A 57,671-nucleotide genomic window follows, 5' to 3' on the forward strand; every position below is an offset into this window, starting at 1 on the left:
CTAGCAATATTTTCATTGGCTTGACTAAATCGTTGTTCGGCAAACGGATGTCCGTGCATTAAATTATGCCCTACTGTGCTACTCACTTGCTTCTCGCCCTTATCAACCAACAAAATAGTATCTTGGTAGTTTTTAAAATTTGAGTGCACCTCATCTTTAAATTCGACTCCAAATAAATCCGAACTGCCATTAATATCTTTATGTTCTCCCCAAACAACTAATTCTCCCTTTACACTTCTACAGGCACTACCGGATCCTAATCGCGCCAAAAACGATGCTTTCTTAAAAAAGTAATCATCTGTCATCTCCAGAACCGACAAAGAACGTTCTAAACTCATGATGCACAGAGCAATCGCACTCATACCACTTGCCGAGGATGCAATACCAGAACTATGCGGAAATGAATTTTCAGATTCGATTTTAAACTTATAGTCTTTTAAATATGGGCAATATGATTCGATACGTTTAAAGAAAGTTGAAATTTTAGGCTTAAATGCTTCGTTTTTCTCTCCTTCAAAAAACACGTCGAAATCAAAGTCGTTCGTAGCAACTATCTCCTCATTTTTTTCAAATGTCATTTTTGTAATTGTATGACAATTGTTCAACGTAAAACTAATAGATGCATTCTTTGGTAACTGAGGGTTGCGTTTACCCCAATATTTAACCAAGGCTATATTGCTTGGTGTTTTCCAAGTTACATCTTCGTTTGTAACTGATGTAACTTCTGCGGAATTAAAAATAAAATCTTTTTCTATCAAAGTAAAAGTGTTTGTGCAAAAATAAGATTAATTACTTTTGTTGCATAATAATAAAAGATGTCTAGAAAAATAAAATTGATTTGGGATTTTAAAGGCCCTGTATGCCACAAAACAGCAGAACATCACGCAATTCATTTAAAAGAATTTGCTCAAATGGAAAATCTTCCGTTTTATGATATTGGCTTTATCGAAATCTCCGAAATGCACGCTATTACTTTTGTAATTGTTGATAATCCAAATATGAAAACGTATAGAGACACCTTAAAACCTCATAGAGGGGAACTAGTATAAAAACTTCTTTTTAATAATTAAAAATTCTGACAGTCTCTATTACCAAATAGAATATTAAGTTTTTTTGAATATATTTACATTAGAATTTCATTAAAAATTGCATTAGAAATTTTCGGTTAAAATAACATGACTGCAAAACCCCTTTCAAGAAAACAACAAATCATTGCTATTGTTTTACTAAATATTGGCATCGATCAATTTAGTAAATATTTAGTGCGATTAACATTGGTTAAAAATGAAGTTACTGGAGTTTTATTTGATTTTATTCTATTTAAAAATGTAGATAATTCTGGAGCTGCCTTAGGCATTGGTTCGGATTTACCTTCCATGCTTAAAACCATGTATTTTCAACTACTCCCTGTTGTATTTTTAATTTACCTTTTGCGTTTAATTTTAAAATCTCCCGAATTTTCAAAATTATTAGTAACAGGAATAGCTTTTGCCATTGGAGGTGGATTTGGAAATGTTATAGACCGAATAGTTGATGGCTATGTTACCGATTTCATCATATTAAATGTAGGTTTTTTTAAAAATGGCGTTTTTAATATTGCTGATGTTTCTATTGTTGTGGGTATTATCTTAGTCTTTACAGATATTTTTATGAATAGAAAGAAGTAGTTTATTCCATTTCAAAGTAAATATATACAAAAAAAAGCGAGTACATTTTGTACTCGCTTTTTTTATATTAAGTGACCCCGACAGGATTCAAACCTGTAACCCTCAGAGCCGAAATCTGATGCGCTATTCAGTTGCGCCACGGGGCCTAAACACTTAAAAAATTACTTGCTAAGTAATTCTTTTACAATTGTAGAAATCGCTTTACCATCCGCTTTACCGGCCAATTCTTTAGAAGCTATTCCCATAACCTTTCCCATATCTTTCATTCCATCTGCTCCAACTTTTGCAATCAAATCCGTAATAAAAGTTTTAAGATCTTCTGTACTCATTTGAGCAGGTAAAAACTGAGCAATTATTTCTGCTTCAGCCAATTCTGGATCCGCTAAATCTTGCCTAGATTGCTCTACATATAAAGCAGCGCTATCTTTACGTTGCTTAACCAACTTTTGCAATAGTTTTATCTCTTCTGCTTCACCAAATTGAATATCTCCTCCTTTGGTTTGAGCCAATAGTATCTCTGACTTAACGGCTCTTAAAGATTGCAATGCAACGCTGTCTTTCGACTTCATTGCCTCCTTCATTTTCACCATTATTTTTGCTTGTAAACTCATATCGTTTGTATTAGTCTGCGAAGATAAAAAAAACTCGAACTAAATTCAACTTAATGAATACATTCGAGTTTCTTGGGGTTAAAATCTTACTTTACTCTTAAAATCCCTAATCTACGTTATCGTGTAAAAATGAATTGTTAGATCTAAACTGCAAATCGTCGTTATCATCAACACTTAATGTCGTTTTTGATTGAACAGATTCCGAAGATGATGTAGAATTATTCAACTCAACTCCCATACGCTTATATGCTGGCTCCTTTTCAATCTCTTCAATATTTTGTTTTACATTATTTGTAAACTTATAATTGAATTGCTTCATTTTCTCTTTGCGCTCTTCAGATCTCTTTTGCAATTCTGAAATTGTTAAATGCAATGGTGAAACTTCTTTTTTTGGCTCAGCAATTTCAACTTTGTCTTTAGGCGCTTCCGTCCTAACATTAATATTTAATTCTTCTTCTACCTCTTCAACTTCCTGAACTGCAACTGGTTTTTTAGCGGCCTCCATTTTAGTCGCAAACTCATCGTACTCACCGAGTTCAAATACTTTAATCTCTTCGACCACTTTTGTAGGCTTTACCTCCTCATGCCCAATAACTTCAATATCATTTATCGCAACTTCTTCCTTCTTAGTTTCTTCATTATCGACATTTAATTCAAATGTGAATTCAAATTGTTCCTCATTTGCTTTTACCTGCTCATACTCCACATCAATATCTTTAACAGCAGAAGTAATTACAAAATCATCTATTTTCTCGTATGAAATCTCATCATACACCACATTCATATTTTTAATTAATTCTGTCGTAGAAATTAATTCCATTGGTTCATCTACCGAATCAAGGGTATGGACAATTCTTTCTGATGTTGTTTCTTCTTCTAATGTATGTACAACTCTAGTTTCATCTGCAATCGAAACTATTTCTTTTTTCTCTGAAAAATCATAGGTCGCAACCTGATCATCACCCAAAATATGCTTTACAATTTTTGGTTCTGTATTTGTAATTTCATTTTGTTGATCTTTATGGAATCCAGTAGCGATTACGGTTACAGAAATAGCATCACCCAATGCCTCATCTTCTCCAACACCCATAATAATATTCACACTAGTCTTCGCTTCCGATTGAATAAAATCATTGATTTCTCCAATCTCATCGATTGTAATTTCATCACTTCCTGAAACAATTAACAACAAAACATTCTTAGCGCCTTCAATTTTATTGTCATTCAATAAAGGAGAATCCAATGCCTTGCTAATCGCTTCTTCCGCTCTGTTTGTACCTGATGCTTTGGCAGAACCCATTATAGCAGTACCGCTATTTTCTAATACTGTTTTAGCATCACGTAAATCAATGTTTTGCGTGTAATGGTGTGTTATTACTTCTGCAATACCTCTAGAGGCTGTTGCTAATACTTCATCTGCTTTAGAGAACCCGGCTTTAAACCCTAAATTACCGTAGACTTCTCTTAATTTATTATTGTTAATAACCACTAAAGAATCTACATGCTTTTGCATCTCTTCAACACCCTTTCTTGCTTGTGCAATTCTTGTTTTACCTTCGAATTCAAACGGAATTGTTACAATTCCAATAGTCAACAAATCTTGTTCTTTAGCAAACTTAGCAATTACTGGTGCGGCACCTGTACCGGTTCCACCACCCATGCCAGCATTGATAAACACCATTTTAGTATTGCTTCCAAGCATTTTCTTTAATTGCTCTTCACTTTCTAAAGCAGATTTCTGTCCAACTTCTGGATTTGCTCCTGCCCCTAATCCTTCAGTCAATGATTGACCTAATTGAATTTTGGTTGGTACTTGGCTGTTTTCTAATGCTTGTGCATCGGTATTACAAATCACAAAATCAACGCCGTTAATCCCCTGTGTTAACATGTGATTTACTGCATTGCTACCTCCTCCACCAACGCCAATTACCTTAATTACGTTAGATTGGTTCTTTGGCATGTCAAATGAAATGTTTTCAAAATTGTCCATAGTCTAGTAGGGTTGTTATTCCGGTTATATTATTTGGTTAATTCTTTCTTATTTTATTCTGCGTTGTCTAAAAAATCTCTAAACTTATCTGACCAACGTTCGAACATCGATTTCTTATCAACTTTTTCTTCTTCTTTTTCAGTTTCAGTACTTTCTTCTTCCTTAGTTTCTTGGTCAACTTCAATTTCTGGCTCTACGGGCTCAGAATCCTCTCGTACTTTCAATTTATTTTTATCTTCGATTCCTTTCATCAATAAGCCTATTGCTGTTGCAAACATTGGACTCGAAATAGTTTCATCTGAATCACCGGCAATATGCTCATTCGGATACCCAATACGTGTATCCATTCCGGTAATATATTCTACCAATTGCTTTATATGTTTTAATTGTGCTCCTCCACCAGTTAGCACAATTCCTGCAATTAATTTTTTCTTTGCTTCTTCATGACCGTAGTTGCGAATCTCAACAAATGTTTGTTCAATAATTTCGACAACACGTGCATGAATTATTTTCGATAAATTTTTAAGCGTTATCTCTTTTGGATCTCTTCCTCTTAATCCAGGAATAGATACAATTTCGTTATCTTTATTTTCACCCGGCCATGCTGAACCAAATTTGGTTTTTAGTAATTCTGCCTGTTTCTCAATAATTGAACAACCTTCTTTTATATCTTCTGTAATAACATTTCCACCAAATGGAATTACGGCGGTATGACGAATGATTCCATCCTTAAAAATGGCCAAATCTGTTGTACCACCACCTATATCAATCAAAGCAACTCCTGCTTCTTTTTCTTCTTGACTTAAGACAGCATCTGCAGACGCTAATGGCTCTAATGTGATCCCTGCTAAGCTTAAACCTGCACTTTTAATACAACGACCAATATTTCTAATGGATGAAACTTGACCTACAACTACATGAAAATTAGCCTCCAATCTTCCACCGTACATTCCGATAGGCTCTTTTATTTCTCCTTGACCGTCTACTTTAAATTCTTGCGGTAATACATGAATAATTTCTTCACCAGGTAACATTACCAATTTATGAACTTGGTTCTCTAACTGTTCTAAATCATTCTCATCTATAACCTCTTGAGAGTTTGGTCTTGTTATATAATCGCTATGCTGTAAACTTCTTATATGTTGCCCAGCAATACCAACAATAGCATCTGAAATTTGTACTCCAGAAACAGCAATTGCTTCATCAACTGCTTGCTGTATTGACTGTATTGTTTGTGTAATATTATTAACTACTCCACGGTGCACCCCTAAACTCTTGGCTTTTCCAATACCAAGTAATTCAATCTTACCATACTCGTTCTTACGACCAATCATAGCGACAATTTTAGTTGTCCCGATATCTAGCCCTACCGAAATTTCATTTGGTTCCATCATTCTATTTTTTAGTGCACACAACTTGGTTGTTGTAATTCAAATTTATTCTCTTATAATTTTCTATGGCTTCATTTTCCATGGCGTAATTATAGAACGCCTTTAAATTCTTAAATTTTAACTCTAGGTTTTCCACGGCTCCAAAATCAATTTCATGATTTCCAACACGTGTTAACAACACAAAATGATTCTTATTTTCTTTATGTACCCCTACAATTTGCTTTTTCAAAAAGTCATCTTCGTCAATATACTTTAACAAAGTGAACAACATTTTTGTATCATCTGCTTCAGAAAATCCAGTTACTATTGGAACTCTTGCCGAATAATTTTTAGATAAAGGCATTTGAATACCTTGTCTATCTAGATAATAAGATGCTGAACCAGAATTAATTCTACCAATTGGTGTTCGTTGCCTCACCTTTGTTTTTAAGCGACCATCAACCGTTACATATGTTGTTGCCTCCTCAACCATTGGGTGTGAGGCGACCTGCTCCTCCAAGCTATTCAAATCTATTAATGATTTTGCTTTATTTTTAACCGTTGCATCATTTTGTATTAACAACTTATTAACCATTTCGTAATCCATAAATAAGTTGTCTCCTTGTTCAAATTCAACCTCTAAAGACACTATTTTTTTATCCCCATTTTTAAGATTGGTAAAACCAAATAGAAATAGCACCAATGCTATAAGCACAAAACCTTTTATGTAATTCCAATTAATTTTCACCTAACAAATCTTTTGTTATTCCTTCTACAAGCTGACCAATATCTCCAGCACCCAACAACATCTTAACCTTTGCGTCAGATTCTTTTATATGCTGAATCAATTCTTCCTTAGTTGATAACTTCTTTTTGGGGCAATTTATTTTATCTAACAACCAACTTGAAGTAATTCCTTCAATCGGCTTTTCCCTTGCTGGATAAATATCTAATAACAATACTTCGTCGAACTTTGATAAACTTTGACCAAAATCATCTGCAAAATCTTTTGTTCTACTAAATAAATGCGGCTGAAATATAGCCATCACTCTTTCTAACGGATACATTTCTCTCACAGCATTTTCAACAGCATTTAATTCTGTTGGATGATGTGCGTAGTCATCTATCAATACCAAATTATCAGTCTGAATTTTATATGTAAACCTGCGCTTAATTCCTTTAAAAGAAAGTAAAGCCTTAGCAATAGCCCGAAGTGAAACTCCGTGATAGTTCGCCATTGCCAAGGCTGCTACAGCATTTAGCACATTATGTTTTCCTGGGAGGTTAAACTCCACATTTCTTATTATTTCTGTTGGAGTCATTACATCAAAAATGTATGATCCTTCTTTAATTTTTAAATTGTCTGCATAATAATCTGCCTTTTCTTCAATTGCATAGGTTAAACCTTCTAAAGGCAGTCCTTTTCTAACAATTAATTTATCCGAAACTTTATTTGCAAATTCTATAAACGATTCTTCTAATGCATTCTTCTGACTGTAGATATCTAAATGATCTTCATCCATGGAAGTAACACAAGCAATATCAGGCGAAAGCATTAAAAACGATCGATCGTACTCATCCGCTTCAACCACTGAAATCTCTGAACCACCAAGAATTAAATTCGAATTGTAATTTTCTGATATTCCACCTAAAAAGGACGTTGCATTTGTCCCACATTCTTTCATAATGTGTCCCAAAATGGTCGATGTTGTGGTTTTTCCATGCGTACCAGCCACAGCCATACAACGTGTATTTTTTGTTATTACTCCCAACATTTCTGAACGTTTCAAAACCGTAAATCCATTATTGAAAAAATAATTCAATTCTTTATGTTTCGACGGCACTGCTGGTGTATACACCACTACAGTTGATAAAGCATCCTTAAAGTTATCAGCAACATTCTCTATATCATCTTCAAAATGAATTGTAATTCCGATTTCTTCAAGCCCATCAGTAATGGGTGATGCTGTTTTATCATAGCCTGAAACATTCTTGCCATTTACAGAAAAATACCTAGCCAAGGCACTCATACCAATACCTCCAATACCGATAAAATAAATATTTCGAAACTCGTTCAATTCCATCCTAGGCAATTAATTTTTCAATTTCGTTAACAATAGATTTTGTCGCATTTGGCAACGCCAAATCCTTTATATTTTTACTTAAAAACGCTTGTTTCGTTTCATCTTTCAGTAATTCGCCCATAACATTCTGAAACATCGAAGTGTTTTTTTCTTCTAACAATACAGCTCCATTTTTTTCAACAACAGCAAGGGCATTTTTTGTTTGATGATCTTCAGTTACATTTGGAGATGGAATAAAAATAGTCGGCTTACCTACAATACATAATTCCGAAATAGAACTTGCCCCAGCCCTACTAATTATAAAATCTGCCGCAGCATAAGTCAAATCCATTCTATTTAAAAAAGCATGTGTTTGCACGCCTTCTTTAGCATCATACTTTTTATATTCTTCGAAATACAATTTACCCGTTTGCCAAATTAACTGAAGATCGTTCTGAATGAACCATTCTAAATTTTCTTCAATCAATTTGTTTATTGCTCTTGCACCTAAACTACCACCCAAAACCAATACTGATTTTTTATTAGGGTTTAGTTTAAAATACGCTTTCGCTTCTACTGTCAAGCTACTTATCTCTAATAAATCTTGACGTACAGGATTGCCTGTTTTTACAATTTTATTCTTTGGAAAAAATCGATCTAATTTATCATAAGCAACACATATCTTTCCTGCCTTTTTTGCCAATAATTTATTGGTAATTCCGGGGTAAGAATTTTGCTCCTGAATTAATGCTGGCACTCCTTTTCTTTCTGCCATAAACAAAGTTGGACCACTAGCAAAACCACCAGTTCCAATCACCACATTGGGCTTAAACTTTTTTACAATCTTTTTAGCATTCCATAAACTACTTATCAACTTAAACGGAAATGACAAATTCTTTAAGGAAAGACTTCTTTGAACACCAGAAATCCATAACCCTTTAATTTCATACCCATTCTGAGGCACCTTTTCCATCTCCATTCTATCCTTTGCACCAACAAATAAGAAATTCGCATCCGGATAACGTACTTTCAATTCGTTCGCAATAGCTATTGCAGGGTAAATATGCCCTCCTGTACCACCTCCGCTAATTAATATATTAATCGATTGCTTCATGTAATACATTTAAAGGGTTTTCATGCTCTATGCTTTGTGGTGATTCGTCTTTTTTTGAACTCACACTTAAAATCATTCCAATAGCGAAACAGGTCATCCAAATAGAGGTTCCTCCACTACTAATTAAAGGCAAGGTTTGCCCCGTAACAGGAAACAAGTTAATTGCAACGGCCATATTTATCATCGCCTGAAATATGATTGGCAATCCAATTCCTAACACCAATAAAGTTGCAAAAATGGTTTGCGCTTTTTTCGCAACCATCATTATTCTAAAAAGCAAAAACAAATACACCAACACAACACCAATACCTCCAATTAATCCAAATTCTTCAACAATAATGGCATAAATAAAATCGGATGACGATTGTGGTAAAAAATTTTTCTGCACACTTTTCCCTGGACCAACACCCAGTGGACCACCTGTTGCAATGGCTATTTTTGCTTTCTCTACTTGATAAGCCTCTTCGGCATTTTTATCAGAGAAACTTTCGATTCTACTCATCCAAGTATCCACCCTATTTGGCATAGCATCCGGAAAAGCCTTCGCCATTAATACAAATAGTGTTAGAAAAACAATTCCAATACCAACAATATATCCCAAATATTTTAATGGGTATCCACCAATAAAGGTTAGAACCAGAATCATACAAAATAAAATTGCTGTTGTCGAAAAGTTAGCGGGTAAAATCAATGCTAAAATAGCACCAACCGGCAACCAAAGGTACCAAACACTTTCGTTGAATTTTATTTCTTTATCCTTATTTCTTGCCAAATATCGAGCCACATAAGTCATCAAGACCAAGCCTGCCAGCGTAGATGTCTGAAACCCTATTCCGACAAACGGAATATGTATCCAACGACTGGCATTTGCTCCTCCAATGGTTGTTCCTTGCGTTAAAGTATATAGCAACAAACAAAAAACAATTGGTAACATCAATACGGATGCACCGCTAAAATAGCGATATGGAACCTTGTGTACACCGTATAAAATAATAAACCCTAAAAATAATAAGACCGCATGCTTTAACAGAATTGCAGTGGGACTGCTTGCCGTTTTAACAACATATACCAAATTGGTACTTGCACTATATACCGGCATAAATGAGAAAAATGCCAATACTGCAATTGCTAACCAAATTGCGCTGTCTCCTTCAATATTTTTTAGAAGCTTTATCACTTTTTATAGTTCTCTTACTGCGTTTTTAAACTGACGACCACGATCTTCGTAACTATCGAATAAATCAAAACTTGCACATGCAGGAGACAGCAATACTGTTTCTCCTTTTTCTGCAATTTTATAAGCCACTTTAACTGCTTCTTCTGCACCTGCAGTTTCTACAATTAAATCTATAACACTACTAAAGGTTTGTACAATTTTTTGATTATCTACTCCTAAACAAACAATTGCTTTTACTTTTTCTCTTACCAACGGCATTAAATCAAAATAATCATTTCCTTTATCCACGCCCCCAACAATCCAAACTGTTGGCGTCTCCATACTATCCAAAGCATAAAAAGTAGCGTTTACATTTGTAGCTTTAGAATCATTGATATACTCAACTCCGTTTATTTTTAAAACAGGTTCTAAGCGATGCTCTGCACCTTCAAAACTCTCCAAACTTTCCCTAATTGTTTCTTTGCGCACTTTCAACAATTGAGCAGTCATAGATGCCGCCATTGCGTTTTTTACGTTGTGCTTTCCTTGTAATGCTAATGTTCTTATCCCCATTTTATATACCTCTGTATTAAGTTTTATTATTATTTCTTCATCTTTTAAATAAGCTCCAAACTCCAATTCCTTTTCAATTGAAAAAGGTATTAATTGAGCGTTCGTTTGATTTTCTGACATCCATTTGGCTATATGCTCATCATCCGCGTCGTAAATCAAATAATCCTCTTTAGTTTGATTCATTGTGATTCTAAATTTAGAGGCGATATAATTTTCTAATTTGTAATCATATCTATCTAAATGATCTGGCGAAATGTTGGCTAAAACTGCAATGTGAGGCTTAAAACCTTCTATTCCATCTAACTGAAAACTACTCAACTCCAACACATAATTACCCAAATTACTCTGTGCTATTTGCCAAGCAAAACTATCTCCAATATTTCCAGCCATGCCAACATCCATTCCACTAGATTCTAAAATATGATGCGTTAACATTGTAGTGGTCGTTTTTCCGTTTGACCCCGTTATTCCAACAATTGTTGCATCCGTAAATTTTGATGCGAATTCAATTTCAGAAATCACTGGCACACCCTTCTCTTTCAATTCCAAAATCATAGGAACTGTATCGGGTATACCCGGACTTTTCACTACTACATTCGCTTCAAATATTCTATCTTTAGAATGAACACCTTCTTCAAACTCAATCTTACTATTTAAAAGAACTTTTTTATATTTTTCTGCTATACTGCCTTTGTCTGACACAAAAACTTGATAGTCTTTTTCTACTCCTAATATTGCCGCTCCAACACCGCTTTCTCCGCCTCCTAAAACGACCAGTTTCATCTATCGCAACTTTAAGGTTACAATGGTTATTACCGCCAACATAATTCCAACAATCCAAAATCTCGTAACAATTTTACTTTCGTGATATCCAGATTTTTGATAGTGATGATGTAATGGTGACATTTTGAAAATACGTCTTCCCTCACCAAATTTTTTCTTGGTGTATTTAAAATATCCTACTTGTAAAATCACCGATAAGTTTTCTGCTAAGAAGATTCCAGCCAAAACAGGAATCAACAATTCCTTTCTTGTAGCAATAGCCAATACAGCTATGATTCCACCAATTGTCAAACTTCCAGTATCTCCCATAAATACCTGAGCTGGATACGTATTGTACCACAAGAAACCAATTAATGCCCCAGCAAATGCACTGATATAAATCACCATTTCTCCTGAATTTGGGATGTACATGACATCTAAATAATTTGCAAAAATGATATTACCAGATACCCAAGCAAAAATCCCCAGGGTTACCACAATTATGGCTGATGAACCTGCGGCTAAACCATCTATACCATCAGTTAAATTGGCTCCATTAGATACCGCTGTGATGATAAATATTACTAACGGAATAAAAATAATCCATGCGTATTTTTGATAATCATCCCCTAACCAACTCAATGCTTTTGAGTAATCCAATTCGTTGTTTTTCAAAAACGGAATGGTGGTTTTTGTTGATTTGTGCGCATCGCCGAATAACTTGGGGTTTCCGTCTTCGGCGATTTGCACAATTCCTTGGGGTGATAATTTCTCCTTTATGGTAACATCGTTGTTAAAGTAAAGCATGCTACCAATTATAACTCCTAGCCCTACTTGACCAAGAATCTTAAAACGCCCTTTTAGACCTTCCTTATCTTTTTTAAATATTTTGATATAATCATCTACAAAACCAATTACCCCCATCCAAAGCGTAGTAATTATTAATAGAATGATGTAGATATTATCTAATTTGGCAATTAACAATACAGGAACCATCGTAGCCAGAATGATAATAACCCCACCCATAGTTGGTGTTCCTGTTTTTTGTGCTTGCCCCTCTAAACCAAGTTCTCTTACCGTTTCTCCAACCTGTTTTCTTCGTAAATAGTTAATGATTTTTTTACCATATATGGTAGAAATCAATAATGAAATAACAAAGGCAATTGCTGAACGAAATGAGATGTACTGAAAAAGCCCAGCACCCATAAGTTCATATTGATTTTCTAGATATTCAAATAAATAATACAGCATCTTACTTTTGTAATTCTTTTAATATTGTTCTTACCTTTTTATAATCATCAAATTCTGAGCGTACTCCATTCACCTCTTGATATGTTTCATGTCCTTTACCCGCTACCAATAAAATATCTCCTTTTTTAGCCAATTTGCATCCCGTTTTTATTGCTTGTTCGCGATCTAGAATAGAAAGTGTTTTTCTATAATTTTGAGGCTCCACTCCCTTCTCTATATCTTCAATTATTCCTTGTGGGTTCTCCGTTCTTGGATTGTCCGAAGTAAAAATTACTTGAGAACTTAAATGAGAAGCGATATGCCCCATTTTTGGTCTTTTGGTTTTATCTCTATCTCCTCCGCAACCAACAACAGTTATTACATTTTCATTACCTGTTCTTATATCATTAATTGTGTTTAGCACATTCTTTAAAGCATCTGGCGTATGGGCGTAATCTACAATTGCGGTTACCCCTCCATTAGACATAAATTGTTGAAATCTACCATCAACGCTATCCAACTGACTCATTATTTGTAAAACTTCAAATCCATCTAAACCTAATAAATCCGAGGTCGCATAAATAGCCAAAAGGTTACTTGCATTAAAACTGCCGATTAACTTTACCCAAATTTCAGTACCGTTCATGTTTAGCAGTAATCCTGAAAATTGATTTTCCAAAATCCTTACTTTATAATCGGCCATTGTTTTTAGCCCATAGGTTAGTTTTTTAGCTCTGGTATTCTGCAGCATAAAATTTCCATTTTTATCATCCGCATTAACCAAGGCAAAAGCACCCTTAGGCAACTGATCAAAGAATACCTTTTTCACATCTCTATACTCAGAGAACGAATTGTGATAATCTAAATGATCATGACTTAAATTTGTAAATACACCGCCCGCAAACTCCAAACCTTCTGTTCTTTTTTGATGTATTCCATGAGAACTTACCTCCATAAAACAGTAATCGACTCCACTTTGAACCATTAACTGTAAATAACGGTTGATCGAAACAGAATCAGGGGTTGTATGTGTTGCCACATATTCTGTTTCGTCAACCATTACTTTTACAGTAGAAAGCAATCCGACTTTATAACCTGCCTTTCTAAATAAGTTATATGATAAGGTTGCAATGGTTGTTTTACCATTGGTCCCTGTAATTCCTATTAGTTTTAATTTACGTGATGGATTTTCATAAAAGTTTGAAGCAATAATTGCCAAAGCACTATTAGAATCATTAACCTCTACATAAACAACATCATTTATTAAATTCTCTGGCAAATGCTCACAAACAACTACCGCTGCTCCTAACTCTATAGTTTTACCAATGAATTTATGCCCATCAACCTGCACTCCTTTTTGCGCAACAAACAAACTTCCTTGCTGTACTTTTTTAGAATCAAATTCAACCGAAAAAACTTCCGTATCTACACTACCATTAACCTTATTAACAGCTACTCCGTACAATATGTCTTTTAACTTTTGCACTAGACCAATTCTAATTTTATCGTTGTTCCGGCCACAATTTCTTGACCGGATTTTATTGATTGTCTTTTAACTTTTCCGTTCCCCACAAATTCTACTTGCAGCCCTAAGTTTTCTAAAAGTGAAATCGCATCCATACCACTCATTCCTTTTACATTTGGAACCTTTGTTATGGTTGCATTCGAAGTCTCGAAATACATTCCATAATCTTGATTCACAACATCAAACTCTGGCTGAACATTTGGGATTTCCTCTAACAATGGAGCATCTCTATAAATTTTATGTGCAATTTTTTCAAATACAGGCGCGGCAACAATATTGCCATAATATCCCTTCTTCTTGTTTGGCCTATGTATCACAACCATACAAGAGTAAATAGGGTCATCTGCAGGAAAATGCCCTGCAAATGACGCTATGTATTGAGTCGGGGTGTTCGGATCTCCATAATCTAATTGACAGGTACCTGTTTTACCTGCCATTGAAAAATCTGGAGAATATATGTTATCTGCTGTACCTCTTTTCACCACATTTTTCATCAATTCTTTCATTTTATCGATGGTTTCTTGTGAACATATTTGAGGATTTAACACTTCTTTTTCAAATACTTTTTCAACCTTATTTTGATGTCTTATTTCTTTAATAAAGCGTGGTTTTACCATTTCGCCATTATTTGCAATAGCATTGTAGAATGTTAAAATTTGAAGTGGCGTCATTTCAATTCCATATCCATATGCCATCCAAGGCAATGAAATTCCACTCCAATTTTTGTCATCTGGATGCGGCACAATTGGCTGACCCTCTCCTTTAATTGGCAATCCTAGTTTTTGATCCAATCCAAACTCTCTCACTTTATTCGAGAACTTCTCCGGTTGATCTTTATAATTTTCATAAATCAATTTTACCAAACCTACATTTGATGAAACTTCAAAAGCACGTGCCGCATTTATTACTCCATAACCTCCTCTGTGAGAATCACGAACACTTCTTCCATAAATTTTATAAACTCCGCCATCTGTATCCACAACTGTACTCGTATCAATTACTTTATCTTCTAAAGCAATGACCATACTCACCATTTTAAAAGTAGACCCTAACTCGTGCTTCTCATAAACGGCATAGTTTCTTTTCTCATAGTATGTTCCTTCAGAAGTTCTTGCCAAGTTTGAAATAGCTTTTACTTCTCCCGTTTTAGTCTCCATTACTATAACTGAACCATGCTCTGCTTCAAACTTTTCTAACTGACCTAACAATGCATCATGGGCTATATCTTGAATATTGACATTTATTGTTGTAATAACATCTCTCCCATCTTGTGGCTCAACCTCATTATTATCGTTAATTGGCTTCCATTGCCCTTGCGCAATGCGCTGCTTTAACCTCCAACCAGATTTCCCTCTTAAATATTTTTTATATGCACCTTCGATACCTGGCGCACCACGATAATCATCATACCCAATCGTACGTTCTGCAATTTTACCTAAAGGATGTTCGCGCTTTGTACTTTGCTCAGCAATAAAACCTCCTTTATACATTCCCAAATTGAAAATTGGAAACGTTTTCATTGTTTGATAGTCTAAATACCCAATGTTACGAGCAATTAATAAATAGCGATTTTTATTCGCTCGTGCCTTTCTCAGTTTTTGCACATAATGTGAAGACGATTTCCCAAACATCTTTGAAAGTTCATTAGCCAAACCTCTCACACCATCCTCAAAAACTTGCGCATCTACCGTATATGTATCCATTCTAATTTCATAGCGCGACATGGAAGTTGCAAGCAAACTACCATCGTCTGCATACACATTACCACGATTGGCATGAATAGTATCATTCTTTATGGTTCTTTTTTCGGAAAGGCTTCTGTATTTATCGCCATCTTCAGAGTATTGGATACTTATTAATTTGACAATAATTGCGATAAAAAACAGGGTCGAGAAGACAAATACGATATATAACCTGTTTAATATGCTTTTTTTCTTTGTTGCCAACCTACTCTGCTTTTTGAACTACTTTAATTTTTTTTGGAGGATTTTCTGACGGTAGCAATCCTCTCTCTACTACTTTTTTTTGCACTGACGATTCTAATTCTAATCGCATTACTTTTGTCCGGGTATCTATAAATTCTGCTTTCAACTCCCGAATCTCTGAATTCAATTTTGCAATTTTTATTACTTTTTTATCAGTACTATGCGATCTTGAAATCATAAACAACAAGAGCATTACAACATAAATGATAATTCGCCAATTTTTAAAAGCGTCCTTACTAACAAGAATCTTCCCCTTTAACGCATTATATATTCCTTGTTTAAATTTTGACATTTAAGCTATTGTTGCAATTCTTAATTTGGCGCTACGTGCTCTATTATTAATTTTAATTTCCTCTTTTGTAGGGATGATCATTTTTCCAACCTTTTTTAAAGGCACTTCAAAGTTTCCATAAAAATCTTTCTCTGGCTCTCCTTCAAACAATCCATTTCTAATAAAACGTTTCACCAATCGATCTTCTAAAGAGTGATATGAAATAACACTTAACCTACCACCTTCATTTAACAATTCTGGCATTTGACTTAAAAACTCTTTCAGCACTTCAATTTCTTGATTCACTTCAATACGAATCGCCTGAAAAATCTGAGCCAAAATCTTATGTTCTTTTGCTGCTGGCAAAAACTGTTTCAACACGGTCTTTAACTCAAAACTTGTTTTAATCTTCTCTTCTACTCTAGCCTCTACAATTTTTTTAGCCATTGCTCGTGCATTTCGCAGTTCGCCATAATTAAACAATACAGCACTCAATTGCTCTTCACTGTATTTGTTAATTACTGCAAAAGCTGACAATTCATCTTTCTGATTCATTCGCATATCCAAATCAGCATCGAAGCGAGTAGAAAATCCACGTTCTGCTTCATCAAATTGATGAGAAGAAACACCTAAATCAGCCAATACACCATCAACTTTTTTTATACCATAAAAACGTAAGAACCTTTTTATAAACCTGAAATTTTCAGGTATCAACACAAATCGTTCATCATCTATTGCGTTTGCTTGCGCATCTTTATCTTGATCAAACGCGAACAACTTTCCATTCTCACCAAGCCTATTCAAAATTTCTTTAGAATGACCTCCTCCACCAAAAGTCACATCCACATAAACTCCATCTGGTTTCAAATCCAAACCATCTATACTTTCGCACAGCAAAACTGGGTTATGATACTCCATCTTCATCATCCATTACATTCCCCATCACTTGTTCTGCCAATTCTCCAAAGTCAAGTGCCGCTTCATCAATTGCATTCTCATATCGATCCGTATCCCAAATCTCAATTATCCCTACTGCCGATGACAGCGTAACCTGCCTTGTGATTCCAGCAAATTTTTGCAAATCATTAGGTATCAACAAACGCCCAGAAGCATCTAATTCTACCATTTTAACACCAGCGGTAAAGCGTCTAATAAAGTCATTGTTTTTCTTTACAAAGCGATTCAACTTATTCACTTTCTCCATCATTGTATTCCACTCAGACATTGGATACAACTCCAGACATGGCTGAAAAACAGCTCTTTTAATAACAAACCCCTCTTGCAACACGGGCGCCAATTGCTTCTTTAACGAAGACGCCATCATAAGACGACCTTTCGCATCAGCTTTGCACTCGTATGTACCAATTAAGTTTATCATTTAGTTAGTGTTAATCAATTTCAAAAATAGAAATTATTTTCCACTTTTTCCCACATTCTACCACTTTGTTGATAACTTTTACCACCACTTCTTAAATTAGGATAGCAACTTGACAAACAAAACTTTACCATATCGGCAAAATTTTAGTTAGGCATATTTATAAAAAAATCGTACTTTGCTTTAAATTGGCTACATTTGCCGAAGTTTTTAAATAGACGCTTTACAGTATGAGTTATACACTAAAAAATGAAGGGAAATTCAGTTATATTGAAGAGGGCGAAGGACAACCAATTATAGTACTGCACGGACTTATGGGTGCGTTAAGTAACTTTGATGGGATTGTATCGCATTTTTCAAAAATTGGATATAAAGTTTTGATTCCTGAATTACCGCTTTACACTTTGCCTCTAGTTAAAACAAATGTTCGAAATTTGTCTAAGTTCGTTAAGGAGTTTATCAATCATAAAGGACTAGATGACGTCATCTTTTTAGGCAACTCATTAGGGGGTCACATTTCATTATATTTTACCACGCATAATGTTGATAACGTTAAAGCTTTAGTCCTAACAGGTAGTTCTGGACTATATGAGAACTCCATGGGAGATACCTACCCAAAGAGAGGAAATAAAGAATTTATTGAAAATAAGGTAAGAGAAGTTTTTTACGACGATAAAATTGCAACACCAGAGTTGGTAGATCAAGTTTTTGAGATTGTAAATGACCGTATAAAAGCAATAAAGACCCTGTCAATTGCAAAAAGTGCTATAAGACATAATATGGCAGACAATTTGCCAGATATGAATATTCCCACCTGTTTAATTTGGGGAAAACAAGACATTGTTACACCTCCAGAGGTTGCCAATGACTTTGACCGATTAATGCCTGATTCTGAATTGTTCTGGATTGATAAATGTGGTCATGCTCCAATGATGGAACGTCCAGATGAATTTAACGAAAAACTAGAAGACTGGTTTAAAAAGAGAAATATTTAAATCATGAAAATTCATTCGGCAAATTTCATTATCAGTAATACTGATGTTTCAAAATGCCCAAAAGATCAATTGCCTGAATATGCTTTTATTGGCCGCTCTAACGTTGGTAAATCTAGTTTAATTAACGCATTAACCGACCATAAAAAACTAGCAAAAACATCTGGGAAACCTGGAAAAACACAATTAATAAATCATTTTAAAATTAACGATGAATGGTTTTTAGTGGATTTACCCGGGTATGGTTACGCACAAGTTTCTAAATCAAAACGGAAAACATTTCAGAGTTTTATAAAGGATTATTTCTTACAAAGAGAACAACTTGTTTGTACTTTTGTTTTGGTAGATTCTAGGCATGAACCACAAAAAATTGATTTGGAATTTATGCAGTTTTTAGGTGAAAACGGCGTTCCTTTTGGTATTATTTTCACCAAAGCTGACAAACTTGGAAGTTCAACTTTAAACAAGAACATAACCAAATATAAAAAGCAATTGCTTAAAACTTGGGAAAGCATTCCAACGCATTTTATTACATCATCAGAAACTGCAATGGGAAGAGAGGATGTTTTAAATTTCATAACTGAAGTAAACAAAAATGTTGTCGATAACTTTAAGTCTTAGAATTACAACTAGTTAATTTTCGAATTAAACGAAATTAACAACAATTTAAATGCACAGCACAAAACACAACTTACAAATACTTTTTGAGGACAATCATTTACTGATTGTAAACAAACGTGCTGGTGATATTGTGCAAGGAGATAAAACTGGCGACACACCGTTAAATGAGATCGTAAAATCTTATATAAAAGACAAATACGACAAACCAGGTAATGTTTATTTAGGCACAGTTCATCGGCTAGATAGACCCACAACTGGCGTTGTTATTTTTGCAAAAACATCGAAAGCCTTAGAGCGCTTGAATAAAATGCTACGCGATAAAAATATTAACAAAACCTATTGGGCTGTTGTGAAAAATGAACCGCCAAAAGAAAAAGACACCCTTATAAATTGGTTGCGAAAAAACCCAAAAAACAACAAGTCTACCGCTTACTTTAAAGAAATTGACGGTAGTAAAAAAGCCATTTTACACTACAACATTCTTAAAAAATTGAAATCTTATTTATTACTAGAAATTGATTTAGAAACTGGAAGACATCACCAAATACGTAGTCAACTTTCTAGTATAGGAAGTCCAATTAAAGGTGATTTAAAATATGGTTTTAACCGTAGTAACAAAGATGGAAGTATTCATTTACATGCCAGGAAAATTGAATTTACTCACCCAGTGAGCAAAGAGCAAGTTTCAGTCACAGCCCCTATACCAAAAGATGTGATTTGGGAAGCCTGTAAATAAGAAAAATCAACAAAACAACTTCTAAGCCATAATCTTTATCACATCAGTTTTCAATTGTTATGTGAAAGCATTCTAGGAATCGTCATTAGTTCAGTTTGTCTCCCATCAATATAAAAAACTTCTTCTCCATTGAAAAAAGCATCTTCCTCGAGCATAATTCTAATGTCTTTGTTCCACTCCTCTATATAGACGCTCGCATTAAGTTCAATAGAATAAGCAGTATTCTTATACAAGTCATAATCTCCCTTACCTGGAACACCGTTCTGCTGATCCCACATGCCTATCGCTGGACCTCCACCATGCCCGTGGTAACCTATTGGATGTGTATATATTAGCCCCCTAATACTTTCCTTTTTACATTGCTCCAAACTCGCTTTTAAAATATCATTCCCGGTACTACCCAACTTAAAATTTGAAGTAAGAATATCCTGCAGCCTATTCCCTGTTTTCAGCGCTTTCTTTAAAAAATCGGGAGCCTCTCGCTCACCCGATTTAAGAATATAAACATGTTGTTGCGTGTCAGTATTTAAACGTAAATAATTGATTCCAAAATCTACATGAACTAAATCACCTGGTAGAATTAAGGATTCATTAGGAGATTTCGACGGGTCAAATTTTCCTTTATCAGAATTAGAACGCTGAATTGAGACAGTTGGATGAAACCAAGTCGTAAAACCTAGTTCTCGAATCCTATCTCTATACCACCACTCTACATTGTTAGTAGTCGTAACTCCCGGCTGAATAACTTTTTCAGAAAATCCTTCTGCAATAATTTGATGTGCCATTCTAACTATATTGCCATATACCATCATCTCTGAATCTGTTCTAGTTTCCAACCATCCTAACGCAAGTTCTTCTGCATTTACCAACCTTGTATGATACTTTTCTGGCAAAACTTCTAACAACTTATCATAATGTGTAGAAGAAAGACCGTCTGCCAATCCAAAAGTTTCGGACTTATTAATACCAATTTTATTTGGATTCTTTTCAGAAATTAAATCCGCCAACGCCTGCCATTGATTAGGCTCTTTATCTTTATCCCAAACTGTTTTAAATATACTTCCAGTATCATACCTATTCAACCCAAAAGTCTGTAAACCTTTTCCTTCACCAGGATTATAAACTATTAAAATTGTTGTACGTCTAGCCGATTGCCAAGTAGCTGGTAAAAGCGTTTTAATCACCGGATCCTCGTTGTATTCTCGAGCAATTATGAGCCACATATCAATTCCCGAGCGATTCATTATTTTAGGCAAAACCACATCAACTCTCTCCTCCAGCCAAGTGTCTATTACCTGGGCCCGTTTCTCCATATTAAGAGTAATTGGAACATAAGAATTTTGAGCAACAATTTGATTATATATCACTATAAAAAAACAAATGGAAAATTTCTTAATATTGTTCATAATGGAATAATTAGTGGTTTATATTGAATCGTTTTTGCTATGAAATACATCAGTATAGCGAATTTCGACATTTTAAAACTAAGAACCAAACCATCTTATTTAACCACTTTCAAAAAAACTATTATATTTAAAGAATCCAAACTTCTATTTTATGAAACCAACAAAATTATTCTTTCTTTTTTCTTTCGTCTTTATTTTCAATTCATTTTCTCAAGAAAATTATTTAGGAGAAGGCCCTTTCAATCAATTAATTATTAAGGGTGTAATGCTAATTAATGGAGACGGCTCTCCACCAAGAGGACCCATTGATATTGTAGTTGAAAATAATAAAATTGTAAAGATTCAAGTTATTGGTTATCCCGGAGTTTCAATCAATGAAAATCGGAGACCAAAACTAATTGAAGGTGGAAAAGAACTAGATGCATCTGGCATGTATTTATTACCTGGTTTTATTGACATGCATGGGCATATCGGTGGTAATGCACAGGGTGCAGACCCTGAATATGTATTTAAGTTATGGATGGCTCATGGCATTACAACAGTAAGACAACCTAGTGGAAAAAGCGCAAAGGAACTTTTAGAATTAAAAAATAAAAGCAATGCAAATGAGATCGTTGCGCCTAGAATATTCGGATATACAGGCTTTGGAAGCGGAGCTGAAAACGGGATTAACACCACGGAAGAAGCAAGAGCATGGGTCAGAGAAAACGCAGAAAAAGGAGCAGACGGTATAAAGTTTTTTGGAGCAGAACCAGAAATTATGACCGCAGCACTGGATGAAAATAAAAAATTAGGCCTTGGGTCTGCATGCCATCATGCCCAATTAAGTGTTGCACGATGGAATGTTTTACATTCGGCTAGAGCAGGCTTAACATCTATGGAACATTGGTATGGTCTGCCAGAGGCACTATTCGAAGATAGAACAATTCAGAATTACCCTTTAGATTATAATTATCAAAATGAACAGCATCGATTCGAAGAAGCTGGAAAACTATGGGCACAAGCGGCAAAACCATATTCGGAGCATTGGAATAATGTTATGAATGAATTAATAGATTTAGACTTTACATTAGATCCAACTTTTAATATTTACGAAGCCAGCAGAGATTTACATAAAGCAAGACGTGCAGAATGGCATGAAGATTATACACTACCTTCATTATGGAAATTCTACGAACCTAGTAAAATATCTCATGGCTCTTATTGGCACGACTGGGGAACCGAACAAGAAGTCGCTTGGAAGAAGAATTATCAACTTTGGATGACTTTTATAAATGAATATAAAAATAGAGGAGGACGCGTTACGGCCGGTTCGGATTCAGGATTTATATATCAACTTTATGGTTTTGCCTACATTCGAGAATTAGAACTATTAAGAGAGGCAGGCTTTCACCCTTTAGAAGTTATTAGAGCAGCTACATTAAATGGTGCAGAGGCCTTAAAGTGGGACGATAAAATTGGCTCCATTCAAGTTGGGAAATTAGCCGATTTCGTTATTGTAGACGAAAATCCTCTAAAAAATTTAAAAGTATTATATGGAACCGGTGCTGTTAAATTAACAGAAGATAACGAAGTTATTAGAGCCGGCGGAGTTAAGTTTACGGTAAAAGACGGAATTATATATGATGCAAAAAGATTACTCTCTGATGTTAAAAAAATGGTAGATAGTGAAAAGGAAAAGCTAGACTGGGATCTTAAACAACCAGGAGTAAAGAAATAAGTCTAATCCTAATTCCATACCCACCATTCTGCTTTAACACCAAAATAATAACCCCATTGTTTTTCTCCTGCAAATTGCAAATATGGAGAATACAATGACTCTTTGGCGTAATCATTATAATATGCGGCAGACGCCACAAAACGCAAATGAGGTCTTGCCCAAACATCACGTTCTCCTGTAGGAACCAATACTGGCGCAATACTAAATTTTGTCATGCTAGCCACTGGATTATCTCCATCGGTGCGTTGAGAATAATGTAATTCTGTTAGCAAATGAAAATAATCAGATATAAAATGTTCATTTCGAATTCCAACGGTTAAATCAAACTTTTTATTATATACCTCTCTACCAAAATAGGTTTTCGCCAATCCGTTAGTTGCTGCTCCTCCTTTACTAGCTGTTATAATTCCATAAGCGTTTAACGCATATTTATCCGAAAAGTTAAACACAGCATGATCTACCAATGCCCAAGAATAGGCTCCGTTAAAATTTAGTTTATCTAAATCAGGTGCACCAAAGGTTGCCCAGGTTTTAGAAACACCTCCATCACCTCCATTGGCAATTCCAGACCCATATCTAATGGTAAAATCATTAAACGACCCAGGATTTAGATTTTTTAAATTTGAAGTCAATCGTGCTCCAAAAACAAAACCATCATCCGAAGGAAAATTTGTAATAATGTCTGGGTTTTCTGGTAATTGCACAGGATCGTCTACTTCGTCATAACCCGCATCAGCCATTCTATGATATTCGCCCAACAGAGTAATTTTATGATCTTCATTTAAATCAAAATCCTGCTCTACTAGCATAACAGTTCGCTGTCTTAATTCTGCACTTGGCGTACCTGTTTTAATATTTAAATAAAAGTATGGCGGGACCGTTGAAGTAGTATCAGTTGATGAAACGAAGATTGTGGCAAATCGAGTTTTCTTATACTCTACTCCAAAACCCTGTCCACCATGGTCATTAAAATAAAAGTGATCTGCAATATGCACATCTGGTCCGCGATACAATCGAGAACCTACCCAAATACTCAACTCTTTTCCTTTTATATTCCTAGCTTCCACAAAAATTTCAGGAACCGACAATGTCAAACCTCCCAAACTTGTTGTTGAACTGTTTCCAAACAAGGATAAACTATTAGAATACATAGCAAAACGAACTTGCGCATGGATATTAGTTTCATCACCATCCTTAGGACTCCAATGAAATGCTGGCGCTAATTCTAAATAATCTTGCTCTTCCAATCTACCACCAATACTTCCCATATTGTTCAGGTTTAATCGGCGACCAATAGAACCTCCATTTTCAAAAGACCAATCTACCCCAACACGACCATAAGACCCTAATGAAACGTTTTTATTAGATACATTTTGATAAGATATTTGACTTGTGGAATTTTCAAATGAAAAAAGAAAAAAGAATAACAAAACAAAGAAATAAATGTGTGAAAATTTCTTCATAGCACAGTTTTTTACGGTTAGTTAATAATCATAAAGTTACAAAAAACTTGAATGATTTTGACTAATTCATAAAATTAGACTGCTTAGACACCTTCAAATCTTTAAGGATATTGTTGTTTTCTTGCGATTCCTTTAATGCAACCATTGTACGAACTGAGAAGGATTTTAATGCATCTGTAACACTTAAAGTGCTTACAGCAGAATCTTTACGACCTACAAACGGAAATACGTCTGGCCCTCGCTGGCATTTTGAGTTGATGTTTACCCTACTTACTTGATTTACCAATACATCAATTAAAGGTGCTAACGATGTTGCATTACTCGAAAACAAACTAACTTGCTGCCCGTAATTTGATTCTGAAATGTATTGTAAAGGCTCTTGAACATCCTTAAAAGGAACAATCGGAACTATGGGCCCAAACTGTTCTTCATGAAATACACGCATCGATTCATTTACCGGATACAACACCTTTGGACTAACTAAATTCTCAGAATCTGACTGTCCCTCGCTATTCAGCACCTCTGCCCCTTTTGAAAGCGCATCAGATACCAATTCCCTTAAATAATTTGGCTTATGCGGTTCCGGTAACGGAGTAATCCTCACTCCTTCTTCCCAAGGCATTCCAATTTTTAATGCATTAACCTGCTTTACAAATTCGGCGTTAAATTTAGATACCAAACTCTCGTGTACAAATACAATTTTTAAGGCCGTGCAACGCTGCCCATTAAAACCTAAAGATCCCAACACACATTCTTTTACACTCAATTCTAAATCAGCATCTGGAAGAATAATTGCAGGGTTTTTTGCCTCCAAACCTAATACCAATCTCAACCGATTTTGTTTTGGATGCAACCCTTGTAAGGCATTGGCAGATGTACTATTTCCAATCAATGCCAACACATCTACTTTTCCAGATTTCATAATTGGAGTAGCCAACGTTTCACCATCACCATAAATAAAATTCACGACGCCTTTTGGAAAGTGTTTTTGAAATAATTTCAACAATGGTTCAAATAACAGCACTCCGAATCGAGCGGGTTTGAAAATAGTTGTATTTCCCGTTAACAACGCTGGAATCAACAAACAAAAAGCCTCATTTAAAGGGAAATTATAGGGCGCCATACACAACACAACACCCAAAGGGCTTCGCTTAATTTGAGCCGTTATGCCTCCATGCGTTTCCATGATGCTTTGCTGCGCATCCAACTTTTCTATTTCTTCAATAGTATCTTTTATGTAATCAATTGTACGGTCAAACTCCATACAAGATTCATCATATGATTTACCAATTTCCCATAGCATCCATTTTACAACTTCTTCACGTTGTTGTATCATTTCTTTAGTGAATGCGTGCACTTTTTCTACACGCTGCTCTATGGTCATCAACGGCCATTCTCCACGGCCATTGTCATATGATTTTTCAGCTGCTCCCAACGCTATTAAAGCATCAGATTCTTGCATTTTTGGAATAGACCCCAGAACTCTTGGCATTGAATTCCCTTTTGAATCTTCTTCATAAATAGCCGCATTTACAGTCGTCATTTCTCCAGTCCATTGCACTAACTCACCATTTAGTAAATACGTGTTTTGATGCAAGTCTTCAACTTGAAAATCTTCGGGAACATGAAAGTTTTTGAGGTAATTACTCATAGCCATTTGTTAGACTACAAAGGTAGTATTTTGTCCTATTTAAGAAAACAATAGCCCTTAATTGTTCTCGATACATTTGCTTTCAGCAAACACTCGAACGGACATTTCATCGAAAAGTTTCTAAGCTAAAAATTAAGCAGCCCTATTCCCGACAACTATCTGAACCTACGTTGAGGACATAATTCTTACTTCCCTTTAGAGAGTATTAAGGTAGGCATTATACTCCTTGAATAGATTCCCGCCTTCGCGGGAATGACAATTGTTAAGTAATGAATTCAAACAGACGTTCATCATCATTAAGGTACTTTCCTAAAAAACCAAGCGTTTCCATTCTTGATAGCAATGGATCAAAATCTAATTTGTTTTTCAATTCAATTCCGACTAATGCGGTAGAAGTTGAACGTTGATTCTTTTTAGTATATTCAAAATGTACGATATCATCGTTCGCGCCCAATACATCTACTACAAATTCTTTCAAAGCACCAGGGCGTTGCGGAAATTTAACTAAGAAATAATGTTTCAAACCTTGATATAATAAGGCACGTTCTTTCATCTCTTCCATTCGAGTAATATCGTTATTACCGCCACTCACAACACAAACAACGTTCTTACCTTTTATTTTATCTTGTAACAAATGAAGCGCAGCAATACTCAAGGCTCCAGCAGGCTCCACTACTAACGCATTTTCATTGTACACTTTTAAAATGGTAGCGCAAATCAAGCCCTCATCAATAGTTAAAACATCCTCTAATACTTCTTTACAATACTCAAAATTTTGATCCCCTAATTTCTTAACAGCAGCGCCATCTACAAATTTCTCGATATGTTCTAATTCTGTGTTTTCTCCATTCTCTAAAGAAACTTTTAAAGAAGGAGCTCCGGTTGGTTCAACACCTATAATCTTAGTATTTGGGCTTAATTGCTTAAATACACTACCAACACCTGATGCCAAGCCACCACCACCAACAGGTAATATTAAATAATCAATTTCGGCTTCAGAGTTTTGCAAAATTTCTAACCCAACGGTCCCCTGTCCTGCAATCACATCAATATCATCAAAAGGATGAACGAAACTGGTATTTTGAGAATCGCAATACTTCTTTGAAGCATGGAAACTTTCATCAAACGTATCACCAATCAATTCAATTCTCACAAAATCGCCACCAAACATTCGAACTTGCTGAATCTTTTGCATTGGCGTTGTAACTGGCATAAATATAACACCATGAACTTCCAATACTTTACAGGCGAATGCTACACCTTGAGCATGATTCCCAGCACTAGCACAAACAATTCCTTTTTTCAGTTCTTCTTTAGAAAGGCTGCTAATTTTATTATAAGCTCCCCTTAATTTATAAGAACGAACTACTTGTAGGTCTTCACGCTTTAATAAAATATTTGCATCGTGCAACTCAGAAAGAGATTGTACAAATTGCAAAGGTGTTGTTTTCACAACACCTTTGATATTCGTATTCGCATTTCGAATGCGATCTAATGACACTAAATTATGATTCTTGGTCATAGTTTTTTTTCATTTATGAAACGATTTTCTTCATATCTGTCATAGACAAACGTAATTCATACCCAACATCCTCTACTCCATGAGATTCAATTGCTTCGTTCACATCAATCAACGTTTTGTTATCAACACCATTTCCTTGTCCAACACCAAATGCAGTACCTATAATATCAGTATCTACAGTCTTCATAAAGTCTTCTAATAAAGGCTTACAAGCATGATCAAATAAATAACATCCGTACTCAGCAGTATCTGAAATAACTCTGTTCATTTCGAACAATTTCTTACGTGCAATTGTGTTTGCAATAAGCGGTGTTTCGTGTAATGATTCGTAGTAAGCAGATTCTGCGATAATACCAGCATCGGTCATTGCTTCAAAAGCTAATTCTACACCAGATTTTACCATTGCAACCATTAATACTCCATGATCGAAATATTCTTGTTCAGAAATCTCAACATCAGCAGCTGGTGTTTTTTCAAAATTCGTTTCACCTGTCGCTGCTCTCCAAGTCAATAAGTTTTTATCATCGTTAGCCCAGTCTTCCATCATCGTTTTAGAGAAATGACCGCTCATGATATCATCCATATGTTTTTGGAATAAAGGACGCATGATATCTTTTAATTCTTCAGACAATTCAAAGGCTTTAATTTTAGCTGGATTAGATAAACGATCCATCATGTTTGTAATTCCACCATACTTCATTGCTTCAGTGATTGTTTCCCAACCATACTGAATCAATTTTGAAGCATATCCAGCATCGATTCCTTTTTCAACCATTTTGTCGAAACATAAAATAGAACCTGTTTGTAATAATCCACAAAGAATTGTTTGCTCACCCATTAAATCAGATTTTACCTCAGCAACGAAAGATGAGTGTAAAACTCCTGCTCTATGACCACCTGTACCAGCAGCATATGCTTTTGCTTGATCAAACCCTTTTCCTTCTGGATCATTTTCTGGATGCACAGCAATTAATGTTGGCACTCCAAATCCTCTTTTATACTCTTCTCTAACTTCAGAACCAGGACATTTAGGTGCAATCATTACTACCGTTAAATCTTTACGAACTTGCATTCCTTCTTCAACGATATTAAATCCGTGAGAATATGACAATGTCGCTCCTTCTTTCATCAATGGCATCACTGCAGAAACCACAGCAGTATGTTGCTTGTCTGGAGTTAAGTTAGAAACGAAATCTGCAGATGGAATTAACTCTTCGTACGTACCGACAGTAAACCCATTTTCAGAAGCATTCAAAAACGATTGACGCTTATCTTTAATCGCTCCTTCTCGCAATGCATAAGAAACATCCAATCCAGAATCACGTAAATTCAATCCTTGATTCAATCCTTGTGCTCCACACCCTACAATTACTATTTTTTTCCCTTCTAAAGCCTTAACGCCTTCCGAAAATTCAGAAGTGTCCATAAACTCACATACACCCAATTGTGCCAATTGCTCTCTTAAAGAAAGGGTGTTAAAATAATTTGCCATTTTTTATCTAATTTAAATTCTATTTTTTATTTAATATTTTAATAATTCTGAGATATTCATTGCTTCTTTTGAAACAGATATTCTTCCGGAACGCACGAATTGCATAATCCCAAAAGGTTTTAATTTATCATATAACCCTTGAATTTCTGACCTCCTACCCGATTTAGACAATACAAAAAAGTCCCGCGCCACGGTTACAATTTCTGCGTTGCTTTCCTTTATAATATTCTGAATCTGACGTTCATCAAAAAGTAAGTCCGATGCAATTTTAAACAAGGCAGACTCACGATAAATAGTTTCATCATTGGTATGAAAATATGCTTTAATCACCTCTACTTGTTTTTCAATCTGCCCTACAATTTTCTTTACGTTTTCTTCAGTAGATCTAATTACAATTATAAATCGAGACACATCTTCGATTTCAGATTCTGAAACCGTTAAACTTTCAATATTGATGTGACGTTTTAAAAATATTCCTGAAATACGGTTTAACAACCCTAAATGATTTTCAGAATACACGGATATGGTAAATTTTCTTTGTTCCATAATTATTAACTTAATCTCATATCTGATACCGAAGCTCCAGTTGGAATCATCGGAAATACATTATTTTCTTTTTCTATACACACTTCTAAGAAATAGGCTTCCTTAGAATCCATCATTTCTTGAACTGCTCCTGCTAAATCTTCTCTTTTTGTAACCCTAGTTGCCGGAATATGATACCCTTTTGCAATGGTAATAAAGTCTGGGTTTATCATTTCAGTAGACGCATAACGCTTATCAAAGAACAACTGTTGCCATTGACGTACCATTCCTAAAAATTCGTTGTTTAATACAACAATTTTTACGGGGACTTTTGTTTGAAAAATGGTTCCTAATTCTTGGATAGTCATTTGATAGCCACCATCACCAATAATTGCAACTACCTCCCTATTTGGCACACCCATTTTAGCACCAATCGCTGCTGGTAATGCGAAGCCCATTGTTCCTAATCCACCTGAAGTTATATTACTTTTAGTTTGACTAAATTTTGCATATCTACACGCAAACATTTGATGCTGCCCAACATCTGAAACGATTACCGCATCATCATTAGAAGCTACGTTAATTTGCTCTAACACTTCTGCCATAGTCATCCCCTCTTTTGTAGGATGTAAGTCTTCTTTGATTACTTTATCAAACTCAATGGCATCTTTCTTTTTAAATTCTTCTCTCCAAACTGAATGATTATTCTTATTGATTAATGGTAGAATTTGTGCTAAAGTATCTTTTACATTTCCTAAAACGGCAACGTCTGTTTTTACATTCTTATCGATCTCTGCTGGATCAATTTCAAAATGCACCACTTTTGCTTGTTTTGCATACGTAGCCAAATTACCTGTAACACGGTCATCAAAACGCATTCCTAAGGCAATTAACACATCGCATTCGTTTGTAAGTACGTTTGGCCCATAATTACCATGCATTCCAACCATTCCCACATTTAAAGAGTGTTTCGTTTCTAATGCCGATAAGCCCATAATGGTCCATGCAGACGGAATGTCAGCCTTTTCAATAAATGCTTTTAATTCTGCTTCAGCCTCACCTAAAATAATTCCTTGTCCGAAAACGATCATCGGTTTTTTAGCCGCATTAATTACATCGGCAGCTGCTTGAACTTTTGATGGTTCAATTTTTGGAACTGGTTTATAACTTCGGACTCCTTTGCACTTTTCATACGAAAAATCCAATTCATCCATTTGTGCATTCTTTGTAATATCAATTAATACAGGACCCGGACGACCAGATCTAGCAATGTAAAATGCCTTTGCCATAACCCCAGGAATTTCATCCGCAGAAGTTACCTGATAGTTCCATTTTGTCACTGGCGTTGAAATTCCAACTATATCAGTTTCTTGAAATGCATCAGACCCTAATAAATGTCTTGCTACCTGCCCAGTAATACACACCATTGGTGTAGAATCTATTTGCGCATCTGCAATTCCGGTAATTAGGTTCGTTGCTCCCGGACCTGAAGTTGCCATAGCCACTCCAACTTTTCCAGTTGCACGTGCAAATCCTTGTGCAGAATGCGTAGCTCCTTGCTCATGACGTGTTAATACGTGTTGTAACTTATCTTGATACTTATATAATTCATCGTAAATAGGCATAATGGCTCCTCCCGGATATCCATATATTAAATCAGCGCCTTCTTCTAAAAGACACTTGATAACGGCCTCTGCTCCTGTTATTCTTTCGGTACTCATAGTCTAAAACTTATCTGTTACACATCCTTCAGAAGCCGAAGCAACTGTATTTGCATATTTGTATAATATTCCTTTTTTGTGTTTCAATTCTGGTGCAACCCAACTCGCCTTTCTTTCTGCTAATTCTTCATCAGAAAGCAATACGTTTATTGAGTTATCTTCTGCACTAATTCTAATATTGTCTCCTGTTTTTAACAATCCTATTGCTCCACCTGATTGTGCTTCTGGAGTAATATGACCTACCACAAATCCATGCGTTCCACCTGAAAAACGACCATCAGTAATTAAGGCAACCGATTTTCCTAATCCTGCTCCCATAATTAATGAAGTTGGCTTTAGCATTTCTGGCATCCCTGGTCCTCCTTTTGGACCAACATAACGAATCACAACAACATCTCCTCTTTGCACTTCTCCGTTTGAAATCCCAGTATTCGCAGCTTGCTCTCCATCATACACAACTGCCTTACCTTCAAACAACAAACCTTCGTTTCCACTAATCTTTGCTACAGCTCCTTCTGTCGCCAAGTTTCCATATAAAATCTGAAGATTTCCCGATGACTTTAATGCATTCTCTTTTGTGTAAATTACATCTTGATCATCTTCTTCAAAAGATAACGGTTCAACATCTGCTAAATTCTCTGCCAATGTTTTTCCTGTTACAGTTAAACATTCTCCATGTAAATACCCGTTGTCTAATAAATATTTCATCACAGCCGGCGTTCCTCCAACACCATGCACATCTTCCATTAAATATTTACCTGATGGTTTCAAATCTGCAATTAAGGGTGTTCTATCACTTACTCTTTGAAAGTCTTCTAAATTAAATTCGATATCTGCTGCATGTGCAATTGCTAAAAAGTGTAATACCGCATTGGTAGATCCCCCTAAAGCATTTACAATTGCAATGGCATTTTCTATAGATTTCTTAGAAATAATATCTAAAGGTTTCAAATCCAATTCTAATAAGTTCTTAACTGCTCTCGCTGTTCTTTCGCTTTCTGATAATTTATTTGGATTCTCTGCAGGAATTGAAGAGTTATATGGCAATGCAAACCCCATTGCTTCAATAGCCGACGCCATTGTGTTTGCCGTATACATACCACCACAAGCTCCTGCACCCGGAATTGCTCTTTTTATAATTTCTCTATATTCATCTTCATCAATCTCACCTGCTACTTTTTGACCTAAGGCCTCAAAAGCGGAAACGATATTCAATTTTCTTCCTTTATATTTTCCCGATGCAATTGTTCCCCCGTACATCATAATTGACGGACGATTTAAACGCAACATTGCTATAACTGCACCTGGCATATTTTTATCACATCCAACTACTGAAACCAACGCATCATAACTTTGAGCATTCATTACTGTTTCAATAGAATCTGCAATAATATCTCTAGAAGCCAAAGAATAGTTCATTCCAGAAGTACCCATAGAAATTCCATCACTAACACCAATTGTATTGAAAATTAATCCGAATTGACCTGCAATATTACATTCTGTTTTTACTTCGGCTGCCAAATTGTTTAAGTGCATATTACAAGGATTACCATCGTAACCAGTACTTGCAATTCCAACTTGGGCTTTATTCATATCCTCATCAGTAAGACCAACTGCATATAGCATTGCTTGTGATGCCGGTTGCGACTCATCTTGCGTTAATCTTTTACTATGCTTATTTAACTCCATAAAGGTTTATTCCTATTTAATTATTCAAAATTACTTTCTATCCTATTAATTTGTGATTATTCAATTTCATATTTACAATACTAAAACCACAGTAGCACTGTTTAATGTTCTGATAATTAGTTTTTTACGGTATTATATTTTACACCAATCACGGTATTTTATTAAAAATACTTTTAGTTTATTCATAAAAAAACCTCCCTTTTTCAAGGGAGGTTATATTTTTTTACAAAATATTATAGCAATCCCTTAATCGTCAAGTGATAATAATCACGACAATGACAAGAATTGAAATACTATTTAAAATGCTGTTCTTCATTTGAGTGTACAATACTAAAACTAAATTATTAATTAGGCAATAGTTTCGAATTTTTTCTTGAAATTATAGTTTGAATTGGCACGCCTTCGATATTACTTTCTAACCATGAAATAATATCTAAATACAAGAATGAACGTTTCTCATATGGGTGGTTTTCATATTCCTTTAATTCGTCACGCAATTTTTTAAAGGCTGATTTTAATTCACTTGGATACAAGTCTGATAAGCTTTTTAAGAAGTCTATCATTTTTCGCTGAACCAAATGTAAATCATTCATCTTGATCAAGAATCTGAAAGTAGATTTAATTAACACATCTATATTCTCATCCAATCCTGCTTCATAGTGCGCTACAAGATTTAAAACTCTCGAAAAACAAAGTAAATCTTCGCGCATGGACAACTCCTTATTCGATATGATCTTTTCTAAATATATGATGCTGTTTTTATAATCGGATACCCCAAAATACATACAGGCAATTTTGTAATAAAAAACCATAACATGATGTGCATCAATTTTCTTTTTATACGCTTCTATATTGTCTAAAACAATTGGCACATACTTTACACCATCTTCAAAATCTGCCTCTAAAAAGTACAAATTCAATTTATTTTGATAGTAGTAAACTGTGGCCAATGCAAGTGTATTCTCATTAGACATAACACTCTTCAATTCCATTTCAGACCTTAAACCATCTAAAACAACTCTAAATTTCTTATGGTGTTTAATCATGAAAAGTGATTCTAACAAGTAGTTATATCCCTTCAAATAAAATACAGGGTTCACATTTTTCATCGAAGGTTTGTCGTTAAAAATATCGATCCACTTTTGAGAATATCTATAACTCGCTACAAAATCTTGTGTTATTAAACTATACCACAAATAAGCCTTATATAAAAATAGCTTTTCCTTAAAACCTAATTCGGAAATTTTATATGTTGGGAGATGTGAATTAAAATAATGTGTAACCTGCTCAATGTCTTCAATACTTTTTGCATATCCGTTTCTAAGTAACCAACTATACAACTGCAATGATAAATTAGACAACTTACTAGTCATAACATTTCTCATGCTCAACTCCTTAGCCTGTATCGAAAGGGTATCTGCCCTATTACTCAGACTTCTTGTTATATATTGAGATTCAATGACTTTTTCTAATTCAACAATTTCATACGCCAAATTATCTTCTTCATTTTCAATGGCAGAACTTTTTGCTTTATCCAACAATTTCAGACTATGCTTGTACAAGCCTTTGTTGTATAAAATAGTCGCAAATTCAATTTGTTCACGAATTAAACTTCGCACATTTTGATGTAGCGGACTTAACCTTAAACTTATTAATAACTGTTTGTATAAATGTGCTTTAGAATTTGATAATTGCTGTTTTTTAATATTGGTGTTTTGCAAAATACCGCGTTCATCATAACGCTGCTGTTTATCCATAACATTAAAAAGCGCAATAAAATTAGCTTCCGTATTTCCACCTAGTCTACCAGCATACAATTTGAATTGTCTTTTCTCAGATTTTGACAAAGACTTTATCAATGTAAATAACGCATCTTTTTTTTCAGTAGCCATTGTAAATAAATCGTATTATTTATCTGATTTTTAACATTTTAGCATTACCACGAATTAATTGAATGTAGTAATAGAATCAATTATGAAGTATGGCTTTTTTATACACCTACTTATTTTTGAATATTCAAAAGTGATAAAAAATATTTAAATAATGAGCACAAATCAAGTTCAAATTTTTGACACCACTCTAAGAGATGGAGAACAAGTACCAGGATGCAAGTTAAATACAGGACAAAAATTAATTATTGCAGAACAACTTGATCTACTAGGCGTTGATATTATTGAAGCTGGTTTTCCGGTATCAAGCCCTGGAGATTTCAAGTCGGTTGAAGAGATTTCGAAATTGGTTAAAAACGCAACAGTTTGTGGATTAACTCGTGCTCATAAAAATGATATTAAAGTTGCGGCAGAAGCATTACAATATGCAAAACGCCCAAGAATTCATACGGGAATTGGAACCTCTGAATCGCACATTAAATTTAAATTTAATACCACTCCAGAAAAAATTATTGAACGTGCTGTTGATGCCGTGACCTATGCAAAATCGTTTGTTGAAGACATCGAGTTTTACGCCGAGGATGCAGGAAGAACGGATAATGAATATTTAGCGAGAGTCTGTGAAGCAGTAATAAAAGCTGGTGCCACCGTATTAAATATTCCTGATACTACTGGATATTGTTTACCGGAAGAATACGGGGCAAAAATGAAATACTTACGTGAAAACGTAAAAGGAATTGAAAATGTTATTTTATCATGTCATTGTCACAACGATTTAGGATTGGCTACAGCAAACGCCATTGCAGGAGTGCAAAATGGAGCCCGTCAAATAGAATGTACCATTAACGGAATTGGAGAACGTGCGGGAAACACTGCTCTGGAAGAAGTGGTGATGATTATGAAGCAACATCCATATTTAAACTTAGACACCAATATCAATACTCAAATGCTTTTTGGAATAAGTAAATTAGTTCAAGAAAGTATGGGCATGATTGTTCAACCGAACAAAGCCGTTGTTGGTGATAATGCTTTTGCCCATAGCTCTGGAATTCATCAAGATGGTGTAATTAAAAATCGTGAGACATACGAAATCATGGATCCGGCTGATGTTGGAGTTACTGAATCTTCGATTGTTTTAACTGCAAGAAGCGGAAGAGCAGCCTTGGCATATAGAGCAAAAAATGTTGGTTACGAATTAACAAAAGACCAATTAGATGCTTTATACCCAGAATTCTTGAAATACGCCGATCAAAACAAAGAGGTTGACGACAACGGTATTCATCAATTGATGGAAATGAGTAAGGTTTTGTTATAGAATCGTTAAAAGTCTATTAATCTAGTAGATTAAGGTTAGGATTCGGTTTTTTATCGACTACATTTTGTAGTTTAGCTCAAAATTAACCGCATGACTAAGGATTCAATTATTGAAAAAATTATCTCAAATCAAGCTACACCTCAACTTGATTTTAGCATAAAACACAAGACTGAAAAATTTACGAATAATTTATTTCACACATTGTTCGACGCAAATTCGTGCGTAAAAACAAACATTGATGTTCTTGAGTCTGAATTTTCAGAAATCTATTCACTCGCTTGTTACGATGATTCAAATCCTTGTGAAAATGTATGGGACGGTTTTCTTCAAAAATTACCTTCGCTTCTAGAACGATTAAACTTGGATGCCAACGCATCTCTAGAATTTGACCCCGCTTCAAAATCTATTGAAGAAGTATATATTGCTTACCCCGGTTTTTTCGCCATTGCTATACATAGATTTAGTCATGAATTATACAACATGAGTGTTCCGCTTATACCGAGATTAATGAGTGAATATGCACATGGAGTTACAGGCGTAGATATTCATCCAGGCGCGACCATTGGAGATTCTTTTTTTATTGATCATGCTACGGGAATCGTAATTGGTGAAACTTGTATTATCGAAGAAAATGTCAAAATTTACCAAGGAGTTACATTAGGTGCCTTACAAGTAAAAAAGAGTTTACAAAACACCAAACGACATCCAACGGTAGAAAAGAACGTAATAATCTACGCAAATGCTACAATTTTAGGTGGAGATACGGTCATTGGCGAAAACAGTATTGTTGGTGGAAATACTTGGATTACAGAATCTGTTGCACCAAACTGCTTTGTATATCATGTTCCGGAAATAAAAATGAAAAAGAAAAAATAACCAACGTCAGCTCGAGTATCCGACTTAGTCGGATGTATCGAGAACAATTCTATTTCTCAATATTAATTTTCTCTGAAAATTCACTCGAAATGACAAATACAGCACATATGAAATCAAACTCTTTATTAGATCAAATAGGAAATACGCCTTTAGTAAAACTCCAAAATATAATTCAAAAAAAAGGTGTTGAACTTTGGGTAAAATTGGAAGGAAACAATCCTGGGGGTAGCGTAAAGGATCGAGCTGCATTTAACATGGTAGAGTCTGCTTTAGACAGAGGTGATATTGACAAGAACACAAAATTAATTGAAGCGACCAGTGGAAATACAGGTATTGCTTTAGCCATGATTGCACAATTATTTGGACTACAAATAGAATTGGTTATGACCGAAAGCGCTACAAAAGAACGCGTTCAAACTATGAGAGCATACGGTGCAAAAGTTACCTTGACTTCTGCTGATAATGGAATTTTGGGTGCTCGTGATTATGCCGAATCGAAAGTTAAAAATGAAGGTAACTATATGTTCAATCAGTTTGGAAATAGCGATAATTGGAAAGCACATTATAAAACCACAGGACCCGAAATTTGGAGAGATACCGAAGGAAAAATTACTCATTTTGTTTCCGCAATGGGAACTACTGGCACCATAATGGGAACCTCAACATATTTAAAAGAGCAAAACTCTTCCATTAAGATAATTGGAACAGAGCCAACCGAAGGTTCAAGAATTCCAGGAATCCGGAAATGGCCAAAAGAATATTTACCTACCATTTTTGAACGCTCTAAAATAGATGACGTAATTGGCGTTAGCGAATCAGAGGCCAGAGCCATGTGTAAAAAATTAGCCCTTGAAGAAGGAGTGTTTTGTGGTATGAGCGCCGGCGGAGCTGTTGCCACCGCATTAAAAGTAGCAAATTCTCTTGACCAAGGAATGGTTGTAACAATAATTCCAGATAGAGGAGATCGGTATTTATCATCGGATCTTTTTGATTGATAATTATTGCTTGTTAAAAGAATAAAACGACCACTACAACATTTTAAAATTCCGTATTTTTGCATCTCGAAAATACATATCTACTATGAAAAAAATTCAGATGGTTGATCTTAAAGGTCAGTATGAAAAGATTAAATCAGAAATAGACAGTTCTATTATAAATGTAATAGAATCAACAGCATATATTAATGGTCCTGAAGTTCACGGATTTCAAAAAGAATTAGAAGACTATTTAGGTGTTAAGAATGTAATTCCATGCGCCAACGGAACAGATGCGCTGCAAATTGCAATGATGGGGCTAGGCCTAGAACAAGGTGATGAAGTTATTACAGTTGACTTTACCTTTGCTGCAACGGTTGAAGTTATTGCCTTGTTAAAACTTACGCCCGTATTAATTGATGTCGAAAAAGACACGTTCAACATGGATTTGGATGCTTTGAAGAAGGCTATCACTCCAAAAACAAAGGCTATCGTTCCAGTGCATTTATTCGGACAATGCGCCAATATGGAAGAAATCCTAAAAATTGCAAAGGAGCACAACTTATATGTAATTGAAGATACAGCTCAGGCAATTGGTGCAGATTACACTTTTAGTGATGGCACTGTGAAAAAAGCAGGAACCATGGGACATGTTGGAACAACGTCATTCTTCCCTTCAAAAAACTTAGGGTGTTACGGAGATGGTGGTGCTATATTTACAAATGACGATGATTTAGCAAATACAATTAGAGGAATGGTAAATCACGGTATGTACCGCAGGTATTACCATGATGTTGTTGGTGTTAATTCTAGATTAGATAGTATTCAGGCCGCTATATTGAGAATTAAACTACCGTTGCTAGATGGTTTTTGTGATGCAAGAAGAAGTGCTGCAGAATTTTATTCAAACGCATTGGCAAATCACCCAAACATTGCAACTCCGGTGATTAGTGATTTTTCAACGCATGTTTTCCATCAATATACATTGCAAATTGTTAATGCAGATAGAGATGCTTTGCATAAACATTTATTAGATAATAACATTCCAAATGCAATTTATTACCCTGTGCCACTCCATAGTCAAAAAGCCTATGAAGATGAACGTTATAATGAAGATGATTTTAAAGTAACCAATAAATTAATCGGAACTGTTTTATCATTACCTATGCACACAGAATTTGATGAAGAGCAATTGGCATTTATTACCAAAACAATATTAGATTTTTTAAAATAATCTCTAAAGCGGTTGAATCTTTGTTCAACCGCTTTTTTTATAAATAACCGAATAAGAAGTAGGTCTGTTTGACTGCACTTAATAAATAACACAATTAAAACAAAAATGGGTAAAACAATTCTTGTAACTGGAGGGCTAGGATATATAGGTTCTCACACCGTAGTTGAATTACAAAATGAAGGATTTGATGTTGTCATTATCGATGACTTGTCAAATACAACAATAGAAGTATTAGATAGAATTACGTCTATCACACGCACAAAACCGCGCTTTGAACAAATTGATTTAAAAGACAAACAAGCTGTTCAACATTTTTTTAAGTATTATGATATTGATGGAGTTATTCACTTTGCCGCTTCAAAGGCGGTTGGTGAAAGTGTTATTGAACCTTTAAAATATTATGAAAACAATATTGCGACACTGACGTATGTATTGCAAGAAATGACAACCAACAACGTCTCAAATTTTATTTTCAGTTCTTCTTGTACAGTTTACGGACAGGCAGACGAATTACCAATCACCGAATCTGCTCCACCAAAACCAGCAGAGTCTCCTTACGGAGCTACAAAACGTATGGGTGAAATCATAATTGAAGATACTACCAAAGCAACGGATTTAAAAGCGATAGCACTTAGGTATTTCAATCCAGTAGGTGCTCATGAATCAGCAAAAATTGGTGAATTACCATTGGGTGTGCCACAAAACCTCGTGCCATTTGTGGTGCAAACGGCAGCAGGAATTCGAAAGGAATTATCAATTTTTGGAGACGATTACCCTACCACAGACGGGACAGCAGTACGTGATTACATTCATGTTGTAGATTTAGCAAAAGCACATATTGCTGCTTTAGGCAGATTGTTAAACAATCAAAATAAAAAGGCATGTGAATATTTTAATATTGGTACTGGCAAAGGTAGCTCTGTATTAGAAATAGTTAATGCTTTCGAAAAATCGACTGGACAAAAAGTACCATACAAAATGGCCCCAAGACGTGCAGGTGATATTACCGCAGCATATGCTGATACCTCATTAGCGAACAAAGAATTGAATTGGAAAACTGAATTAAGTTTAGAAGATAGTTTATCAAGTGCCTGGAAATGGCAAGAAACACTATAACCCACATCATTTGTTAAAATCATATATAAAACCCAATCTTTTTGATTGGGTTTTATATTTAATACAATTCTTTACCAAGTATTGGAAGATTATTTATCTTTAGCGTTTTCAAATTATTCCTATCATGACTCAGTTTCTTTACTACAGAAAGGTTGCTTTAATCCTTTGCACTATTTTTTTAATCAGTTGTTCCTCATCAACAAAAAAAGAACAATTAACAGATCTTGATTACAAGAATGCTATGAAGCATTTATCAATGGACAAGTATGTCTATAATAAAATTGACAGAAAGAATTGGACCAGTACAAACCATATGGCCTATTCTAAAAACACGAAAGAAGGAAAAGTTTTCATGTTGGTAAACATTGATACAAAAACTACTTCTGTTGCTTTTGACCACCAACGTTTAGCATCTACCCTCTCTAACTTGCTAGAAGAAAATTTCTCAGCCTCTGAATTACCATTCAATACTATTGAATTAGAAAATGAAAATCAAATTAGTTTTGAAATAAAAGGCAAGAAATATGTTTGTGACTTAGATAGTTATAAATGCTCCGAAATTGAAAAAATTAAAAGAAATCGATCGGAATATATTTCTCCAAACGGAAAATTAGCCGCTTATATAGATGCTTATAATTTATGGATACGAAATATTGAAACAGGCCAAAAAACACAACTAACTTTTGATGGCCAAAAGGACTATGGTTATGCTACCAATAATGCTGGGTGGACAAAAAAGGATGGCCCTGTATTAAAATGGTCACCTAATTCTGATAAAATTGCAACATTTCAACAAGATGCTCGTGGAGTTGGAGAAATGTATTTAGTGTCTACAAAGGTTGGGCATCCAAAATTAGAAGCATGGAAACATCCCTTACCTGGCGATGAAAAAGTCTTCAAGTTAGAACGTATCATTATCCATTTAGGATCGAAACCAAAAGTAGTTCGATTAAAAATGGAACCAGATTTTCAAAGAGGAACCATTACCGATCATGTTGCAGGAAGAAATGGTGAGTTTTTAGATTGTAATTGGAATGAAAATGGAACTAAAATCGCTTTTATCTCATCTTCTAGAGATCATAAAATAGCGCATTTAAAAACCGCTGACATCCATACAGGAAAAGTAACTTCAAGATTAATAGAAAAAGTAGACACCTATTTCGAATCTGGAGCACGAGCAGAAAATTGGCGTGTATTTCATGATACTAATGAAGTTCTTTGGTTTTCTGAGCGCGACAATTGGGGACATTTGTATTTGTATGATTTGGAATCAGGCAAATTAAAACATCAAATTACAAAAGGAGACTGGGCAGTTCAACAAGTAAAACATATAGATAAAGAGAATCGTGTAATCTATTTTACAGCTGGCGGAAAAGAAGAAGGAAATCCTTATCATAAATATTTATACAGTGTTAATTTTGATGGGACGCACCTAGCAAACTTAACGCCTGAAAAAGGACATCATGAAATCGATGCAAATGACTCTTGGAGTTATTTTGTAGATACCTATTCTATGGTAGACACCCCTCCTATTTCCGTTTTAAAGAATATCAAAGGCGAAGTGATAATGAAATTAGAAACTACAAATATCACCGTTCTTCAAGAAAAAGGATTTCAACAGCCAATTGAATTTACAACCAAAGCGCGCGATGGAGAAACAGACTTATGGGGAATTATGTATTTACCAAGTCATTATGACGAAACTAAGAAATACCCAGTTTTAAACTACATCTATCCTGGACCACAATCTGGAAGTGTAGGTAATTATAGTTTTAGGTCTTCAAGACGCGATAATCAGGCATTAGCAGAACTTGGTTTTGTGGTAGTGGCTGTTGATGCTCAAGGCACGCCTGGAAGGTCTAAATCGTTCCACGATTTTTACTATGGAAATATGGGAGACAATGGTTTAGAAGATAATATTACGACTATTAAACAATTGGCACAACGTTATAAAGGAATGAACATAGAACGTGTAGGAATTTGGGGGCATTCCGGTGGTGGATTCGCCTCAACAGGCGCTTTATTCAGATACCCAGAATTTTATGATGTTGCCGTTTCAGGTGCTGGAAATCACGACAACAGAAACTATGAAGCAGATTGGGGTGAAAAATGGCATGGACTATTAAAACCAAGCATGTTAGAGAATCAGCCTGATGGAACAGATAATTATGATAGCCAAGCAAATCAATTATTTGCGCATCAATTAAAAGGAAGATTACTAATTACTCATGGCTCTATGGATAATAATGTACATCCGTCGAATACTATGCTGGTAGTTGAGGCATTGATCAAAGCCAATAAAGATTTTGATTTTATTTTATTTCCTAATAAAAGACATGGATATGGTGACATGACGGATTATATGACCCGAAGAAAATGGGATTATTTTGTAAAACATTTAAAAGGCATGGAACCTCCAAAAGAGTTTGACATAACTGCAAATAAAGAATAAAAAAAGGCTCACAAACGTGAGCCTTTTTCATGTTACATTATGTTATCCTTTATTCTTCTGGTGAAGCTTGTACTACCGAAACTATTCTATACAAACCAATACTTCTTGGAGATGAATCGTTGTCTTCAATATCAGCAAAGAAGTCGTCTGCCATCTCCATATCTTCACTAAAATATTGAGATAAAGCATCCTTCAAATTTGCAAATAAATCATACGATTGTGTGGTGTATTGAAACTTGCTATTTGAAGGGTGTAAAATTCTAGCATTACCCCATCCTGTCATTACAGTTTTACCTTCATTCATCGCTTTTTGAACCATAGGTTTCCACTTATTAGCTTCGAAATCTAATAATTTACCAGTGTTCTTAGGATTATGATAAACAATCTTCACAAAATTAAAATGTTTATCTGGATCTACATTTGGAATTTCTATATGATTCCCTTGACTCTTAAGAAAAACGGTTCCAATATTTTTACTAATTGCATTGGTTCCAATATCTTCCATTTTCTTGTCAGGAAATAGATCACCTACACTGTTCCAATCCAATTGAGCATCAACATCGTTTACTGTATTCACAATTAAAATATTTGGAGCATGATCCTGCCCAACACCTCCTACCTTTTGCAATATCGCCCAAAAAGTTAGGTTTCCTTTTTTCACTTCCTGTTCCGCAAATTTCTGCCAATAGGTAGTTTCTCTTTTAAGATACTCTCCCATATCTTGAGGTTCTACACGTCTAAATTGATGAGTTGTGATTCCTTGTGCAAATACTAAAGGTGCAATCATTAGTATTGCAAGAATCGTAATAATTGATTGTTTCATAATAATTAAAGTTTAGTTAAAAATGATATATCTTATTAATTGATATCTAAATTAACTGGGGTTTAATTATCTGAGGTTATTGGAGTTTAACTTGAGGCTGGAAAGGGATTGTAGGGTATTACTTAACAAATATAGAAAAAAAATTTCAAATTGCTAAATATCAATTACTTAAATAAAATTTACAGCTTCTTCACATACTTGGTAATTATCACGATTTGAGTTGGACCAACTTTGCCTTCAATATATTCGGCATTGTCAGGATCTAAAGAAATCCGGCGAACTGCTGTTCCTTGTTTGGCCACCATACTAGAACCTTTTACCTTCAAATCTTTTACCAATACTACGGAATCTCCAGCCTGCAATATAGTTCCGTTTACATCTCTATGAATTACCTTTTCACTTTCATCCAAACCTTCTCCGGTAGCCTGTGCCCATCGCAATACCTCATCTTCTAAATACATCATATCTAATAAGTCTTGTGGCCAGCCCTCTTTTTTTAAGCGCGACAACATGCGCCAAGCGACGGCTTGTACTGCTCTGAATTCGCTCCACATACTATCATTTAAACAACGCCAATGATTCGCATCTGTAATTTCTGGATCTTCTATTTGACCTTTACACGTACTACAAACCAAAACGCTGCCGTCTACACCACCAGTAGAAATCGGCGGAACTTCATAAATACTCAAATCGGTGTTCGATGCGCAAAATTCGCAGCTATTATTACTTCTTGCTCGTAAGTCGGCTAGTAAACTCATGTTAGTCATTTTAGAAATACAAAACTACACCTAATAAAATTTGCACCCAATATTTCGGGATTTAAAAACAGCATCTTATTTTTGAAAAATGATATTAGAAACCGACCGCCTTCACATTCTAAAATTTACTCTTAAAGACGCTCCTTTTATTTTTGAATTGGTAAACAGTCCAAATTGGTTAAAATTTATTGGAGATAAAAATGTAAAATCATTAAAAGATGCGGAACAATATATTCAAGAAAAATTGCTAAATCAGTATAAACATTTTGGATTTAGTTTTTATTTAGTACGAACTAAATCAAAGCAAAAACCAATTGGAATGACAGGATTTATAAAAAGACCAAGTATGCAAGACGTTGAAATCGGTTTTAGTTTTTTACCTAATAGTTCTGGAAAAGGTTATGCTTTAGAATCTTCAAAAGCAATATTAAAATATGGCAAATCACATTTGAAAATAGAAAAAGTCGTTGCCATAACGGATCAAAAAAATACAAGATCTCAAAAACTATTAGAACGTTTAGGTTTAGAAAAACAAGGCGAAATTATACTTCCTGATTTTGACAAACCTTGCAGTTATTTTGAAGAGCCGAAAATTAATTTGATATAAATCCTTCTATTTGCAGCCAATCTTTTAATCTATCTGGCCAAGTATTTAGCGACTTTAATTCACTTCGAGTTCCCATATTAAAGGCATGACCACCTTGGGAATATAAATGCATTTCTACTGATGCGTTCATTTTTCTATAGCCGTTTAAAATTTTAACTACAGGAGATGAGCAACACCCATCATCGTTGGCCACAACCATAAAGGCCGGTGGTAAGTCTTCCGGAAAAATTTCTGGCACACCTAAGGGCCCGGGATAAACCAAAATCTGAAAATTAGGCTTTGCATCCGTTTGTTCAATTTTATCACTTGAATTTTCATTGGCTCCATTTTCTTTATACATCACCTCGGCCACAACTTCGCCACCGGCAGAAAAACCAAGCATTCCAATTTTAGAAGGATCAATGCCGTACTTTTCAGCATTTGCCCTAACGGCTCTCATGGCTCTAAGTCCGTCTTGTCTTAAATGAATATCTAAATCATAAGGCGAATTCTCTTCTCGGGGTAATCTATATTTTAAAACAAAAGCCATGATTCCAAGCGAATTTAAATACTTAGCAGCGCGATACCCTTCTGAAGTAATCACCAATTTATTATGCCCTCCTCCTGGGCAAATTACAACTGCAGTTCCATTTGGATGCTCTGGTTTAAAAACTGTTAAGGATGGATTATGGACATTCTTTACCCAATAATCTTTTACCTCTTCCGGCTCGTTCTTTAGGGTTTCAAAACCGGGCGCTCCATTTTCCCAAAGATAAATTACTTCGTTATTCGTTTGCGAAATACTAATAATTGAACTTAAAAAAATAAAGACTACAAGAATGCTTTTCATAAAATACAATTTTTCAAAAAAGCTTAAATATAGTTAAAATTAAGGCTTTACGTAACATTTTACCCATAGGTGTCGTTATACTATACAAACCAACTTACTATGCTAAAACAATTTTTCTGGATGTGCTCTGGCGCAGACACCGATATATTAGAAAGTTCATCCAAATCTGAACAACATAAATTTGCTGGAATTGGCGGCACTGTTTTTTTTACAGCAGTGATGGCTTCAATTGCTGGCAGTTACGCCTTATATACGGTTTTTGACAATCCATATTTGGCAGTGTTCTTTGGGTTGATTTGGGGTTTACTTATTTTTAATTTAGATCGATTTATAGTTTCTACACTTAAAAAAAGTGATAATAAATGGAAAGAAATTATGCAGGCAACACCTCGTATTATTTTAGCCATTATTATTGCCGTTGTAATTGCAAAACCGTTGGAATTAAAAATATTTGAAAAAGAAATAGATCAGGTTTTGCTTGAAGAAAAGAACGAACTCACCTTAGCCAACAAAGCACAAATAGCGAATCAATTTACCCCTCAGATTAATGCATTAAATACTGAAATTACGCAATTAAAAGATGAGATAGATGCTAAGGAACAAGCAGTAGATACTTTATACGAAACCTACATTGCCGAAGCAGAAGGTAGAAAAGGAACAAAATTATTAGGAAAAGGTCCGGTTTATAAGGAAAAAAGAGAGAAACACGATGCTCAACTTTCTGAGTTAAAAGATTTAAAAGAAGCCAATAAGGAAAAAATAACAGAGAAAGAAGCACAAATTGCCTCGCTTATTTCAGAACAGAAAGATCAAGAAGCGACAACGCAACCTATCATTGATGGGTTCGATGGATTGATGGCACGTATCAATGCCTTAGATAAATTACCTTGGCTACCTTCTTTCTTTATATTCTTGCTTTTCTTAGCAATAGAAACCTCACCTATTTTAGCAAAACTTATCTCCCCTAAAGGCGAATATGATTTTAAATTGCAAGATCAAGAAAATGCCGTTAAAACCTGGGTAGAACAAAAAGTACATCAAAGAGCGCAAGTCCTAAAAACGGATATGCAACTAAATGAAGAAATTTATTCTGATTTAACCGAGGAAGAAGAACTGTACAACTACAAGCGCAAAAAAGCGAGAGAATTATTACAGCAACAAGCAGACTCCTTTCATGCCAGTCAACAAAAAATAATTCGGTAATTTTTTAATATTATTCGTTTAGATACAATTTGGTACCACCCAGCCATTCTTGTATCTGCTTATATATTTTATTCTGGTCTTCTTCAGAAAAATCTTTAATTCTAGTGGCATGACTTCCTCCTTTTAGAACCATTTTTAAAGCATCAACTTCTTTATTAGGATTTGGTGCACAGGCATACCAAGGGTCTACTTCGCCATAGATATACACTAATTTATCTCCCTTGGTTTCAATATATTCCCTTACTTCTTTTATGTAATTAGAATTGTAATTCATCTCTACTCCTTTGGGTGCAAATCGCATATTAGAACTAGATTTTACAATACTCAATAAATCCTTCAGTGGTTCCAATTCAAATCCATAATAACCCAACTCTATCATATGCTGATAAAACGAAGGCAATGCGTTATCAATCCCTGCATCACTATACACCCAAAAACCAACTACATTATTTATATGCGTTGCCACCTCTAGGGCATTGGATTCCTTGGTTGGAATTTCTTCACATTTTCCTCCCCATTGTAAAAATGAAAATGGGTATTCTAGTACTGCATATTCCAATGCTTCTTCCAAGGATAATTCTGTGAATTCATATTTTTTCTCTTTCATATAATCAGCCAAAACTGGTAATATCTCCTCCTTTCGTTCTAAAATCATTCTTTGAGTATCAAACAATGAAATATCACAAATATCCGCACCCAACATATTGATATGATTGATGGTTCTCACATCCTCTCTTGTGTTAATTAATGGAGCGACATACGGCACACCCACGTCCATATCATCTGGATATTTTGACTTATACATCATCACATTTTCACCTCCCTTACTAATACCCGTACTCATCCATTTATTCTTATATATTTTTTTCAGTTGTGTACTTACAGCATGGTAATCTGCTAAGGCATTGTCATTGGTTAAATAGTTCCAAGGAATAGAATCTGGTCTCGATTTCCCATAGAATCTGTACTCAACTAGCACTTGATTCATATGAAATACCTTACTCAATTCATAGGTGTTATTTCTTGCGGCATAACCTGTAGTGATTAACAAATTTGGTTGCTCATACCCGGCATGTGAAATAAAAATATGATGCTCAAAAGTACCATCCTCAGGTTTGCTATGATCTAATGGCTGTTGAATTGTAAGTTCATAACGCTCCGAAAAATGATCTTTTGCTCCAAGAGAATCAATAACTGCATTCGGAAATAAAACCATTAATTGTTCTTTGAATGATAATTGATCAATTGAATTTGATTCTGATTTACATGAATTACTTAAAAGTAAAACCACAGTTGCTGCTAAAAGAATAGATAATTTTTTCATGTGATAAATTTAATTCAACTTCTCAGGCCTAATCGATATATATTTATCCTACATCAATACACTTTTAACCAATAATTGATTAATAATTTATTATATCTCCTCTTTTCAATATTTTTGGTAGATGAACAATATAGTACAAATCTCAAACGATTTTATTGAAAGCAACACGGATTTCTCTGAACTGATTCAGCAAATAGGGTCTTATTTCAAACAAAATGAGGTCTTGGTTCCCATGCGCCATCATCACGATTTTCCAAATCCAAAAGTAAATTCAGATTCTACTTTACTTTTAATGCCTGCTTGGAATCCAAGTAAAGATGCAGGTGTTAAAGTGGTAACGGTAAGTCCAGAAAACGGGCAATTTGACTTACCATCCATACAGGGCACTTATATCTATTTAGACGCTACAAAAGGTGGGGTAAAAGCCATCATCGAAGCGAAAAGTTTGACCGTAAAAAGAACGGCTGCGGCTTCGGCATTGGCTTCGAAATATTTGTCAAGAAAAGATGCCTCTACATTATTAATGATTGGTACAGGCGCATTATCCATTAACCTGATTAAGGCACATGCTTCGGTTAGACCGATAAAAGATGTGTTTGTTTGGGGTCGAAATTTTCAAAAGGCACAAGATATTTGTTACGCATTAAAAGCGGAAGATTTTAATTGTACACCCATAGAAACCATTGAACAAAAAATAAGTGAGGTAACTATTATTTCTTGTGCAACCTTATCAAAATCACCTCTTGTATTTGGTGCAAAACTACAACCAGGACAACATCTCGATTTGGTTGGTGCCTATAAAAAAGATATGCGCGAAGCCGACAATGATGCTATTAAAAAAGCAACTGTTTTTGTAGACACTTTTCAAGGTGGATTAAAAGAAAGTGGAGATATCGTAATTCCAATTGCAGAAGGTATCATTTCTGAAAGTGATATTAAGGCAGATCTGTTTTCTCTTACCACAAATACTCATGTTGGAAGAAAAACAAATAATGAAATAACGCTATTCAAATCCGTTGGACATGCTTTAGAAGATTTGGCAGCCGCTTCGTATTATTATAAAAAGTTTACAAATGAATAAAACTTACCAAAACATACTTCAAAAAACAACATTAAACATGGCCAAGGATTGGCTACAAATCAAAACAATCGACATGCACACAGGAGGTGAACCTCTGCGTGTTATACTTGATGGCTTTCCTGAATTGAAAGGAAACTCCGTTTTAGATTACAGAAGATATTGTAAAGATAATTTTGACGAATTACGAACTGCCTTGATGTTTGAACCTAGAGGACACGCCGATATGTACGGTTGTATTCTTACTCCTCCAAACGATGACGAGGGTGATTTTGGAATTATATTTTTACATAACGAAGGCTACTCTACCATGTGTGGTCATGCCATTATTGCGATTTCAACCTTAGCCATTCAAATGAATTGGATTGCTATTAAAGAAGGAGAAAATATATTAAAAATTGATGCTCCTTGTGGAAGAATTACTTCTTTTGCAAACGTTGAAAATGGAAAAGTTACTGGAGTCAAATTTCATTGTGTTCCTAGTTTTGTGGTTGGACTAGATTATAAAACGAACATAGAAGGTATTGGTGAAGTAATATATGATCTTGCATATGGCGGTGCTTTTTACGCTTATGTAGACATGGCTAAAAACAAGTTTGATTTTGATCTGAGCCCGGCTAGTTATAAGAATTTAATTAAAACAGGCATGGATATAAAACATGCTGTAATGGAATCAAACTCCGAAATCAATCACCCGATTGAAGATGATTTAAGTTTTTTATACGGGACTATTTTTATAGATAATACAAAGCAAAATTCGGGTAGTGATAGTAGAAACGTTTGCATTTTTGCCGAAGGCGAAGTAGATAGATGCCCAACTGGTTCAGGTGTTTCAGGAAGAATGGCAATTCATAAAGCGCAAAATGAAATTAACATTGGAGAAACAATGACCATAGAAAGTATAACTGACTCCGTTTTTAAAGGGTCCGTAATATCTGAAATTGACTATGGACCGTTTAAGGCTGTAATTCCACAAGTAGAAGGAACAGCCCATATAACAGGCACGCATACCTTTGCAATAGATCCTAATGACCCAATGAAAAATGGGTTTATTTTAAGATAAAATGATGAAACAACTATTCATAATTCTTATCAGTTTGGTTTTGATTAATTGTTCAAAACATCAAACAACAAATAAGTTTTCGACATCTCAAATTCATGATGTCTTAAATTATAATGGAAGTCCATCATCAAAATCTGACAAATCAATGTTAATGTTTTCGGACCAAGGTTCGTGGTTTGCATTTAGTTTTCCGGATAGCATTCCAGATTTTGGTGGCTTTACAGGTCCTTTTTTAATGACACAAGACAATGGTGTTTGGTTAAGCCCTTCTTCATTGCAGTTTACAATTAAAAATGAATCAAATGAAATAGTACCTTTTCAAAATTTAAAAACTAGAAGTTACAATAGCCATTTAGAACAAAAATATAATTACAAAGAAGTTTCTATAAAACAAACTTTGGTTTTTAGTTCTGGCCATACAGCACTTACCACCACCGAATTAAAAAACACGAGTAATAAAACAAGTATTCTGTCTATATCTATAAACGGAAAAGCATCATTCATAAACGGACTTGAGTTCAAATCTGAAGGGAATCAAATCACAATCAATTCTGAAAGAACGAATGCCATTGGTCATTATATTTTACCATTTACGATCGAAAATATTGACTCAAAATCTGGAGCCTATTCAACAGAACAAATTCAAATTAAACTTGAGCCCGGTCAATCCGAAAAATTTGAAGTTGTTCAGTCATTTATATTTCCTGAATATTCTTGGAAAGAAGAATTAAACGCTATAGAATCTTCAAGTTTTAATGCCGTTTTATCCAGTCGAATCTTAGAAAAGGAAAAAGAATTGGAACTACTTATTTCAAAATTGAATCCTAGTTTTAGAAATAACACCTACGAACAGGTTCTAACAAAAGCGCATTTAACGCTTCAAAACAATTGGCGTGTTCCTTCGGGTGAAATTAAATACGAGGGTCTATTTCCTAGTTATCATTATAAATGGTTTCAAGGTTTTTGGTCTTGGGATTCTTGGAAACATGCAGTTGGATTATCATATTACAACACAGAATTAGCAAAAGATCAAATAAAATTGATGTTTGAATTTCAAAAAGAAGATGGTTTTATTGTTGATTGCGTATATAGAGATAATCGAATTGAAGAACATAATTACAGAGATACAAAACCACCACTATCTGCCTGGGCAGTTGCAAAAATTTATGAAAAAGATGGCGACATGGAGTTTGTAAAATATATGTATCCTAAACTTATAAAATATCACGAATGGTGGTATGCTAAAAGAGATCACGATAAGGATGGTTTGTGTGAATATGGTTCTACAGACGGTACTTTAATTGCCGCAAAGTGGGAAAGTGGTATGGACAACGCAATTAGATTTGACGATTCAAAAATTCTAAAAAATGAGGAAGGAGCTTATTCTTTAGATCAAGAATCAGTAGATTTAAATGCCTATTTACATGCTGAAAAATTATACTTAGCACAACTTTCAAAAGTATTGGGTATTGGTGATGAAACCAATTTTAATCTTGAAGCCAAGAAACTAAAAGAACAAATTCAAACACAGTTTTACGATTCTGAAGATGGTTGGTTTTACGATACTACTTTAGACGGAGAAACTTTCATAAAAGGAGAAGGCAGTGAAGGGTGGACCCCATTATGGGCAAACTCCGCAACTCAAAAACAAGCAGAATCGGTAAAAGAAAAAATGATGAACCCTTCGAAATTTTTTACAAATGTCCCTTTCCAAACTATGAGTGCCGATCATGAGAAATTTGACCCATTACGTGGGTACTGGCGAGGGCCAAATTGGCTAGACCAAGCCTATTTTGGCGTACGTGGATTGAAAAATTACGGATTCAATGCAGAGGCAGAAAAAGCAACAGTTCAAATATTTAAAGGCGCTAATGGATTGTTAGATAAAGGTTCACCTATTAGAGAAAACTATCACCCTTTAACTGGAGAAGGATTGCATGCAAAAAACTTTAGTTGGAGTGCAGCTCATATTATTATGTTACTTTTAGAAGAATAATGAACGATTACAACACCATAAAAATTAGACTCGATGAGGCAAAAGGCATTTTATCAGATTTGTATAAAATTGATGGTGAACTTTCTACCTTACCCGGAGAACTCGATTTCAATTTTAGAGTTAAGACTCCGAATTCCGAGGGATATATTTTAAAAGTATCTAGACCAGATGAAAATTTAGAACACCTCGACTTTCAAACACAGTTGTTAGAATTTGTTCAACAGAATAATACTGTTCATTCTCCCGCTGTATATAAAGATTGCCAGGGAAATAGCATTTCAACAATTGAAGATTCTAATGGTAACAAACGATTTGTACGACTCTTATCATGGATATCAGGGCGAATGTATATCGATGTTAATCCACAGACAAATAACTTACGTGAACAATTGGGTAATTATTGTGGAAGACTCTCTACCGCATTAAAAGATTATTCACATTCATATGAAAGTTTCGATTTTGCGTGGGATGTTGCGCAATCTCTTTGGACCAAAGATTTTAATAATTTATTTGAAGGAGACGAATTTGAAATTGCCACTTATTTTCAAACGATATTCGAAAATCAACAAGAATCTTATCATAATCTGAGAAAACAGGTAGTTCATAACGATGCTAATTATGACAATGTTGTGGTTTCAGAAGATATTCTAAATCCCAAAATCTCTTCAGTAATAGACTTTGGAGATACCATAAAAACACAGGTAATTAATGACTTAGCTATTGCTTGTGCTTACGCAATCACGAATTTTGAAGACCCATTAGATGCAGCCTTACCGATAGTTAAAGGATATCATTCGTCTTATCCAATTTTAGATAAGGAATTAGAACATTTGTACTGTGCTATCGCGATGAGACTGTTAATTTCGGTTGTAAAATCTGCCATTAATAAACAAAAAGAGCCAGGTAACACCTATTTACAGCGTAGTGAAAAAGGTGCCTGGGATTTACTTAAAAAATGGAGATTTATTTCACCAGATTTTGCGCTTTATAGTTTTAGAAACACATGTGGATTTTCCGCACATCCTAAAGAAAAAGAATTTCAAAATTGGGCAGCGACAACCTCAATAAATACTTCAGAATTATTTCCTACCATAAATAAAAATGAAATTCACTTATTAGACCTAAGTGTTTCTAGCAAATGGATTGGTCATCAAGAGGAATTTAACGATTTGAATTTATTTCAGTTTAAAATAGATCGCCTTCAAAAACAACATCCAAAAAAACTAATTGCTGGAGGTTATTTAGAACCCAGACCTATCTACACCTCTTCTGAATATGATACCATTGGAAATTATGGCAAAGAAAGTAGAACCATTCATTTAGGTATTGATTTTTGGATACCACCAAGCACACCAGTTCATGCTATTTTAGATGCTGAAGTAGTAATAGCTACCAACGATAAAGGAGATAAAGAATATGGCGGGTTAATTGTATTAAAACATATTGAAAATAACTTGGAGTTTTATTCGCTATATGGTCATCTAACCGTCACTTCAGCAACAAAATATACGGTTGGAGAAAAAATTAAAAAAGGAGAAAAAATTGCCGATATTGGGAATTACCCTGAAAACGGAAATTGGGCACCACACCTTCACTTTCAATTAATGTTGTCTTTGTTAGATTATAAAATCGATTTTCCAGGAGTGGGATATCATTCGCAAATAGATGTATGGAAAAGTCTATGTCCAGATCCAAATCTGATATTCAAATCTGAAGTATTAAGTGATTTAAAGACTCCAACTAACCAAGATTTAATCACATATAGAAAAGAACATCTTGGTAAAAGTTTAAGTTTACAGTATAAAGTACCTATTAAAATGGTTCGAGGTGCTGGGCAATATTTGGCGGATCAATTCGGAAAAAAATATTTAGATACCGTGAACAATGTTGCTCATGTTGGACATGAGCATCCAAAAGTTGTTAAAGCCGGTCAAGAACAAATGGCGCTTATCAATACAAATTCGCGGTATTTACACGAAAACATCAACGCATTGGCCAAAGAATTGTTAGAAACTTTACCACCAGAATTAAGTGTTTTACACTTTGTTAATTCTGGATCGGAAGCCAATGAATTGGCCATAAGAATGGTAAAGGCCAATACTGGAGAAAAAGACATCATTGCTAGTGAAGTTGGTTACCACGGAAATGCCAATATGTGTATTGACATCTCTTCTTATAAGTTCGACGGAAAAGGAGGTTCGGGTGCTCTAGAACACACACAAATATTTCCTTTACCAGATGCTTTTAGAGGAAAATATAGAGGAAATCAAACAGGTGAAAAATATGCTGCGGAAGTTCAACAATGTATTGACACAATTCACAATAAAAAACGAGGTGTTGGCGCATTAATCATTGAACCAATTATCTCGTGTGGTGGACAGATTGAATTACCCGAAGGTTTTTTAGCCAAATCATATGAATATGTTCGTAAGGCTGGAGGATTGTGTATTTCTGATGAAGTACAAACTGGATGCGGACGAATGGGTAAAACGTTTTGGGGCTTTCAATTACATAATGTCATTCCTGATATCGTAACCATTGGAAAACCTTTAGGAAATGGCCATCCAATTGCGGCGGTTGCCTGCACACAAGAAGTTGCTGAAAAATTTGCAAACGGAATGGAGTATTTTAACACCTTTGGAGGCAATCCGGTTTCTTGTGCAATTGGCGCCGAAGTCCTTAAAACGGTAAAACGTGAAAACTTGCAACAGAATGCTTTGGAAGTTGGTGAGTATCTAAAATCAGAATTGAAAGAACTAACCAAGACTTTTCCTATTATAGGAGACGTTCGCGGACAAGGATTATTTCTTGGTATAGAATTGGTCGACGAAGAATTGAATCCACTTGCCGAACAAACTGATTATTTAGCCAACAGAATGAAAGACCATGGAATTCTTATGAGTACCGATGGGCCAGATCATAATGTCTTAAAAATTAAACCGCCTATCGTTTTCACCAAAGAGAATGCTAAAGAATTGATCCATTATTTGAAGAAAATTTTCGCTGAAGACTTTATGCAAATTTAACCTTAACTTTATAACTGTTATAAATTCAAAAAAAACTATTATGCGCTCACTAATTGTATTACTTTCTATACTTACCCTTCAGATTGGGTTTGCTCAAGAAAATGAGAGTAAAAAGGATGAAAAAAAGGAAAAATGGAATGTAAACAATCCTCATAAAGATTGGACATACAAAACTTTTGACCTTGAAACCGATGAAGGGACTTGGATGAATTTAGATGTAAGTCCTAATGGTAAATCTATTGTTTTTGATTTGTTAGGTGATATTTATACCATGCCTATAACGGGTGGAGAGGCTAAAATTTTACGATCTGGAATGGCTTATGAAGTACAACCAAAATTTAGCCCTAACGGAAAGTACATTTCATTTACAAGTGATGCCGAAGGAGGAGATAATATTTGGGTAATGACTGCTGATGGAAAGAATGCAAAATCTATAACAAAAGAAAAATTTAGACTTTTAAACAACGCCGTTTGGACTCCAGATGGAGAATCTTTAGTGGCTCGTAAGCATTTCACTTCTACGCGTTCATTGGGTGCAGGGGAAATGTGGCAATATCCATTATCTGGCTCGGCAGGCCTACAACTAACAAAAAGGAAAAATGACCAACAAGATGTAAATGACCCAACCATTTCACCTAATGGTAAGTATTTATATTATGCAGAAGATTTGTATCCAGGAGGATTCTTTCAGTACAATAAAGACCCTAACAAACAAATCTATGTTATTAAACAATACAACTTTAAAACTGGTAAAACAAAACAGATTACTGGAGGTCCAGGAGGGGCAGCAAGACCGGTAATTTCCAGAGATGGAAAATTGTTGGCTTTTGTAAAAAGAGTTAGAACAAAATCAGTGTTATATGTTCATGAATTAGAAACAGGAAAAGAATGGCCTGTATTCGATAACTTAGATAAAGATCAACAAGAAGCATGGGCGGTTTTTGGTGTATACCCACATTTTAGTTGGACTCCTGACAATAAAGAAATTGTACTTTGGGCAAAAGGGAAAATCCATAAAGTTCATATCGAAACGAAATCTGTTGCTAACATCCCGTTTAGTGTAAATAATAAGATGAAACTAGCGGAATCGCATCGCGTTAAACGTGCAGTACATCAAGAAGAGTTCACTTCTAAAATGATTAAGAACTTACAAACTTCTCCTGATGAAAAAACAATTGTTTTTACAGCCTTGGGGCATATCTACAAAAAGAGTTTACCAAATGGAAAGCCTAAGAGAGTTACGGATTTGACAGACTTTGAAGCCGAACCTGCTTTTTCACCAGATGGGAAATCAGTTGTTTTTACGACTTGGAATGATGAAGACTTAGGAACCATTCAAAAAGTAAATTTAGATGGGTCTAACTTAGAAAAACTAACTACAATCAAAGGAATATATAGGACTCCAGCCTTTGACAATAGCGGTACTATAATAACCTTTAGAAAAGAGGCAGGAAATGGAGATCAAGGATATGACTACTCTAAAAAAACTGGAATTTACATCATGGATTCCAACGGAGAAAATCAGAAGAAAATTTCGGATTCAGGTGAATTTCCAATGTTTGGACCAGATAATAAAAGAATCTATTTCCAAACAGGCGGTTCTTTTATGGGTGGACTAACAAAGCGTTTAAAGAGTATTGATTTAAATGGTGAAAAAGAACGTACTCATTTCGTTTCAAAACTAGCAAACAGACTTGTGCCAAGTAAAGATTTTAAATGGATTTCATTTATTCATCTACACAAATTATATGTTGCTCCTTTTGTACATAATGGAAAAGAAATTAATTTGGATGGAAAAACTAAATCATTCAAAGTAGAAACCTTATCGAAAAAAGCAGGAATCAACCTACACTGGTCTTATGCAAATGACAAGGTATT

The 57,671-nt window shown here is 34.9% G+C and carries 47 protein-coding genes and 1 tRNA gene (2 of these 48 only partly in view); 19 read left to right on the top strand and 29 right to left on the bottom strand.

All coding sequences use genetic code 11. The features are described 5' to 3' along the window. A protein-coding gene (locus tag RM519_RS06550) for a diphosphomevalonate decarboxylase (protein ID WP_311592997.1) crosses the window boundary here: on the bottom strand, positions 1-755 show its 5' portion. Its footprint begins 340 nt before the window's first position; 755 of the gene's 1,095 nt are visible here — the first part of the coding sequence; the start codon lies at positions 753-755; its stop codon lies off the left edge, out of view. A gap of 60 nt (positions 756-815) precedes the next feature. Here RM519_RS06550 and RM519_RS06555 point away from each other — a divergent pair, with 60 nt between their 5' ends. Then, a complete protein-coding gene (locus RM519_RS06555) occupies positions 816-1,049 on the top strand; it encodes a hypothetical protein (RefSeq protein ID WP_311592854.1) in 234 nt (77 codons plus the stop codon). 126 nt (positions 1,050-1,175) lie between these two features. Beyond that, positions 1,176-1,667, top strand: a complete 492-nt coding sequence (lspA, locus tag RM519_RS06560) for a signal peptidase II (protein ID WP_311592855.1) — start codon at positions 1,176-1,178, stop codon at positions 1,665-1,667. Positions 1,668-1,739: 72 nt separating this feature from the next. Here the strand turns inward: lspA and RM519_RS06565 are convergent. From RM519_RS06565 to RM519_RS06635, 15 genes are all read right to left on the bottom strand, one after another. Then, positions 1,740-1,813: transfer RNA gene (locus RM519_RS06565), tRNA-Arg, on the bottom strand. 15 nt (positions 1,814-1,828) lie between these two features. Beyond that, positions 1,829-2,278, bottom strand: coding sequence for a GatB/YqeY domain-containing protein (locus tag RM519_RS06570; RefSeq protein WP_311592856.1), 450 nt, complete (start codon positions 2,276-2,278; stop codon positions 1,829-1,831). Between the two features lie 106 nt (positions 2,279-2,384). Further along, positions 2,385-4,268: a cell division protein FtsZ gene (gene ftsZ / locus RM519_RS06575; RefSeq protein WP_311592857.1), complete on the bottom strand. Its 1,884-nt coding sequence runs from the start codon at positions 4,266-4,268 to the stop codon at positions 2,385-2,387. A gap of 53 nt (positions 4,269-4,321) precedes the next feature. Continuing rightward, positions 4,322-5,659, bottom strand: coding sequence for a cell division protein FtsA (gene ftsA, locus RM519_RS06580; protein ID WP_311592998.1), 1,338 nt, complete (start codon positions 5,657-5,659; stop codon positions 4,322-4,324). A 4-nt stretch (positions 5,660-5,663) separates the two neighbouring features. Further along, positions 5,664-6,386 (bottom strand): cell division protein FtsQ/DivIB, encoded by a 723-nt coding sequence (locus RM519_RS06585; RefSeq protein ID WP_311592858.1) that lies wholly within the window; start codon positions 6,384-6,386, stop codon positions 5,664-5,666. Next, entirely contained in the window at positions 6,376-7,722 is a 1,347-nt protein-coding gene (gene murC / locus RM519_RS06590; protein WP_311592859.1) for a UDP-N-acetylmuramate--L-alanine ligase, read from the bottom strand. Before murC ends, RM519_RS06585 begins: the two co-directional genes overlap by 11 nt. Before the next feature lies 1 nt (position 7,723). Continuing rightward, positions 7,724-8,815 (bottom strand): undecaprenyldiphospho-muramoylpentapeptide beta-N-acetylglucosaminyltransferase, encoded by a 1,092-nt coding sequence (gene murG, locus RM519_RS06595; RefSeq protein WP_311592860.1) that lies wholly within the window; start codon positions 8,813-8,815, stop codon positions 7,724-7,726. Next, entirely contained in the window at positions 8,799-9,992 is a 1,194-nt protein-coding gene (locus tag RM519_RS06600) for an FtsW/RodA/SpoVE family cell cycle protein (RefSeq protein ID WP_311592862.1), read from the bottom strand. Before RM519_RS06600 ends, murG begins: the two co-directional genes overlap by 17 nt. A gap of 3 nt (positions 9,993-9,995) precedes the next feature. Then, entirely contained in the window at positions 9,996-11,327 is a 1,332-nt protein-coding gene (murD, locus tag RM519_RS06605) for a UDP-N-acetylmuramoyl-L-alanine--D-glutamate ligase (protein WP_311592863.1), read from the bottom strand. Next, complete coding sequence (gene mraY, locus RM519_RS06610; RefSeq protein ID WP_311592865.1) at positions 11,328-12,557, bottom strand: phospho-N-acetylmuramoyl-pentapeptide-transferase; 1,230 nt, start codon at positions 12,555-12,557, stop codon at positions 11,328-11,330. 1 nt (position 12,558) lies between these two features. Further along, positions 12,559-14,022, bottom strand: coding sequence for a UDP-N-acetylmuramoyl-L-alanyl-D-glutamate--2,6-diaminopimelate ligase (locus RM519_RS06615; RefSeq protein ID WP_311592867.1), 1,464 nt, complete (start codon positions 14,020-14,022; stop codon positions 12,559-12,561). Continuing rightward, complete coding sequence (locus RM519_RS06620; protein WP_311592868.1) at positions 14,022-16,007, bottom strand: penicillin-binding protein; 1,986 nt, start codon at positions 16,005-16,007, stop codon at positions 14,022-14,024. Before RM519_RS06620 ends, RM519_RS06615 begins: the two co-directional genes overlap by 1 nt. Position 16,008: 1 nt before the next feature. Continuing rightward, positions 16,009-16,338, bottom strand: coding sequence for an FtsL-like putative cell division protein (locus RM519_RS06625; protein ID WP_311592869.1), 330 nt, complete (start codon positions 16,336-16,338; stop codon positions 16,009-16,011). Continuing rightward, positions 16,339-17,235 carry a 16S rRNA (cytosine(1402)-N(4))-methyltransferase RsmH gene (gene rsmH, locus RM519_RS06630; protein ID WP_311592870.1) on the bottom strand — a complete coding sequence of 299 codons (897 nt, stop codon included), beginning with the start codon at positions 17,233-17,235 and terminating at the stop codon, positions 16,339-16,341. After that, complete coding sequence (locus RM519_RS06635; protein ID WP_311592871.1) at positions 17,222-17,695, bottom strand: division/cell wall cluster transcriptional repressor MraZ; 474 nt, start codon at positions 17,693-17,695, stop codon at positions 17,222-17,224. The genes rsmH and RM519_RS06635 overlap by 14 nt, the downstream gene beginning before the upstream one ends. A gap of 227 nt (positions 17,696-17,922) precedes the next feature. On the opposite strand from RM519_RS06635, the gene RM519_RS06640 reads away from it, so the two are divergent. From RM519_RS06640 to RM519_RS06650, 3 genes are read left to right on the top strand one after another with little or no spacing between them, the layout of a single operon-like run. After that, positions 17,923-18,687 carry an alpha/beta fold hydrolase gene (locus RM519_RS06640; protein ID WP_311592873.1) on the top strand — a complete coding sequence of 255 codons (765 nt, stop codon included), beginning with the start codon at positions 17,923-17,925 and terminating at the stop codon, positions 18,685-18,687. Between the two features lie 3 nt (positions 18,688-18,690). Continuing rightward, positions 18,691-19,305 carry a ribosome biogenesis GTP-binding protein YihA/YsxC gene (gene yihA, locus RM519_RS06645; RefSeq protein ID WP_311592874.1) on the top strand — a complete coding sequence of 205 codons (615 nt, stop codon included), beginning with the start codon at positions 18,691-18,693 and terminating at the stop codon, positions 19,303-19,305. Positions 19,306-19,354: 49 nt separating this feature from the next. Next, complete coding sequence (locus RM519_RS06650) at positions 19,355-20,041, top strand: RluA family pseudouridine synthase (RefSeq protein WP_311592875.1); 687 nt, start codon at positions 19,355-19,357, stop codon at positions 20,039-20,041. Between the two features lie 50 nt (positions 20,042-20,091). Here the strand turns inward: RM519_RS06650 and RM519_RS06655 are convergent, their stop codons facing one another. Next, a complete protein-coding gene (locus RM519_RS06655) occupies positions 20,092-21,354 on the bottom strand; it encodes a M24 family metallopeptidase (protein WP_311592877.1) in 1,263 nt (420 codons plus the stop codon). Positions 21,355-21,598: 244 nt separating this feature from the next. Here RM519_RS06655 and RM519_RS06660 point away from each other — a divergent pair, with 244 nt between their 5' ends. After that, complete coding sequence (locus tag RM519_RS06660) at positions 21,599-23,167, top strand: amidohydrolase family protein (RefSeq protein ID WP_311592878.1); 1,569 nt, start codon at positions 21,599-21,601, stop codon at positions 23,165-23,167. A gap of 8 nt (positions 23,168-23,175) precedes the next feature. On the opposite strand, the gene RM519_RS06665 is transcribed toward RM519_RS06660, so the two are convergent. The 8 genes from RM519_RS06665 to RM519_RS06700 form a co-directional block, all read right to left on the bottom strand. Then, a complete protein-coding gene (locus RM519_RS06665; protein ID WP_311592880.1) occupies positions 23,176-24,630 on the bottom strand; it encodes a carbohydrate porin in 1,455 nt (484 codons plus the stop codon). Positions 24,631-24,691: 61 nt separating this feature from the next. Further along, positions 24,692-26,281 (bottom strand): NADP-dependent glyceraldehyde-3-phosphate dehydrogenase, encoded by a 1,590-nt coding sequence (locus tag RM519_RS06670; RefSeq protein ID WP_311592881.1) that lies wholly within the window; start codon positions 26,279-26,281, stop codon positions 24,692-24,694. A 262-nt stretch (positions 26,282-26,543) separates the two neighbouring features. Then, on the bottom strand, positions 26,544-27,803 hold the full coding sequence (gene ilvA, locus RM519_RS06675) for a threonine ammonia-lyase IlvA (protein ID WP_311592882.1): 1,260 nt from the start codon (positions 27,801-27,803) through the stop codon (positions 26,544-26,546). 13 nt (positions 27,804-27,816) lie between these two features. Further along, entirely contained in the window at positions 27,817-29,295 is a 1,479-nt protein-coding gene (gene ilvC / locus RM519_RS06680) for a ketol-acid reductoisomerase (RefSeq protein WP_311592884.1), read from the bottom strand. 30 nt (positions 29,296-29,325) lie between these two features. Further along, the gene (gene ilvN, locus RM519_RS06685) at positions 29,326-29,841 is read right to left on the bottom strand and encodes an acetolactate synthase small subunit (protein ID WP_311592885.1); all 516 of its coding nucleotides are present in this window, start codon (positions 29,839-29,841) and stop codon (positions 29,326-29,328) included. A gap of 5 nt (positions 29,842-29,846) precedes the next feature. Then, positions 29,847-31,541 carry a biosynthetic-type acetolactate synthase large subunit gene (gene ilvB / locus RM519_RS06690; protein ID WP_311592886.1) on the bottom strand — a complete coding sequence of 565 codons (1,695 nt, stop codon included), beginning with the start codon at positions 31,539-31,541 and terminating at the stop codon, positions 29,847-29,849. Between the two features lie 3 nt (positions 31,542-31,544). Continuing rightward, the gene (gene ilvD / locus RM519_RS06695) at positions 31,545-33,230 is read right to left on the bottom strand and encodes a dihydroxy-acid dehydratase (RefSeq protein ID WP_311592887.1); all 1,686 of its coding nucleotides are present in this window, start codon (positions 33,228-33,230) and stop codon (positions 31,545-31,547) included. 344 nt (positions 33,231-33,574) lie between these two features. Then, the gene (locus RM519_RS06700; protein ID WP_311592889.1) at positions 33,575-35,122 is read right to left on the bottom strand and encodes a hypothetical protein; all 1,548 of its coding nucleotides are present in this window, start codon (positions 35,120-35,122) and stop codon (positions 33,575-33,577) included. Positions 35,123-35,273: 151 nt separating this feature from the next. Here RM519_RS06700 and RM519_RS06705 point away from each other — a divergent pair, with 151 nt between their 5' ends. From RM519_RS06705 to RM519_RS06730, 6 genes are all read left to right on the top strand, one after another. Next, positions 35,274-36,434 (top strand): 2-isopropylmalate synthase, encoded by a 1,161-nt coding sequence (locus RM519_RS06705; RefSeq protein ID WP_311592890.1) that lies wholly within the window; start codon positions 35,274-35,276, stop codon positions 36,432-36,434. A gap of 90 nt (positions 36,435-36,524) precedes the next feature. Beyond that, complete coding sequence (epsC, locus tag RM519_RS06710) at positions 36,525-37,310, top strand: serine O-acetyltransferase EpsC (RefSeq protein WP_311592891.1); 786 nt, start codon at positions 36,525-36,527, stop codon at positions 37,308-37,310. Between the two features lie 107 nt (positions 37,311-37,417). After that, positions 37,418-38,305, top strand: coding sequence for a cysteine synthase CysM (cysM, locus tag RM519_RS06715; protein ID WP_311592999.1), 888 nt, complete (start codon positions 37,418-37,420; stop codon positions 38,303-38,305). 85 nt (positions 38,306-38,390) lie between these two features. Further along, complete coding sequence (locus RM519_RS06720) at positions 38,391-39,518, top strand: DegT/DnrJ/EryC1/StrS family aminotransferase (RefSeq protein WP_311592893.1); 1,128 nt, start codon at positions 38,391-38,393, stop codon at positions 39,516-39,518. Between the two features lie 105 nt (positions 39,519-39,623). Beyond that, a complete protein-coding gene (gene galE / locus RM519_RS06725) occupies positions 39,624-40,634 on the top strand; it encodes a UDP-glucose 4-epimerase GalE (RefSeq protein WP_311592894.1) in 1,011 nt (336 codons plus the stop codon). A 124-nt stretch (positions 40,635-40,758) separates the two neighbouring features. After that, positions 40,759-43,086, top strand: coding sequence for a S9 family peptidase (locus tag RM519_RS06730; protein ID WP_311592895.1), 2,328 nt, complete (start codon positions 40,759-40,761; stop codon positions 43,084-43,086). A gap of 49 nt (positions 43,087-43,135) precedes the next feature. Here the strand turns inward: RM519_RS06730 and RM519_RS06735 are convergent, their stop codons facing one another. Both RM519_RS06735 and RM519_RS06740 read right to left on the bottom strand, forming a co-directional pair. Continuing rightward, positions 43,136-43,909 (bottom strand): hypothetical protein, encoded by a 774-nt coding sequence (locus tag RM519_RS06735; RefSeq protein WP_311592896.1) that lies wholly within the window; start codon positions 43,907-43,909, stop codon positions 43,136-43,138. Between the two features lie 179 nt (positions 43,910-44,088). Then, entirely contained in the window at positions 44,089-44,667 is a 579-nt protein-coding gene (locus RM519_RS06740; RefSeq protein ID WP_311592897.1) for a PhnA domain-containing protein, read from the bottom strand. An 88-nt stretch (positions 44,668-44,755) separates the two neighbouring features. Between RM519_RS06740 and RM519_RS06745 the strand changes: the two genes are divergently transcribed. Next, entirely contained in the window at positions 44,756-45,274 is a 519-nt protein-coding gene (locus RM519_RS06745) for a GNAT family N-acetyltransferase (RefSeq protein WP_311592898.1), read from the top strand. Here the strand turns inward: RM519_RS06745 and RM519_RS06750 are convergent. Then, positions 45,261-46,103, bottom strand: a complete 843-nt coding sequence (locus tag RM519_RS06750; protein WP_311592899.1) for an alpha/beta hydrolase — start codon at positions 46,101-46,103, stop codon at positions 45,261-45,263. The two genes, RM519_RS06745 and RM519_RS06750, sit on opposite strands and share 14 nt — an antisense overlap. 99 nt (positions 46,104-46,202) lie before the next feature. Here RM519_RS06750 and RM519_RS06755 point away from each other — a divergent pair, with 99 nt between their 5' ends. After that, positions 46,203-47,306, top strand: coding sequence for a DUF4407 domain-containing protein (locus tag RM519_RS06755; protein WP_311592900.1), 1,104 nt, complete (start codon positions 46,203-46,205; stop codon positions 47,304-47,306). Positions 47,307-47,316: 10 nt separating this feature from the next. Here the strand turns inward: RM519_RS06755 and RM519_RS06760 are convergent, their stop codons facing one another. Next, on the bottom strand, positions 47,317-48,630 hold the full coding sequence (locus tag RM519_RS06760) for a S28 family serine protease (RefSeq protein ID WP_311592901.1): 1,314 nt from the start codon (positions 48,628-48,630) through the stop codon (positions 47,317-47,319). Between the two features lie 121 nt (positions 48,631-48,751). On the opposite strand from RM519_RS06760, the gene lhpI reads away from it, so the two are divergent. The 5 genes in view from lhpI to RM519_RS06785 are tightly spaced (at most 40 nt apart) and all read left to right on the top strand, a layout consistent with a single transcriptional unit that may run on beyond the window. Further along, the gene (gene lhpI / locus RM519_RS06765; protein WP_311592902.1) at positions 48,752-49,711 is read left to right on the top strand and encodes a bifunctional Delta(1)-pyrroline-2-carboxylate/Delta(1)-piperideine-2-carboxylate reductase; all 960 of its coding nucleotides are present in this window, start codon (positions 48,752-48,754) and stop codon (positions 49,709-49,711) included. After that, the gene (locus RM519_RS06770; protein ID WP_311592903.1) at positions 49,704-50,771 is read left to right on the top strand and encodes a proline racemase family protein; all 1,068 of its coding nucleotides are present in this window, start codon (positions 49,704-49,706) and stop codon (positions 50,769-50,771) included. The genes lhpI and RM519_RS06770 overlap by 8 nt, the downstream gene beginning before the upstream one ends. 4 nt (positions 50,772-50,775) lie before the next feature. Beyond that, a complete protein-coding gene (locus RM519_RS06775; protein WP_311592904.1) occupies positions 50,776-52,767 on the top strand; it encodes an MGH1-like glycoside hydrolase domain-containing protein in 1,992 nt (663 codons plus the stop codon). Next, positions 52,767-55,793 carry an aminotransferase class III-fold pyridoxal phosphate-dependent enzyme gene (locus RM519_RS06780; RefSeq protein ID WP_311592906.1) on the top strand — a complete coding sequence of 1,009 codons (3,027 nt, stop codon included), beginning with the start codon at positions 52,767-52,769 and terminating at the stop codon, positions 55,791-55,793. The genes RM519_RS06775 and RM519_RS06780 overlap by 1 nt, the downstream gene beginning before the upstream one ends. Positions 55,794-55,833: 40 nt before the next feature. Then, positions 55,834-57,671: the 5' portion of an amidohydrolase family protein gene (locus RM519_RS06785; protein ID WP_311592907.1), read on the top strand. It continues 1,447 nt past the right edge of the window; only the first 1,838 of its 3,285 coding nucleotides appear in the window; the start codon lies at positions 55,834-55,836; the stop codon falls past the right edge of the window.

The sequence above is a fragment of the Urechidicola vernalis genome, assembly GCF_031846385.1.
Classification (GTDB): Bacteria; Bacteroidota; Bacteroidia; order Flavobacteriales; family Flavobacteriaceae; genus Urechidicola; species Urechidicola vernalis.

What these genes read in the sequence shown, in the direction of transcription:
- RM519_RS06555 (WP_311592854.1), top strand. Translation starts at nt 816, where the DNA reads ATGTCTAGAAAAATAAAATTGATTTGGGATTTTAAAGGCCCTGTATGC.
- lspA (WP_311592855.1), top strand. Translation starts at nt 1,176, where the DNA reads ATGACTGCAAAACCCCTTTCAAGAAAACAACAAATCATTGCTATTGTT.
- RM519_RS06570 (WP_311592856.1), bottom strand. Translation starts at nt 2,278, where the DNA reads ATGAGTTTACAAGCAAAAATAATGGTGAAAATGAAGGAGGCAATGAAG.
- ftsZ (WP_311592857.1), bottom strand. Translation starts at nt 4,268, where the DNA reads ATGGACAATTTTGAAAACATTTCATTTGACATGCCAAAGAACCAATCT.
- ftsA (WP_311592998.1), bottom strand. Translation starts at nt 5,659, where the DNA reads ATGGAACCAAATGAAATTTCGGTAGGGCTAGATATCGGGACAACTAAA.
- murC (WP_311592859.1), bottom strand. Translation starts at nt 7,722, where the DNA reads ATGGAATTGAACGAGTTTCGAAATATTTATTTTATCGGTATTGGAGGT.
- murG (WP_311592860.1), bottom strand. Translation starts at nt 8,815, where the DNA reads ATGAAGCAATCGATTAATATATTAATTAGCGGAGGTGGTACAGGAGGG.
- murD (WP_311592863.1), bottom strand. Translation starts at nt 11,327, where the DNA reads ATGAAACTGGTCGTTTTAGGAGGCGGAGAAAGCGGTGTTGGAGCGGCA.
- mraY (WP_311592865.1), bottom strand. Translation starts at nt 12,557, where the DNA reads ATGCTGTATTATTTATTTGAATATCTAGAAAATCAATATGAACTTATG.
- RM519_RS06625 (WP_311592869.1), bottom strand. Translation starts at nt 16,338, where the DNA reads ATGTCAAAATTTAAACAAGGAATATATAATGCGTTAAAGGGGAAGATT.
- rsmH (WP_311592870.1), bottom strand. Translation starts at nt 17,235, where the DNA reads ATGGAGTATCATAACCCAGTTTTGCTGTGCGAAAGTATAGATGGTTTG.
- RM519_RS06635 (WP_311592871.1), bottom strand. Translation starts at nt 17,695, where the DNA reads ATGATAAACTTAATTGGTACATACGAGTGCAAAGCTGATGCGAAAGGT.
- RM519_RS06640 (WP_311592873.1), top strand. Translation starts at nt 17,923, where the DNA reads ATGAGTTATACACTAAAAAATGAAGGGAAATTCAGTTATATTGAAGAG.
- yihA (WP_311592874.1), top strand. Translation starts at nt 18,691, where the DNA reads ATGAAAATTCATTCGGCAAATTTCATTATCAGTAATACTGATGTTTCA.
- RM519_RS06650 (WP_311592875.1), top strand. Translation starts at nt 19,355, where the DNA reads ATGCACAGCACAAAACACAACTTACAAATACTTTTTGAGGACAATCAT.
- RM519_RS06655 (WP_311592877.1), bottom strand. Translation starts at nt 21,354, where the DNA reads ATGGAGAAACGGGCCCAGGTAATAGACACTTGGCTGGAGGAGAGAGTT.
- RM519_RS06660 (WP_311592878.1), top strand. Translation starts at nt 21,599, where the DNA reads ATGAAACCAACAAAATTATTCTTTCTTTTTTCTTTCGTCTTTATTTTC.
- RM519_RS06665 (WP_311592880.1), bottom strand. Translation starts at nt 24,630, where the DNA reads ATGAAGAAATTTTCACACATTTATTTCTTTGTTTTGTTATTCTTTTTT.
- RM519_RS06670 (WP_311592881.1), bottom strand. Translation starts at nt 26,281, where the DNA reads ATGAGTAATTACCTCAAAAACTTTCATGTTCCCGAAGATTTTCAAGTT.
- ilvA (WP_311592882.1), bottom strand. Translation starts at nt 27,803, where the DNA reads ATGACCAAGAATCATAATTTAGTGTCATTAGATCGCATTCGAAATGCG.
- ilvC (WP_311592884.1), bottom strand. Translation starts at nt 29,295, where the DNA reads ATGGCAAATTATTTTAACACCCTTTCTTTAAGAGAGCAATTGGCACAA.
- ilvN (WP_311592885.1), bottom strand. Translation starts at nt 29,841, where the DNA reads ATGGAACAAAGAAAATTTACCATATCCGTGTATTCTGAAAATCATTTA.
- ilvB (WP_311592886.1), bottom strand. Translation starts at nt 31,541, where the DNA reads ATGAGTACCGAAAGAATAACAGGAGCAGAGGCCGTTATCAAGTGTCTT.
- ilvD (WP_311592887.1), bottom strand. Translation starts at nt 33,230, where the DNA reads ATGGAGTTAAATAAGCATAGTAAAAGATTAACGCAAGATGAGTCGCAA.
- RM519_RS06700 (WP_311592889.1), bottom strand. Translation starts at nt 35,122, where the DNA reads ATGGCTACTGAAAAAAAAGATGCGTTATTTACATTGATAAAGTCTTTG.
- RM519_RS06705 (WP_311592890.1), top strand. Translation starts at nt 35,274, where the DNA reads ATGAGCACAAATCAAGTTCAAATTTTTGACACCACTCTAAGAGATGGA.
- epsC (WP_311592891.1), top strand. Translation starts at nt 36,525, where the DNA reads ATGACTAAGGATTCAATTATTGAAAAAATTATCTCAAATCAAGCTACA.
- cysM (WP_311592999.1), top strand. Translation starts at nt 37,418, where the DNA reads ATGAAATCAAACTCTTTATTAGATCAAATAGGAAATACGCCTTTAGTA.
- RM519_RS06720 (WP_311592893.1), top strand. Translation starts at nt 38,391, where the DNA reads ATGAAAAAAATTCAGATGGTTGATCTTAAAGGTCAGTATGAAAAGATT.
- galE (WP_311592894.1), top strand. Translation starts at nt 39,624, where the DNA reads ATGGGTAAAACAATTCTTGTAACTGGAGGGCTAGGATATATAGGTTCT.
- RM519_RS06730 (WP_311592895.1), top strand. Translation starts at nt 40,759, where the DNA reads ATGACTCAGTTTCTTTACTACAGAAAGGTTGCTTTAATCCTTTGCACT.
- RM519_RS06735 (WP_311592896.1), bottom strand. Translation starts at nt 43,909, where the DNA reads ATGAAACAATCAATTATTACGATTCTTGCAATACTAATGATTGCACCT.
- RM519_RS06740 (WP_311592897.1), bottom strand. Translation starts at nt 44,667, where the DNA reads ATGAGTTTACTAGCCGACTTACGAGCAAGAAGTAATAATAGCTGCGAA.
- RM519_RS06745 (WP_311592898.1), top strand. Translation starts at nt 44,756, where the DNA reads ATGATATTAGAAACCGACCGCCTTCACATTCTAAAATTTACTCTTAAA.
- RM519_RS06750 (WP_311592899.1), bottom strand. Translation starts at nt 46,103, where the DNA reads ATGAAAAGCATTCTTGTAGTCTTTATTTTTTTAAGTTCAATTATTAGT.
- RM519_RS06755 (WP_311592900.1), top strand. Translation starts at nt 46,203, where the DNA reads ATGCTAAAACAATTTTTCTGGATGTGCTCTGGCGCAGACACCGATATA.
- RM519_RS06760 (WP_311592901.1), bottom strand. Translation starts at nt 48,630, where the DNA reads ATGAAAAAATTATCTATTCTTTTAGCAGCAACTGTGGTTTTACTTTTA.
- lhpI (WP_311592902.1), top strand. Translation starts at nt 48,752, where the DNA reads ATGAACAATATAGTACAAATCTCAAACGATTTTATTGAAAGCAACACG.
- RM519_RS06770 (WP_311592903.1), top strand. Translation starts at nt 49,704, where the DNA reads ATGAATAAAACTTACCAAAACATACTTCAAAAAACAACATTAAACATG.
- RM519_RS06775 (WP_311592904.1), top strand. Translation starts at nt 50,776, where the DNA reads ATGAAACAACTATTCATAATTCTTATCAGTTTGGTTTTGATTAATTGT.
- RM519_RS06780 (WP_311592906.1), top strand. Translation starts at nt 52,767, where the DNA reads ATGAACGATTACAACACCATAAAAATTAGACTCGATGAGGCAAAAGGC.